The organism is Vibrio sp. 10N.286.48.B8 (genome assembly GCF_003050085.1).
GTDB lineage: Bacteria > Pseudomonadota > Gammaproteobacteria > Enterobacterales > Vibrionaceae > Vibrio > Vibrio crassostreae.
Genome location: NZ_PIGD01000003.1, coordinates 230,687 through 288,357, shown reverse-complemented (window position 1 = coordinate 288,357; position 57,671 = coordinate 230,687). Strand labels below are relative to the sequence as shown.

The window sequence follows — 57,671 nt, the reverse complement described above, 5'->3', positions numbered from 1 at the left end:
GTAATTTCAAGGCTTTTCATGTAGCATCTCGCCCCTTTTGTTGCGTGGGGGATATTATGTTTATTGGATTTGATTATGGAACAGCGAACTGTTCTGTCGCGGCGATGGTTAATGGAGAACCTAGCCTGTTACCACTAGAAGGTGACAACCACTATATTCCCTCAACTGTGTTTGCTCCTACTCGCGAGAGTGTTTCTGAGCATCTATTTCGCCATTTAAACATCAAGCCAAGTGATGCGGTTGGTGAGCAAGTGTTACGACGTGCGATTGCATTGAACCGAGAAGAGAGTATCGACCTAGTACCGGAAGATATGGCATTTGGTCAGGCTGCGTTGGATCTCTATTTAGAAGACCCTCGTGACGTTTATTATGTTAAGTCCCCTAAGTCTTTCCTTGGTGCGAGTGGACTGCATGATGTTCAGGTGAGCTTTTTCGAAGATTTAGTGTGCGCCATGATGGCAAATATTAAACACCAAGCTGAGCTTACGACTCAAGAGCAGATCAAACAAGCCGTCATCGGCCGACCAATTAACTTTCATGGTCGAGGTGGAGAAGAGGCGAACAGACAAGCTGAAGATATACTGTCTCGCGCAGCTAAGCGTGCCGGTTTCTTTGATATCGCTTTTCAATTTGAGCCAGTAGCTGCAGGTCTTGATTACGAAAGCACCTTAACTGAAAACCAAACGGTATTGGTTGTGGATATTGGCGGTGGTACCACCGATTGTTCATTGTTAGAAATGGGACCAACTTGGTCTGGTAAAGCGGATCGTACCCAGAGTTTGCTCGCACACAGTGGACAAAGGGTAGGGGGCAATGACCTCGATATCTATCTTGCGTTCAAACAACTGATGTCACCTTTTGGTATGGGCAGCAAAGGCATTTCGGGTATCGATATGCCACTGACTCAATTCTGGAATCCAATTGCGATTAATAATGTTGAAGCTCAAAAGAATTTCTATTCAAGAGAAAACCTAGCAGCATTGAAATTACTTCGTAAAGAAGCGTCAGAGCCTCAAAAGCTAGAACGTTTGATGAAGGTTTATCATGATACTTTAGGTTACGGCATTGTGCGCAGAGCGGAAGAAGCTAAGATCGCGCTGGCAGAATCCTCTCAATATCGTGCTGCGATTAATGTTGCCTCTGAATTGGTCGAGGTGGACATCTCAATCGAACAGATGGTTGAAGCGATTGAAACACCAAAGTCTAAGATGATTGAGTTGGTTAAAGAAGCGATTCAACAAGGTCAGAAACAGCCAGACGTAATCTACATGACGGGTGGTTCAGCTCGTTCACCGATACTTCGTGAAGCTGTACAACAAGCTGTGCCTAACGTACCTATTGTGAGTGGCAACTATTTCGGTTCGGTAACTGCAGGTTTAGCTCGCTGGGCTGAAGTTTGCTTCAAATAAGAGTTTAATGATGTGTTATTAAGGGCAACCGGTCGCTGATTGGTTGCCCTTTTTTTGTATTTTTTTTAGTGAACTTTCAATTGAGTGATTTTTCCTAGCTCAAATTGGGAATTGTTTCACAAAGAAAAATATTTCAGCTGAGTTCTGTGTGTTACAAAATGTTTCAAGGTTAAAGATATGTCACTCAATGGCCTAATGAGTAATATGTTGCTTTGAATTTTAATGCTACTTTTGCGATTGAAAAATCAAAAATTGATGAGCTATCAGTCTCAAAATATAAAAAAGGTCACGACAGATTTGTGTTCTATCTTATTGTTTAATATTGATTTTTTGTTTTTTATAGTGTGATTTGTTTTATTTTATATATTTTAATGCAACTTTTTTGTCATTCGTATATTAGTGTTTTCCTACTTGTTAAATGCAGGTAACAACTTCTCCGTAAGCACGAGGTTGTTAGTGAAAAACTCACCCAGTTACAAATGGATATGACAATGAATAAGAAACTTTTAGCGCTAGCAATTTCTGGTGCAGTATTTGGTACACAGGCAGTTGCAGTAGAACTTTACAACGAAGACGGCACAACATTCTCAGTTGGCGGCCACGTTTCAGTTGCAGTTGGTGACGTAAACAGTGGTGACCGTATCAACGAAGATGATATCGGTGTAGAGTCTGTTTCTCCACGTATTAACTTCAACGCTACTCATGAACTAGGTAACGGCTTTACTGCTGATGCTAAAGGTGAATGGGCGCTAAACATGCTTGACGGCGGTGATGAAGCATTTACAACTCGTTTAGGTTACGTTGGTCTAACTCATGATGACCTAGGTCGTGCAGCAGTAGGTACTCAATGGGCACCTTACTACAACGTTGCTGGCGTTGCTGATATGCCAATCGCTTTCGCAAACGACTTTATTTACGATGATCACGGTAATCTAGGTACTGGCCGTGGTGAAGAGATGGTGAGCTACGCTAATGCACTAGACTTCGGAAACGCAGGCTCTCTAAGTGCAGCTGTTGCATGGCAAGGCCGTAAGGCAGATAAAGACAATGGCAACGATTACGGAAACCGTGGTCAGATCGCTTTGAACTACGCTATTGCTGACTTCACTGCAAACTACGCTTACAACACAGGTGACGTTGATTACGCAGGTTTTGTTGGCTCAAAAACTGCTGATTCTCACGTATTAAGTGCAACTTACGGTTCATACGGCGCGGAAGGTCTATACCTTGCAGGTGTATACGCAATGAACAACTACATGAACTCTGCGACTGTAGGTAGCTTCACTGGTGTACTAGAAGAGTCTGTAGCAATTGAATTACTAGCTTCTTACGCTCTATCTAACAGCCTTAACCTAAGCGTTAACTACGAAGCGGTAGAAGACGACAAGAACAGCGAAACTGTATACAGCACGACTGCTCTACAAGCTGAATACAACTTCACATCTCAGTTCGTAGGTTTTGCAGGTTACCAGTTTGATCTTCAAGGTTCAGGCCTTTACAAGAAAGATGCTGACGACCAGTGGCTACTTGGTGCTCGTTACTACCTATAAGTCGCAGACTTATTTAGCATAGTGTTTACTCCTTAAGTTTACCTTTTAGGATACTGTCCTAGACACCATGCTAAGCCCTCTCAAGCCTTTTGGGTTTGAGAGGGCTTCTTTCGTTCTATACGCACCTGTTTGAGCTTTTCCTTCATGTTACCGAGCCATTCATTTTATCTACGTAGCTATGGCTCTTGTTATCAGTTCTTATATGTCGCGATCTTCGGATAAAAGTATTTAAATCATTTAATTGAGCTAAAGATCAGAATTTAGATATTGGTAACCATCTTGTCGAAGATTCTCTCTTTATGATGCGGTAAACTCTGCGTTCCAAAAATAGTTCAGGGACAAACTATGAGCAGCGTTGTAGATCAGGAACAATTGATGAATTCGAAACGAACCGCAACACCAACCAAGGTGCTGTGTGTTGGGCGTAACTATGTCGATCACATTGAAGAACTTAACAATGCAATCCCTGATGCTATGGTGGTTTTCAATAAACCGAGTACCAGTGTTACGTCATCTCTGTCTTCTTTTCATCAAGAAGCACTGCACTACGAAGCCGAAATCTGTTTCATCGTTGAAAACGGTCAATACTCAGCGGTAGGTTTAGGGTTAGACCTGACTAAGCGCGAGTTGCAAAGTAGCTTGAAAGCAAAAGGCTTACCTTGGGAGCGCGCCAAGGCGTTTGATGGCTCTGCCGTGTTTAGTCGCTTTGTTCCAACTGATAACTTAGACCTTGAAGACCTGAATCTAGAGCTGTTTATTAACTGTGTTCGTGTTCAGAAAGGACATGTTGAGCAGATGCTTTACTCCCCACAAACTATCCTAGAAGAGCTGTCTTCTTATACCACCTTGCTAGACGGTGATGTTGTGATGACGGGTACTCCAAAAGGTGTTGGTGCTGTACACAAAGGCGATATCTTCCTTGGTCGCCTAAAGTGTGGCGATACGACATTGATTGAGATCGAGTGGGTAGCGAGTTAATTAATACTCTATGTTTAGTTAATAAGTTGGTTTGAATGGTTTAAGTTGGTTTTTAATTCGTACGATTTACCATCTTACAACTAATTGCATCTGGAAGGGTGTTGGTAATTGATATAAAATCCGCCTCCGTTTTTATCAATACTGAAACCCATGATCGACTTAGCCATTCTACCTGTTTACCTGACTGCCGTTGTCGCACTTCTCCTTTTGCCTGGTCCTGATATGTTACTCATCGCGAGCTCAAGTATGAGCTATGGCCGCAAGGTTGGTGTGTTTGCAAGTTTGGGTAACGCGACTTCCGGAATTATCCTGACAGTATTGGCAGCAATGGGTGTTTCAACATTGATTGCGATGAGTCCTATTGCGTTGAAAGCTCTACATTTGTTAGGTGGCGCGTACCTGTTGAAGATGGGATGGGACTGCCTGCGAACAGAACAGGGTAATGCGCCTGAGTTAACGGATAATTTTGCTGCGAAAGCTTATTATCAAAGAGCGCTAATCAGTAATCTGCTTAACCCTAAAGCCTTGGTATTCTTTGTGATGTTCTTGCCTCAGTTTGTATCGACGAATATTGAAGCGACTTCGGGCGAGCAAATGTTAGTGCTTGGTCTGCTACTGAATGTCTTAGGTTTAACTTTCAATTTCTTGCTGGTGGCATTGGTAGGTACTATCGGTAAGTCACTGGTAGAAAATGCTAAGTTCCGCACCTATCAACAGAAAGTGATGGGCGGAGTCTTCATCGTGTTGGCTATCTGGATGTTGTCTTCTTTCTTTACTTCGTAGACGAATCAAACCAGACATCTTTTTGCGGTTAGCCGCTGAGACAAAATGGACGCTTCGAGCGTCCATTTTGTTTTTAATCGTTATATGTTGAACGATACCAATCGTTAAGAATTCAGTTCTTGCTGGTGTTGCTCGATGAGTTTGTCCATGTATTCTTCACCGCGTAGACGAGTTTCTTCGTAGGTTTCTGTCCCTTCGAACTTTGTCACCGTCTCATAGTAAACCTTAACTTTAGGCTCGGTTCCTGAAGGGCGGACGATAATGCGGGAACCATCTTCGAGATGATAGATGAGTACGTCGCTCGCAGGGAGGTTTATCGCCTCTGTTGCACCACCAGTAATAAAGCGCAGAGAAGACTGCAGATCTTCAATCACAGAGATAGCGACACCGTTGATTGCTTTAGGCTGTGCCGAGCGGAGCTTAGAACCAATTGATGGTGAGTCTGGGTCTAGGGCAATACTTCGTTGTGCGTTGGTGTGAACCCCATGTTCAAATGAAATTTGAGCGAGAAGATCCCAAATCGTTCGACCTTGAGATTTTAACTCTTCAACCAATTGAGCAAACACGACGATAGCCGATAGTCCATCCTTATCTCGAACCTGAGTACCAATTGTGTAGCCTAACGCTTCTTCATAGGCGAATAAGAACTCGTTCTGATCATCTTCTAATTGCATCCCAATATTCGCCAACCATTTAAAGCCTGTCAGCGTTTGGAAATAAGTCGCACCATGGGATTTAGCCACTTTCTCTAGCAGGGTGGATGAGACGATGCTATTACCAACTAATTGGTTTTTGGTGTGTGGCTTTGACAACAAGTAGTGCGCGAACAACACCCCCACTTGGTCACCCGTGAGCATTTTATAGGAAGTATCTTCAGTTCTGACTGCAACGGCGAATCGGTCTGCATCTGGGTCATTGGCACAAGCAATGTCGGCATCGACACTTTTTGCTAAGTTAACCACCAGATCCATCGCGCCTTTTTCTTCCGGATTCGGGAAGTTCACGGTCGGGAAGTTACCATCGGGCTCTCTTTGCTCGGCGACGCTGAACACCTTATGGAAACCAGAATCATGAAGAAGATCCTCAGCCATTTGCGCGCCCACACCATGCATTGCAGTGTAGGTGATGGTGGTGTTCGCCGATTCAATATCTTTACTCACGTATGGGCTCTGATTGATCGCAGCTCGGTAGGTCTGATAATAACCTTCAGTTAACCATACCAACTTACCTTGTGTTTCAGCATCATTAAGGCTCATCAAAGGGATAGGCTTGGTTGATGCGATATCGATTTCAGCGGCAATGCCAGCATCATGCGGAGGAATGATTTGCGCGCCATTCTCCCAGTATACTTTGAAGCCATTGTATTCTGGCGGGTTATGGCTGGCCGTCACCACAACAGCCGCTGCGGCGTTGAAATGCTCAATACCAAAAGCAACGATAGGGGTTGCAGCGACATTCGAGGTTAAGTAAACCTTAATGCCTAAAGCCGTGAGTACGGAGGCAGTATCAACAGCGAACTGCTTTGAATCTAAACGGCCGTCATAGCCCACAACCACACCACGAATCTTGGCATTTGCAACGTGCTCTATTAAATAGTGACCAAGCCCTGTCGCGGTTTCTTGTATCACTAAGCGATTCATTCTATTTGGACCACATCCAACTTTGCCTCGAAGACCTGCTGTTCCGAACTCTAATCGTTGAGTAAAGCGGTCTTCAAGTTCGTCATGCATTCCTTCATCGATGAGGTGTTGAAGCTCTTCACGAGTTCTTGGGTCTGGGTCTCTCGCTAACCAATTCATTGCATCTTGCATAATCACTAAACCTTTTAATGTCTGTATGACTTACTGTTGATTTAACTTAAGTGATATTGATTATCATTTCTATGAAAGCAATCGTAAAACTCGATATAAAATAAATTCCAACGTCAAGAGGGCATGTAGCTTAGTCACTTCAAATAATTGACTGTTTAGTAAGTAAACTTACCTTGAACTATTGGATATCACTAACTAGCCTTTTACATAAATATAACAAAATTTAACAAATTCGCCGTTTTTGAATCTTTCATGGAAACCTCCAACGTTTCTGAGCCGTATTGGCTCATGGGGAGATATGAGGTTGATAGTGCCTTAAAGCTGTCTCCATGTGAGTTGTAGATTGAGATTCAGCCTTTTCATGTGTAGTCGGGATAACAATGAATGTTGCCTGGCTCGTAATGACATGTAGTTCGTAATGAAACATAGCTCGTAACGACATTTAGGTCGCAAGTATCCAATTAGGAAGGATAAGGAGAGATCTTTTGAAAAGATTACTGGTTAGGCTAGCGTGGCTTTTGAAGAGTTTTGTTGTGGTTTTAGTGTCGCCTTTAGTGCATGCAAGTAGTGAATACAACATGACAAGAGGCGTGACTGAGATCAGTGGTGAGGTTTATGAACTTCATATGCTTATCTTCTACATCTGCTGTGCAATCGCCTTCGTCGTTTTTGGTGTGATGTTCTATTCGATTCTGAGGCACAGAAAGTCGAAGGGAGCGGTGGCGGCTCACTTTCACGAAAGCACCAAAGTTGAAATCCTCTGGACCATCATTCCAATTATTATTCTTATTGCTATGGCGATACCCGCGACCAAAACCTTGATTGCGATGGAAGACACCTCTCAATCTGAACTCACCGTTAAAATTACTGGCTCACAATGGAAATGGCATTACAGCTATTTTGGTGAAGATGTTGAGTTCTTCAGTCTACTGGCGACCAGTGACAAAGAAATCGAAGGCATTGAAGTGAAAGGGGCTCATTACCTGCTAGAGGTTGATAAGCCATTAGTTCTTCCTATTGATAGAAAAGTTCGCTTCTTGATGACCTCTGACGATGTGATTCACTCGTGGTGGGTTCCTGCCTTTGCCGTTAAGAAAGACACTATCCCGGGGTTCATTAACGAAGCGTGGACAAAAATAGATGAACCCGGTGTATATCGTGGCCAGTGTGCTGAACTGTGTGGCCGAGCACATGGCTTTATGCCGATAGTGGTGCATGCCATGGAAGAAGACGAGTTTGATGCATGGCTGGCGGAACAGAAAGAATTGGCGATAGCCGCACAACAGGCGGCTCAAGATGCATTAGACGCGTCACTTTCTTTGGAAGAGCTGAATACCATCGGTGAAGAGGTTTACAAAACTCGATGCGCGGTCTGCCACCAAGCGAACGGTGAGGGTATTCCTGGTGCATTCCCCGCTATTAAAGGTAGCCCAGTTGCTCTAGGAGATGTCGATGTGCATATCGACACCATTGTTTATGGTCGTGGAGGCACGGCAATGCAAGCCTTCGATAATCAGCTAACTGAGAAAGAGATCGCAGCGGTAGTCACTTATCAAAGAAATGCATGGGGTAATGACACGGGCGATATTGTTCAGGCTTCAGATATTAACGCTTACAAGGTTAAACAAGAAGGCGGAGCCCAAGCACCTGACGAACAGGGCTCAACGGATGAAGCACAAAGTGATGCTAAGGAGCAGCTATGAGTTCACCAATCAATAAGCCGGTGAAATCGGCGCCTGCAGAAGATCAGGCCTTAAGCCATTCTGTGGAAGGCACATTGGACAGCAATGACTTGTCTCTGGATGATCACGATTCTCACGCCGCTCCAAAAGGGTGGGCACGTTGGCTGTATTCAACCAATCATAAAGACATAGGCACATTATACCTGTGGTTCAGCTTTTCGATGTTCTTAACTGGCGGCGCGATGGCAATGGTGATCCGCGCTGAGCTATTTCAACCGGGCTTGCAGCTTGTTGAACCAGACTTCTTCAACCAAATGACCACAGTGCACGGCTTGATCATGGTGTTTGGTGCGGTAATGCCTGCATTCACGGGACTCGCTAACTGGATGATCCCTATGATGATCGGGGCGCCAGATATGGCGTTGCCTAGAATGAACAACCTCAGTTTCTGGATTCTGCCTTTTGCCTTCTTAATCTTAATTGGCTCTCTGTTTACAGAGGGAGGTGGCCCGAGTTTTGGTTGGACATTCTACGCGCCGCTGTCAACGACTTACGGCCCTGATAGCACGGCGCTGTTTGTCTTCTCTGTTCATATTATGGGGATCAGTTCGATCATGGGGGCGATCAACGTCATTGTGACCATCGTGAACATGAGAGCCCCGGGTATGACTTGGTTTAAATTGCCAATGTTCGTTTGGACTTGGTTAATCACCGCTTTCTTGCTGATAGCCGTAATGCCCGTTCTCGCTGGGGCGGTGACCATGGTGTTGACCGATAAATACTTTGGGACGAGCTTCTTCGATGCGGCTGGTGGTGGTGACCCCGTCATGTTCCAACATATATTCTGGTTCTTTGGGCACCCCGAAGTATACATCATGATCTTACCGTCGTTTGGTATTGTCTCTGCCATCATCCCAGCCTTTAGTGGTAAGCGTTTGTTTGGTTATCATTCAATGGTGTATGCGACCTGTAGTATCGCGATCTTGTCTTTCTTAGTGTGGGCACATCATATGTTCACTACGGGGATGCCGGTTTTTGCTGAACTGTTCTTCATGTATTGCACCATGTTGATTGCGGTTCCGACGGGAGTGAAAGTCTTTAACTGGGTAGCAACCATGTGGCGAGGCGCGTTGACCTTCGAAACACCAATGCTGTTCACCATCGCCTTTATTGTTCTATTCACGATAGGCGGCTTGTCAGGATTGATGCTCGCTATTGTTCCTGCTGATTTCCAATACCATGACACCTATTTTGTAGTGGCTCACTTCCACTATGTTCTGGTTACCGGTGCGGTGTTCTCGATAATGGCCGCAGCCTATTATTGGTTACCTAAGTGGACCGGGCATATGTACGATCACAAACTCAGCCTGTGGCATTTCTGGACGTCAGTAGTCTCAGTGAATGTCCTTTTCTTCCCGATGCATTTCTTAGGCTTGGCGGGGATGCCACGTCGTATTCCAGACTACGCTATTCAGTTCGCTGACGTTAACCAAGTAGTGTCGATTGGTGGCTTTGCTTTTGGTTTGTCTCAATTGATTTTCTTATGGTTAGTCATCAAGTGCGTAAAAGGCGGTGAGCCTGCATCAAGCAAGCCTTGGGATAGAGCTGAAGGACTTGAGTGGACAGTACCAAGCCCAGCACCTCATCACACCTTTACTCATCCACCTAAAATCGATTAGAGGGATGCACAATGAATGATAAGCAAAGCGAGATAGATAAAAAACAACCTAAGCGATCTACCAAGAAGCTGACGGGCTACTTGGTATTGAGTGTCGTGGCGATGTTTGGCTTCGGTTTCGCTTTGGTTCCGCTTTACGATGTGATGTGTGAGGCGTTGGGAATCAACGGTAAAACTAATACTGTTTCTGCTGTTCAACCTCAGGGGATGCAACCGGACTACTCTCGTACTGTTCGTGTGGAGTTTATGTCGCACATCAAACCTGATATGCCCTGGCAGTTTGTTCCTGAAGAGCGTGTGCTAGAGGTTCACCCTGGTGAGGTGGTTCAAACTAACTACATTGCCAAAAACCTATCTGGAGCCTCATTGGTTGGCCAAGCCGTACCATCGGTTTCTCCAGGAATGGGAGCGACCTACTTCAACAAGATGGAATGCTTTTGCTTTAATCAGCAGCCACTTGACGGGTTCAAGAGCGCTGAAATGGGTTTGATATTTTACATAGAGCCAGACATTCCAGACTCGATACACACGCTGACGCTCTCTTATACGCTGTTTAATATCACGAGTGAGGTGGTCGGGGAATCAAGCAGTCCCGAGCCTAATGTAATCGCGAGTAACTAGGAACCAGAATCAACAAAAGGAGTTGAGCGATGAGTTCTAAAAAGGAAGTTTATTTCGTTCCACATCAAAGCCACTGGCCATTAGTCGGTGCCGTTGCGCTGTTTCTTGTTGCTGTTGGAGCAGGGTTAACCGTGCAAAACATGGGGACTGATGCTGCTGGTGGCGTGTTCGGCAAAGCGGTGTTGTTAGTCGGATTTGCTGTTCTTCTGTATATGCTTGCGGGTTGGTTTAGCAACGTAATTACGGAATCATTGAGTGGTGTTTATTCCGAGCAGATATCTCGCTCCTTTAGGCAAGGCATGAGCTGGTTCATCTTTTCTGAAATCATGTTCTTCGGCGCTTTCTTTGGTGCGCTTTTCTATGCTCGTATGATTTCTGTTCCTTGGATTGGTGGTGCGGGCAACAATGAAATGACCCATGAAGTCTTGTGGCCGATGTTCCAGTCTATGTGGCCACTGACCACGACACCTGATGGCGTAACGACACAAGCTATGCCTTGGCAAGGTATCCCTCTAAAGAACACCATAATTCTGCTGCTTTCCTCTGTGACGCTGCATATGGCACATATCAGTCTTGAACAAAATAAGCGTATGGCTTTGATCGTCTGGTTGGAGATAACCATTGTTCTGGCCGGTTTCTTCCTGTTTTTCCAAGTCGAAGAGTACGTCCATGCCTATCAAGAGATGGGGCTGACCCTTCAATCAGGCATCTACGGCAACACTTTCTTCTTATTGACTGGTTTCCATGGTTTGCATGTCTGCTTAGGGACGATCTTTTTGATTGTATTACTGGCAAGGGTTGCGAAAGACCACTTTACGCCAAAAGACCACTTTGCTTTCCAAGCCGGCAGTTGGTATTGGCACTTTGTTGATGTGGTTTGGTTAGGGTTGTTTGTGTTCGTCTATGTTCTTTAACGACATATTGAGCTGCTTTAAGCCATGCTTGGAAGAATAAATATGTTTGAAAACGTTAATCAACTTGAAAGCCTTAGTAAGGCCTTGGATTTGGAGTAATGGTGCCTGAGGCTAGGGCAAGTAACAGCAATAGCACAACGATGGCAGACAGCACCACACGACGACCTAAGAAGTGACTCAGTCTTTTGCCATTTTGTTTGCCTGAGGCGATTTGGATTAGACCTTTCATCAAATTGAAAGCGATAAAAAACAGCAAAGCGACCAATACAATTTTAAATAACAACACAAAGGTAGATGACGCCATAGTGATAACTCCAAACCGATTGATTGATGATGAACACAAGTTCCGCAGTAAAGGTTTTTGGATAGCGGTTGTTTTAACTGTGGTTTCAGTCGGCGCTTTAATCAAGTTGGGTTTATGGCAACTAGAGCGAGGTAACGAGAAATTACGTTATGAGCAACAATTAATAGAGAGAGCGAAGCAATCGCCGCAATCTTTAGACATTGTTATCTCTGAATGGAAGGACTCGCGCACACAAGCGCAAGATTCATCTGAACAGCCGTTTTTAAATGGTTTAAAGGTTGATGTCGAACTGGAAACGCCAAGTGGTTTGGTCGTTTTGTTAGACAACCAGATAAACCAAGGAACGGTAGGGTATGTAATTTACATGTTGGGCGAGGTTCCAACACAAGATGGAAGCAAACAACTGTTGATCGATCTTGGGTTCGTTGCAGCAAGTAATGACAGAAGAGAGCTTCCACAAGTTGGACATGTCACTTTACCAACCAACATGTCAGGGCGCTTGTATACACGTTCAGTTAATCCTTTAAGTCATGAGTTGGGTTTGGAAAATACGACACCGAATAGAATCCAAAACTTAAACATAGCAGCGTTATCAGAGTACACCGGGCAAGACGTGCTGCCGTTTATCTTTCAACCTCAGAGCTTAGATTCATGGCCTTATGAGATGTTGTGGCGACCTACGGCGATGAAGTCTGAGAAGCACTTTGGTTACTCGTTTCAATGGTTTGTAATGGCTGCGGTACTTTTGTTTTTGATGTTGTTGATTGGGTTCCGATATTTGAAGAAAAATAGCCATATGAATCAGAAGTAGGCACTTGAAATTGAAATAGTGACTTTAAAGGCAGTGTCTGCCACAAGGAAGAAAGATGAATAAATCTCAAGTACAAATGAACAAGGAAAGTACCGAGGCCAATCTCGCTGCGTTTAAACAGCGTCGATCTCGTGGTCGTCTTGTATTAATCGGACTGATTCTGATCTTCGCCTTACCTGCCATTATCGCTAAAACCGTGTTGGACCAGAATTGGTACACCTCAGGTGTCACTAACTCGGGGGAATTGGTAGAACCAAGAACCACACTAGCGGATTTCGGTGTAACGGTACCCATGGCTGGAGAGGGGTGGTTAGTGGGTTATATCGCGCCGGTGGAGTGCGAAAGCTTGTGCGAACAACAACTCCATTATTTGAATCAAAGCTACTTGGCGTTAGGGAAAAACAAAGAGCGTGTGACTGCCGTTGTTTTTGTTTCAGAAGGTAACTCGTTATCGGGTTCGCTCGATAAGCCCGGTTTGTCTTTGTTAACTGGTGGCGATCAGTTAAGTACCGAGTTTGCGCCGGCTTCCATTGTCATTATTGACCCACTAGGGCAGCTAGTTATGGAGTATAAAAGCGTTTCTGACCCGTCGCAGTTAGTGGGGCAATCCAAAGGCATGATTCATGATTTAAGAAAGCTACTCAAGCTGTCACGAGTTGGGTAGTTAATAAGCTTAACTTGATAAGTTTTAGCAGATGGCGTTAATGCTGAGTGTTGTTAACGAAAAGGGAATAAGTATAGGGAGATAGACGATGCAGAATAAAGCCCCTGATTTACTCATCCACATGATGAGATTAACTATCTTATTGACCCTTACCGTGATTGTTCTCGGAGCTTATACACGTTTGTCGGATGCTGGCCTTGGCTGTCCTGATTGGCCGGGTTGTTACGGAAAGATCACCGTGCCCTCAGATGCCCAAGCGGTGAATCAAGCCAATCTGCAATTCCCTGAGCGAGCTCTTGAAGCAGATAAAGCTTGGATAGAGATGATACATCGCTACTTTGCAGGAACATTAGGGCTGCTCATCTTTGTCGTTGTAGCTTGGTGTATTAAAAAGAACATCACACCAGTTGGTCTTCCATTACTTATCTCAGCCACTGTGATCTTTCAGGCTTTACTTGGAATGTGGACGGTGACTCTCAAGTTGATGCCCGTTGTGGTTATGGCGCATTTGATGGGGGGCTTCACGTTACTGTCACTGTTGTGTCTGCTCTACTGCCGTTTGTCTCAATTCCAAAGCCGTTTTGGTGAGGCTTCTTGTTCTCCAACACTTAAAGTTTGGGCGCTCTTTGGATTAGTCATTGTGGTCGGGCAGATACTGCTTGGTGGATGGACATCATCAAATTACGCCGCATTGGTGTGTACACAGCTACCCATTTGTGAGGGGAACTGGACAAGCTATCTAGACTTTAAGAACGCTTTCGACTTTGCTCAACACGGCCATGATAACTATGAGTTTGGTGTGTTGGAATATCCCGCAAGGCTTACCATACATGTCATGCATCGATTCGGGGCTATTGTGGCGACATTAACGGTGTTGATGGTTGTGTATCAGCTATGGAGGTCTGGCCAAGCGCCTCACCAACAGCTGAGCGTGATTGTCACGATAGTGTTGTTTACGCAAATCAGCCTTGGAATCAGTAATGTATGGTTTCACCTGCCAATCTCAGTTGCGGTTTTGCATAACCTAGTCGCAGCAATGTTGCTCATCAGCATGGTTGTAACCAATTTTGTGGTGTGGCAACGCAAATCGAGTGAGAGCTTGGTGAAGAACAGTGTATTACAAGGAGGTAATCATGGTCAGTAGAACGTCAACACAGCATCAAGTGGTGGTTCAAGACGAAGCTTCAAACAATGAAATGGTTGGAAAAAACAAAGCTGTTTGGAAGGTCTATTTAACACTGACCAAGCCTAAAGTGGTGGCGTTAATGTTGCTGACCGCACTAGTCGGGATGTGCTTAGCGGTGCCCAATGGACTACCTGTGCAGCAAGCTCTGTTCGGGATGATTGGGATAGGGCTAATGGCGGGTTCAGCGGCCGCATTTAATCATTTGATCGACAAAAAGATCGATGGACAGATGTCTCGAACTAATCGACGTCCTTTACCATCGGGTGAGCTCAGTAGTGTACGAGTGTTTAGTTTTGCTGCGGGCATTGGCTTGCTTGGTTTTGTGACTTTAGTCGTGTTGGTTAACCCACTTACGGCATGGTTAACCTTTGCAAGTTTGTTGGGTTACGCAGTGATTTACACCATGTATCTGAAGCGAGCTACGCCACAAAATATTGTGATTGCAGGGATTGCAGGCGCAATGCCTCCGCTGTTGGGTTGGACGGCAGTTACTAATGAGCTGCATTCAAGTGCATGGTTGCTGGTGATGATCATCTTTATCTGGACGCCTCCTCACTTTTGGGCACTTGCGATTCATCGTCGTGACGAGTACGCCAAGGTAGATATTCCGATGCTGCCTGTGACTCATGGTATAGCCTATACCAAGACGTCAATTCTGCTGTATACCTTGCTGCTTAGCATTGTATGCGTATTGCCCGTGTTGGTTGGTATGAGTAGCTGGATATACTTGAGCGCCTCTTTGGTGTTAAACGGTGGCTTTGTTTATCACGCATGGGTACTTAAGTATCGGGATGAACCCAATATGGCGATGAAGACATTTAAGTTCTCCATCTATCACCTCATGATCTTGTTCGTAGCTCTGTTGGCCGACCACTATCTACTTTGATAACTGACCTTTCAGGTGTTTTAGAGCAAGAAAACGGATGCGCTAGGCATCCGTTTTTGTTTGGTTGATTACCAACACTCATCTATTAATAGTGAGTCTCTAGTGATCAATTAGTCCACTTTGTTCCAAGCATCTTGCCAGTGTGAACCTACACCTGGTTCGTACTGAGTTGCTGTTGGAGCCCATTGAACACAGTAGCCAGAGTATGGGAACTCTTTACACTGATAAACGCCACCATCGCTACTTAGTACTTTAGTACCGGCAGTGTAAGACTCAATGCTTCCTGGGAACACGAAGTCGTAGTCGCCTGCTGGTGGAGGTGTTTGCTCATCCATCAGATGGAAATCAAGCGTGTTCTGATCCACTAAGTTACCTTGGTCATCTTTCGTCACAACCACAAGCATGTGGTGGCCAGCTTCTGATTTAGACAAAGTCAGTTGAACATCTTCCACTTGTCCGTCTGCTAATTTAGATTTTTGAGAGGCAAGCGCTTCACGATGATGATTGTACACAGTCAATTCAGCTTGAATATCGCCTGTTGCCGCTAGAGTAAGGTCAAGCTGTGTTGGCTGGTTTTCATCGATAATGTACTCAGACTCTAAGCCAGTCACTTCTAGCTCATGGTCTGGTTCTGGAGTATCAATCTTGTAACCGATCTCGACGCTGTTAAAGCCTGAACCTGCCTTTAAGTAAATAGGGTTCGAACCGTATACAGGAGCGAAATCGCCTTGGCCGTTTAATTGACCTGCTTTGATTTGCGTCTGCTCTTGGTTGATCTTAGAGGCAAGATCGTAAGACCAGTTGTTTGCTTTGCCTTGCTCGTTGCTTTCAATCACTAGCTCAGTGCTGTATGAAGCGTTCTCACCAGATTGGTCGAAGACACGAGTGTAGACAGCGTCACCAACGTTCAGATCTTGAGTTGGGTTGATCTGACCGCCTTGATCCCAATCCGGAATAATAGGGCCGTCGCCATCAAATTTCACATCGATAACATTGTAGAAAGCTGCAGCAGTGTCACCCACGTCCCATACTGCAAGGATCACTTGATAACCTTCGCGTTCTGGAACATTACACAAGTGGCTTACTTGCATCGGTGGTTGTTCCATATTGCCTTCAACAACACAGAATGGTGTTAAATCAAAAGAGCTGCGTGCCAAAGGTTGGTTTGGATTCCAGTCAGGTTGCGTAATGTAGTATTTCCAATCGCGGGTTTTGTGGTTGGCTGTAAACGTCCACTCAAAATATTGAGAACCTGACTTGATAGGGCGTTTAACCCAGCGATCGGCTGTTTGCTCGTCTAGCGCTGCCGCTAAAGAAGATTCTGCACTGGCGATTTTTCCATCGACAGGGCCGACTTCAGGGAAACCTTCAGGGCCTTCCACACTTTGTGGTTCGTATTGGATACCACCACAGTCGGTGTTTTTCTGTTGTGTGTCACTCGCAGGGAACTTACATAGGGCAACACGGCTCTCAGCAACGCCATTATCGTATGCCGAAACATAACCGTGACCGAAGCTTGCACCGCTTACGCTAAGTAGCGACAGCGCGATGAGTGATTTTTTTGGGAGTTGTTTCATTATTTGTCCTTACTGTGTTTGGCCGACAAAAAAGAGAACACTCCGGCATGCATGTGCACTTAAATCCTATTAAGTGGCGGCCCCGCTATCATAGACAGAATATCTGTCGACAGACCGGTGGCTTTGCGTCCTATTCTTTCAAATAGTTTGCCAGAAGTGCGTTTAAGCAAACGGAATGTAGCCAACCAGTTTTATAAATGCGAATCAATAGATTGAAATGTGGAATGCTAATCTCGAACTTTTAATTCTTAATACAAATTAACTTGCTATATGTTTTGTTAGTTAACGTATAAGATATTGATATAAATAAAGAAAGCATTTGCTCTAATCGTTTTGTGAATGTTTTGAGCCTTTGTGTTTCGTTCTATAGAACAATAGTGCTCATATCAAAACCAAACCTTTGGTTTCCACTAACCGAACTCTGACATGTCATGTATGAAAAGACGGACAATTGATTGGTATGAATTATATAAAGGAGTCGGTATGGAATTCACAGAACAAGACAGAGATGCGTTGTATCAAACGTGGATGTCACAAAAATCGCGAATGCGAATTACGCAGATGGAGTTTTCAAAAAAGCTAGGAATGAACCAGCTTGATTTCTCAAATGTACTGCGAGGGGAGACGCCATTGACCATGTCTTTCATTAGCCACTTTTGCCGTTTACTTCATTTAGAACCTAGAAATGTGTTCCCTTCACTTAAAGAAGGCAATGAATCTGGACCTAAAGTGGTGTATTTGAAAAGTAGAATGAGTGTTGATGGCGAGATTCAAAACGCTTATATCGAAGGAAATCAGGTGATTGTAGAGTATGCTCACACCGTGCAGCATGACTAATTTTAGAGCTAGCTCTGAGTTTTAACCCTTTTTTCTACAATCTTTTCACATAGGGTATGGCATACTTATATAGATTATTCTATTTAATGTAAGTGCGCTATGAAACCTTTAAAACTTCTCTTGCTTGTTGCAACCAGCATTTTTTTGTTTGGTTGTGCAGGCGGTCCAATTAAAACAGCAACCAAGTTCACCAGCTATGAAGATTTTCAGCCAGGTCCTGACGGTGGTGTTGACTTAGTTTGGGCTAGAATCGGCCTGCGTGACGCACAACGTTTGAAATCTAAGTTAGACGACTATGATTCTGTGGTCATTGACCAGATCTTTGTGCTTGTAGAAGAAGATTCACTCGATCAAGAAGAGATTCAAGAGCTTACTGAACACATGGTTTCACGCTTGGAAGAGAAAATATCGCCTCATAAAACAATTGTCGATGCACCCACGGGTAAGACGTTGCGCCTGAGTATCGCGTTGAGCAACGTTGAAACCCCAAACCCCAAACCCTATCTTAGCCGTGACGAGTAGCGTTCTGCCATTTGGTCTTGCGATGTCCACCATTTCTAAGGTGGCAACAGGCGAACACACCAACGTTGGGAGCGCCAGTGTTGAGCTATTAGTGAGTGATGCTCAAGAGGGGACGCCATTGTTCGCTGCAATCGATCGCGAAGCCGGGAACAAAGACTTTTCGACCATGATCGATTCTCTAGACGATGCCAAAGATGCGATCAACTATTGGGTTGAACGTTTAGGTGATACTCTACAGAGAACCGATGACGCATAGAAAGAGCCTGTAATGCTAGAGAAAGAGAACCTGATCAAACTTGCCAGAATGCAGATGCCTTTTGGCAAATACGCTGGTCGTACATTGATTGACTTACCTGAAGAATATTTACTGTGGTTCGATAAAAAAGGCTTTCCGTCTGGTGAACTGGGTGACCTATTAAAGCTGTGCCTTGCTCTGAAAATTGAAGGACTTGATAGTGTCGTCAAGCCATTGAAAAGAATGTAATTAAATAAAAGCTCACGCTGATCTCGTGAGCTTTTTTTGTTTTCAGCTTCAGTCGTGGATTAGGGGCGTAGGACAATTCGAATAACATAGAATCCGATTCGGCCTTAAATTGCGCAATTGATAGCGTGTAAATAATGTTATACGGGGTGTTTTAAATATAAAACACAAAAAAAATTGCGTTTTTTTTAAATTAGTGATTGAAACTAGAGTTTTTACTAGTTAAGTTACAGGGAACAAGAAGATATGTGCTGATGGAAAGTTACGTGAGATAACGTACATTCAGCTCAAGGATAGAAAATAGGAAGAAGTAAGCAATGTTCCAGACTGATGATGTAAGAATTAACAAAGTAAAAGAGTTATTACCACCTGTTGCTGTTTTAGAAAAGTTTCCAGCGACAGAAGTTGCTTCTTCTACAACCTTTGAAAGCCGTAAAGCGATTCATAATATTTTAGAAGAAACCGATGATCGCTTACTCGTTATTGTAGGTCCATGTTCTATTCATGATACTGAAGCTGCTCTTGAGTACGGCAAGCGTTTGAAAGTGCTACGCGACGAACTCGGTGACAAGCTTGAAATCGTAATGCGCGTTTACTTTGAAAAGCCACGCACAACGGTAGGTTGGAAAGGTCTAATCAACGACCCGTACATGAACGATACGTTCAAACTAAATGATGGCCTTCGTCTAGGACGCAAGCTACTGCTTGACCTAACTGACATGGGCATGCCGACAGCAAGTGAATTCTTAGATATGATCACACCTCAATACGTTGCTGACCTAATCAGCTGGGGTGCAATCGGCGCGCGTACTACTGAATCTCAAGTTCACCGTGAATTGGCTTCTGGTCTATCTTGCCCTGTTGGCTTTAAGAATGGCACAGATGGCAACATTAAGATCGCAACGGACGCAATCCGTTCTGCTAGCGCTTCTCACCACTTCTTGTCTGTAACTAAATACGGCCACTCAGCTATCGTTGAGACAGCAGGTAACCCTGATTGTCATATCATCCTACGCGGTGGTAAAGAGCCAAACTACAGCGCAGAACACGTTGGTAAGATTAAAGAAGAGCTAGCAGATTCAGGTCTTCCACAAAAAGTGATGATTGACTTCAGCCATGCAAACAGCTCTAAGCAGTTTAAGCGTCAAATGAACGTATCTGATGACGTAAGCGCACAAATTTCTGGTGGCGACAAAGCTATCTTTGGTGTGATGATCGAATCTCACTTAGTTGAAGGTCGCCAAGATCTGGTTGACGGCAAAGCTGCAACTTACGGTCAATCTGTTACTGATGCATGTATTGGTTGGGAAGACACTGAGACAGTTCTTCGCCAACTGGCAGATGCTGTTGAAGCTCGTCGCAACAAATAGACTAATGACAGCCAGCAACTAAGCTACTGAAAATTCAAAGCCCTTATTAGCAATCGCTAGTAAGGGCTTTTTTGTTGCTCTTAGGAGCAAATTGGAAGCACTTTGTACTCTTAAATGAGAAAAGACAGTAGCTCTTCGACTTTATGTGACAACAAAGCTTTATCTTTTTGGGTTTCAACATTGAGGCGTATCAATGGTTCTGTATTCGATTTTCTCAGATTGAAGCGCCATGTTCCCATATTCACACTGATACCATCGATGAAGTCTACCGCAACGGCGCCCTTTTTATAGTGTTCTAAAACAGAAGCTATAACTCGGTTGGGATCTGAAACTCTGCGATTTATCTCTCCGGAAGAGGGGAATTTAAGCATACTGGTACACGTCAATTGGTGAAGAGATTGTTGAGTCTTCGAAATTAGTTCGATAACCAGTAGCCAAGGAATCATGCCTGAATCACAATATCCAAAATCACGGAAATAATGGTGTGCGCTCATTTCACCACCGTACACTGCGTTGAGCTCTCGCATTTTCTCTTTGATCAAAGCATGTCCAGCTTTTACGCCAACAGCGTTTCCACCTAGTCTTTCTGCAACCTCTATTGTATTCCATGTCATGCGCATGTCGTGTAGTACAGTCGCATTGGAGTCTTTCAGCAAGAAGGCTTCGGTTAGCAGGCCGACGATGTAGTAACCCTCAATGTAATTGCCTTTTTCATCGAAGAAAAAACAACGATCAAAATCTCCATCCCATGCGATACCAAGGTCAGCGGAATGAGCTAGCACAGCATCTCGTGTCGCAATCTGGTTTTCTTTGATTAAGGGGTTTGGAATACCATTAGGGAATTTCCCATCAGGAGTGTGATGAACCTTGATGAAAGAGATAGGAACATTCAGTTCGTTAAACCTCTCCTCTAACGCGTCAATGACATGCCCTGCAACACCGTTCCCAGCATTAACCACAATCTTCATCGGTGACAGCTTTGATGGGGTTATATACGAGAGTAGGTGCTCGACGTACGGAGCAAGAATATTGGCCTTTCTGCAAGAATCAGAAGGTAGCACTCTACTGATAGTTATACCGTTTTTCAGCTCTTGACCCAGAACTTCAATACGCTGTTTGATTGTATCTAATCCACTGTTTTTACTGATCGGATTAGCGTCCAAACCAACTAATTTCATTCCATTGTAATTGATTGGATTGTGGCTTGCCGTAATTTGGATTCCGCCAATTGCTTTTAGGTGACGAGTTGCAAAATAGACCTCTTCAGTGCCTGTCATACCTAGGTCTATGACGGCTATTCCAGATTCGATTAGACCCTTGGTCAGAGCTCCTTGCAATGGCAGAGACGTTTCACGGTTATCACGACCAATCACTACTTGAGCCAAGCAGTCGAATGACGTTTCACCTGAAGTGGAAAAGACATATTCGCCAAATGCCTTTCCAAGTAGAAAGGCGAGATGTTCATTGATTTGTTTACCAATGATGCCGCGGATATCGTTGTTCTTAAAGCAGCTCAGGTCTAATGTTGATTTCATCGATTTGTCGCTGCTTTAGTTCGATTTGTTGGTTTGAGGTGAGTCAGATTGTTCGCATTTTACGTCTCGCCCATAACTGTCTTGGTATCGAATGATGTCGTCTTCGCTCAAATGGCTGCCGGTTTGTACTTCAATCATTTCCAATAGGGAATCACCTGGGTTTTCTAGGCTGTGTACATGCCCTAATGGAATGTATGTGGATTGGTCTTCTTCGACTAGGTAAGTTTTTTCATCATTGGTCACCTTCGCGATCCCCGCTACGACAACCCAGTGCTCCGCTCTATGGTGATGCATTTGTAGCGATAATTTATGACCGGGTTTTACGGTAATACGTTTTACTTTGTCGCGTTTACCTAGGTCGATTACATCGTATTTACCCCAAGGTCTAAACACCTCACGGTGATGAACATGTTCTGTGCGACCAGCTTGGTTCAGCTGACTAACAATCGATTTTATGCCTTGAACTTTGTCTTTATTCGCAACCAATATAGCGTCTTTGGTTTCGACAATAATCAGGTTTTCGACACCCACAGTCGCAACCAATTTATTTTCGGCATGAATATAGTTGTGCTGAGAATCGACAGTTAACACATCGCCTTCAATCACGTTGTTGTGCTCGTCCTTATCACTGACATCCCAGATGGCAGACCATGAACCAATATCATTCCAACCAACATCCATAGGGATTACTGCAGCGTGTGACGTTTTTTCCATCACGGCATAGTCGATAGAGTCACTCGGACTGCTTTTGAATGCTTCGGCGTCAATACGGATAAAGTCGAGGTCGGTGTTTTGTGTCGCGAGAGCGAGTTTACAGGCCGCTAAGATCTCTGGACGATGTTCAGCAAGTTCTTCAAGGTAGCGTGATGCTCTAAACATGAACATGCCGCTGTTCCAGAGGTGCTGTCCTGAACTAATGTATTGCTCTGCGGTGGCTAGGTCAGGTTTTTCAACGAAACATTCAATGGCAAAAGCATGGTGGGAGAGTGGCTTTCCTTGTTTGATATAACCATAGCCCGTTTCGGGTGCGTTCGGAGTAATACCAAATGTGACCAGTTTGCCTTGTTTCGCGTATTCGACACCCCTCGCTACCGTTTGCTGAAATTCGGTCGTTTTGGCGATGTGATGATCGGCTGCCAGTACCAATAATATTGGATCTGACTTGTTCTGTTGGTTGCTGTTCGAGTGACTTAAGGCCTGTAAGGCTGCAAGTGCGGTGGCGGGCGCTGTGTTTCGACCTACAGGCTCTAACAGAATACCACTGTGTTGGATATTAGCCGTTCGAGCTTGCTCTGCAGCGATAAAGCGGTGTTCTTCATTACAGATGATGAAGGGAGCGGCACACTCGGTATCACTTAAGTGCGCTTCAAGGCCTTGCAAACGCAAAAGGGTTTGCTGAAGCATAGATTGCTCACCTGCGATGTTGAGGAACTGCTTAGGGTAAAGCTCGCGAGATAGTGGCCAGAGGCGGCTACCAGAGCCGCCAGCTAGAATGACAGGTAAAATCATATCGTGGTAATTGGGTGCCTTAAAATACTGGCGCTATGTTACCACGCTTCACCGTTATTATTGATCGATAAGAAATTTACTTATCGATGACCTTTTGGATTGGAAATGACAATGTCTTGAGCTTCGCTAAAACCTTGCGGGTCGATTTTAAGTGTTTGTGTTGGGAACGCGATATCTGCATTATGTTTGTGAATAATTGCTAGCACCTGCAGTAGCACATCTTGCTTAACTTCATGGTATCTCACCCAGTTGACTGTTTTTGTGAAGGTGTAGATAAAGAAGTTGAGCGTTGATGGCCCAAACTTATCAAAGTTAACGATCAGCGTCTGTTTGGAATCAATGTCAGGGTGCGTTTCAAGCATGGCTTTTACGTCATCCACAATCAGAGCCAGTTTGTTTGCATCTTGGTAACGTAGACCAAAAGTCTCATTGATTCTGCGGTTCAACATTCTTGATGGGTTCTCGACCACAATGTTACTGAACACAGAATTCGGCACGTACAAAGGGCGCTTATCAAAGGTGCGAATGATGGTCATACGCCAGCCTATTCGTTCGACAGTGCCTTCGATTTGACGATCGGGAGAGCGTATCCAGTCTCCGACTTTAAAAGGGCGGTCGAAGTAAATCATCATGCCACCGAAGAAATTCGACAGTAAGTCCTTAGCCGCTAAACCGACGATCAAGCCACCAACACCACCAAAGGTGAGTAAGCCTGATAGGCTGAGCCCAAACGCCTGCATGATGGTTAGGCCCCCCATCACCATAAAGAACAGGCGAGCGACTTTCGCGATAGCTTGTACTGTGGTTTCGTCTCTGGTTTTTTGCTCTAAGACATATGCTTCAGTGTTAGTGATCATTCGTAAGGTAAACCAAACGAAGGTACATATGATCAAAATGTGTTTTAACGTTTTTAACCAGTTGATTTCGTTACCAAACTGGTCTTGGAGGATCAGCCCGATAGAGACAGTGGCTGGCCAACACCAAAGTAACGTACTGACTGGGGTTTTCAGTGCTTCTAGTAGCAGATCATCCCAGTGGAAAGGGGTTTTCTGAACCAGAATTTCTAAGCGATTGTGGACAATTCGCCAAGCTACCCAAGCAAGAAAACTCGCAATAGTGATGAATAGGACACTGTTCGCCCAATCACTATGGCTCTGGTTAATGTAGGTTTGTACTTGGGTTAAGAATTCATTCATTGTGTGTGCTGCCGCAGAAATTATGAATTGGAAATTAGCAGAAACTGGAGTTGTTCTCTACCTTTATAAATCAAGCTATTATGACACTAGTATAACCTTATTATTGAAAAACTAACTTTTTTTGAGATAGAAACTAATGTAGGTTTGGCTATCCCGTGTAATTAAAATTTCTCAACAGGATTTCAAATGAGCGACAAACAATATGCAGTTATCGGTTTAGGGCGTTTTGGGTTATCTGTATGCAAAGAGCTGCAAAGTTCAGGGGCGCAGGTACTAGCCGTCGATATTGATGAAGAGCGAGTGAAAGAAGCCGCGGCTTTTGTTTCACAAGCGATTGTTGCTAACTGTACGAGCGAAGAAACGGTAAAAGAGTTAAGGCTAGACGATTATGACATGGTGATGGTGTCGATTGGCTCTGATGTTAACTCGAGCATTCTAACCACTTTGGTGGTGAAAGAGTCAGGCGCAAAAGCCGTCTGGGTGAAGGCGAACGATAAGTTCCACGGTAAGATCCTCTCTAAGATTGGTGCTGACCATATCATCATGCCAGAGCGCGATATGGGTATTCGTGTTGCGCGCAAGATGTTGGATAGACGCGTTCTTGAGTTTATCGACCTAGGCAGTGGTTTAGCGATGACCGAAATTGTTATCGGTGCCAAGTTGTTGGGTAAACAACTTCGCGAACTCAAGCTGTGCAAAGAGATTGGCGTTGAAGTTCTTGGCTTCAAGCGTGGCCCAAACCTAACCAAAGCACCTGAGTTGGATGTGAGTTTAGAAATCGGTGATGTTGTGATCATTGCAGGGCCGAAAGAGACCTTGTCTAGAAAATTACGTAATTGGTAACCGGCAATGGGTCATAAGGTAATAGTATGAATTCGTTAAAACGAAAAGGTACTTTCTACACGCTTAAGAGAGATGAAAAGCCACGTAAAGGCTCTGAACCTAAGATTATTCTGACTAGTTTCTTAGGTGTTCTTATCCCTTCGGCCATACTTCTGACGATGCCTGTTTTTTCTGTTACAGGACTTAGCTTTACAGATGCGTTGTTTACCGCGACTTCCGCGATCAGTGTGACAGGTTTGGGTGTAGTCGATACGGGTGAGCACTTCACTTTGGCTGGAAAAATCTTGCTGATGTTCTTGATGCAAGTGGGCGGGTTAGGGCAGATGACCCTATCTGCGGTACTGCTCTACATGTTTGGTGTTCGCTTAAGCCTGAAGCAACAAGCATTAGCCAAGGAAGCATTGGGTCAAGATCGTAAGATCAATCTTCGAAAACTGGTCAAGAAGATCATCATCTTTGCGCTAGTGGCTGAATTCATTGGCTTTGTATTGCTTTGCTTCCGATGGGTACCAGAGATGGGATGGTCAACTGGCAGCTTTTACGCACTTTTTCATGCGATATCAGCATTCAATAATGCAGGCTTTGCTCTGTTTTCAGACAGTATGATGAGCTTTGTTGACGACCCATTAGTGATATTTACTCTCGCGGCTCTGTTCATTTTTGGTGGCTTAGGCTTCACTGTAGTGGGTGATTTATCGAGTAACTGGCGTAAAGGTTTTCGTCATCTGCATTTACACACCAAGATAATGCTGACCGCAACACCGACTCTACTATTAGTGGGTACGGTATTGTTCTGGCTGTTGGAGAGAAACAACTCCGCGACCATGGAAGGGCTATCGATACAAGGTCAGTGGTTAGCAGCGTTTTTTCAATCGGCGAGTGCTCGTACTGCAGGCTTTAACAGTGTGGATTTATCTCAATACACTCAGCCTGCTTTATTGGTGATGATCGTGTTGATGCTGATTGGTGCTGGCTCTACCTCAACAGGTGGTGGTATTAAGGTATCAACCTTTGCGGTTGCCTTTGTCGCGACTTGGACATTCTTGCGTCAGAAAAAACATGTAGTGATGTTTAAGCGCACTGTAACTTGGCAAGCGGTAACAAAGTCATTGGCCATTATTGTGGTTAGTGGGGCGCTATTAACCACCGCAATGTTTTTGTTAATGCTTACTGAAAAAGCTGCGTTTGATCGAGTCATGTTTGAGGTGATTTCTGCCTTTGCAACGGTAGGGTTGACGGCAGGATTAACTGCGAACCTAACTGAGCCCGGTAAATACATCATGATTGTGGTTATGGTGATTGGACGTATCGGTCCCCTGACCTTGGCTTATATGCTAGCTCGCCCAGAGCCTTCCTTGTTGAAATACCCAGAAGACACGGTGTTAACGGGTTAATAAGATGAACAGGCTAATAAAGCTCTGTCAATAAAAACAAAGCCAGCGATATGCTGGCTTTGTTGTCGTAGGCTGACCGTTAGTTGCTGAGTGCTTAGCCCTCAAACATCTCAACGTATTCTTCGTAGCCTTCTTCCGCTAATTTATCCGCAGGGATAAAGCGCATTGCGGCTGAGTTTATGCAGTAACGTAAACCTGTAGGTTTAGGGCCATCTTTAAATACATGACCTAGATGAGAATCACCAAATTTACTGCGGACCTCGGTTCTTGGGTAAAGCAACTTGTAGTCGGTAGTGGTTACGACATAAGCCTCACTGATTGGTTGCGTGAAGCTCGGCCAACCTGTACCTGATTTGTATTTGTCTTTTGAAGAGAACAACGGCTCACCAGTAACGATGTCGACGTAGATACCTTCCTGTTTGTTATCCCAGTATTTGTTATCAAACGGGCGTTCTGTCGCGTCATCTTGCGTTACATCGTACTGAAGTGCCGTTAGCTTGGCTTTGATCTCCGAGTGAGACGGCTTAACGTAGGTTTTAGCATTGGCTGTCGCATTCTTACCATCGATGATCTGACGGAGTGTTTGTGGGTTGTCCTTTCTATCGTCCCCGAAGGTTTTATCTAAGTACTGGTCACGACCTGATGCGTAGCGGTAGTAGTTATAACGAACTTTACTCTTCTTGTAATAGTCTTGGTGATAGTCTTCCGCTGGCCAGAATTTTTCAAATTCAATCAGTTCTGTTTTTAGTGGGTCACCAAAGATCTGAGCTTTGTCGATTTCCATCATAAAGTTCTGAGCGACGTCTTTTTGCTCTTGATTATGATAAAAAATTGCAGGTCGATATTGAGGACCTCGGTCTACAAATGAACCTTTGTCATCGGTTGGGTCGATGTGTCTGAAGAATTGGTCTAGAACCTGTTCATAGCTAACAACATCAGGGTTGTAAGTCACGTTGATCACTTCGATGTGACCAGACTTGCCTGAGGATACTTGTTTGTAGGTTGGGTTTTCTAGTTTACCACCAGAGTACCCAGAGATAACGTCAGTGACGCCTGTCAGCTTTTCTAGGTCGGATTCTGTACACCAAAAACAACCACCAGCCAGTGTCGCGATTTCACTTTTACCTGAATTAGCTGTTTTATCCATTGTATTGGCAGTGCCAGTCTGGCTTACAAACAGCGAAATCAGTGGTAGCGCAACCACGAGTGATACCAATATTTTAGATAATTTATTCATAGATACCTCATCTTGACGTTCTTCTCATTCGATTTTGAATGTACGAATAGAGACAGGTTTTAGATGGAAAAAATTGCATCATTCATGAAAAAAAATATGTCATCGAGAAAATCTTGCTCATAAATGCCGCCAGTAGTAGGGTGTCGATACTAACAATAAATAATAGACAGTGATGGCGGTTATTGGTCATCTAAGGAACTGTATGCAAGCAGAAGTTAAATGGGTCGAAGGCTTTAAATTCTTAGGTCAATCTCAATCAGGTCACTCTGTCGTGATGGATGGAAGTGGTGGAGCTACTGCGCCAAGCCCGATGGAAATGGTGTTAATGGCTGCTGGTGGTTGTAGCTCTGTTGATGTGGTTGATGGTTTGAAATCTGCAGGCCAGAACATCACAGGCTGTAATGCAAAGCTGGAAACCACACGTCGTGAAACCGCGCCAAAAATCTTTACTGTGATTAACATTCACTTTGAAGTATCGGGTGACAACCTTGATCCTGAGTTAGTTGCAAAAGTATGTGCTGACTCGCTAGAAAAATACTGTTCAGTATGTCTAATGCTAGGTGCTGGCGTAGAAATGACGCACAGCTGGGAAATCGTTTAGTTTTCGGATTGTACAGCTTGACTTTGGGCCGTTACTTTACGGCTTACGGCTTATTAGAAAGACAGATAAAGAAAAGGGCGGAGCACTTTGAGTGCTCCGCCCTTATTATTTCGGCTAAGGTAGAGTGCTGTTATTCAGCAGTTTCTACGATAACTTCTTCAACTTGTACTTCTTCTTGGTATTCGAAACCAGGGATCGTTGCGTCGACACGACGGTTTTGAGCACGACCCTCAGCAGTATCGTTTGTTGCTACTGGGTTTTCTTCACCTTCACCTGTAGCAGTAATACGGTCTGCTTCAATACCTTGCTCTTCGATGTATGCAGCTACAGCGGCAGCACGTTTCTTAGAGATCATCATGTTGTACTCAGCTGCACCTGTTGAATCGGTGTGACCAACTACATTGACTGACGATTGAGGGTAAGTTTGCAGCACTTCTACTAGTGGCATTAGAGCAGTTTCACCCTCAGTTGACAGTTCAGTGCTGTTTGTCTCAAACATGCCTTGAGAGAAGCTTTCAGTTTGCGCTTTAATTACAACAGTCTCTTCTTCAACCACAACGGCTTCAGGTTCTGCAATTGGTTCAGCTGGAGCCTGTGTTACTGCTGCCGCAGTAGCTACTGTTGCTGCTGAAGCTGTCGTGTTACCTGTACCGAAATTGTAGCTTAGACCAATGGTAACAAGGTTAGAGTTAAGGTCTTGGATAATCTTATCGTCAAAATCATCGAAGTATTGATATTCAACTCTAAGCGCCCAATCGTCTGAAAGCTGTTTCTCGGCACCGATACCTAAGGCCAAAACAACATCGTCTTCGTCATCGTGCATGATGTAAGCAGGACCTGCTTTGAAGAAGATATCAAATTGTTGTTTAATCGCTAGTCGATACATTGGGCTCAAAGAAATGGCTACGATAGAATCGCTGTATCTTTGAGTCGCTCCGTTGTTGTTAAAGCTGGTGTCATAATCACCTAAATAATCTGCATTCAATTCTAGAACAATGTTATCGGTAAAGTTGTAACCACCGTAAATACCGCCAGCAACTGAATCATCTTCACAATCAACGTTGTCGACACAAGCGCTATCTAGCCACCCCATGCCAACTTTTGCGCCTACGTATGTCGTTGCGGCAACTGAAGGAGCAGCAGCGAAACCTGAAGCAGCTATTACTGCACACATGATTTTTGACAGTCTTTTCATGATCTTATCCTTGGATTAACTCTTATTGTTATCTGAATGAGCCTTTAAAGCGACGACTTACTGATTGGGACACTGCAACAGTAAGTCGTTCAAGGCGTAGATTCAGGTCGAACCTATCTTGGAACTGTTGTTACATTGTTAGTGTAGTTGCTTATTGGGGTCAATGAAGTTGTTAAAATTTATATATTTAAGGTGCTATTTACAGAGGTTTTTGTCAATTAATTGTTGTCTCAAATATTGGAAACAAAGAAACCTCGTATCATTTTTAGGTGATACGAGGTTTCTTTTTATGTGTGCGGATTATTGGGCTATAGGCCCTGATTTGCGGAATTTACAGGAGTTATGGGCGCTCTCCGGCTAACAAACGTTTTTCAATGTCTGCAATGACACCTGGTAGGTCTGCAATGGTATCGATTAGGTAGTGTGGATTGGACTTATTTAGCTTAACACTTGCTTTTTCACGTGCTGCTGCCAGTGTTGCTTCGTCTGCATCTAAGTATTCTTGATACGTTAATCCAGCCTCATTACCAGATAGAACAAGGCCTACCGTCCACATTCCTGCGTTGTGGCCTTCATCAATACCGGGTGCTGCGTCATCCACTTTCACACACGCTGCAACGTTCGTTACACCTAGATCAATGACGTTTTTAAGCGCCATGAATGGAGCAGGGCGCCCCCCTTGAGGTAAGTCATCCGTTGCGACTACGTTGTCTGGTCGATAGCCGTAATCCGCTGCTGCAGGGATGAGTACATCCATTACTTCGCGCGGGTAACCAGAACATGAACCGATTTTTACGTTCTTCTCTTTTAGGTTATTCACCACTTCAATCGCGTTTAAAATTGGCGCTGCGTGGTCAGCTACTTTCGCTTTTTGAAGAGGCATAAACGCCGCATAGATTGCATCAACGTCTTCACTGGTCATCGAGCGCCCGAACTGAGCATTCCAACGAGCATCAACAGCAGGGATTCGACCCACCGCTTGAATGTGATCCCATTTACCGATACCCATAGGTTCACGAGCTTCTGCTAAGTCGATGTCAAAGTCGAAACCTTGCTTGAATGCTTCAACGAAGATGCTAGTCGGAGCAAACGATCCAAAATCAACGATAGTGCCAGCCCAGTCAAAAATAACCGCTTGGATAGGTGATGTCGTGTTCATAATAGTGTCCTATTTTTGTGTCACTCCCAGTTCAAACTCCTGGCAGGACGAATGATTGTTTTAGGTTATTGGTTTAAATGTTGATTTAGAGAATGAATTAAAGGTATTCAAAGTCTTTACAGACTTTTGCTATCGCTTTTTCGAATACAGACAGAGCGACTTCTAGTTCGCTGCGGCTGATGATCAATGGTGGGCTCAACTGAATCACGTTACCTTGTGACACCTTAAAGCTCAGGCCATCGTTCAGACATTGGTAAAGTACTGCTTCCGCTTCATCGAAAGCTCGGGTTTTGGTGATATGATCTGTGACCAATTCCACCCCCCAGAGCAGGCCGATGCCGCGAACGTCACCAATGACTGGGTATTTCTCTTTCATTTGAAGCAGTTGTTCACGCACAAATACGTTGTCTGCTTGGACTTTTTCAAGTAGGTTTTCTTGCTCAATCACTTCCATTGTGGCCAGTGCTGCCGCGCAACCAATAGGGCTTTTCTCATGGGTGTAATGACCAAGAGATACTTGCGCTGCCGTGTTGTATTTGTCTTTGGTGATCATGGTTGCGATTGGTACTAAGCCGCCGCCAAAACCTTTACCGATACAAAGAATGTCAGGTTCGATATCAAAAGCTTGGTGAGTGAACCATTCGCCACTGCGACCCATACCGTTTGGAATGTCGTCGATGATTAACATGACGTTATGCTTATCGCAGATCTCGCGGATGCGCTTCCAGTAAGCTTTGCTTGGTACTTGAACGTCTGTGTTACGCACTGCTTCGGCAATGAAGGCACCAATGCCACCTTCTTTTTCTATCACATACTCAAGGTAATCGGCGTAGTGCACATCACATGCAGCCTCACTTTCACCGCCTGCGCTTTGCCCGCGAAGCGGAAAGGCACCACGATAGGAAACCGCTGGTGGAATGCGCTCTACGCCAGCCATTAATGGCCCCATGCCTTCGCGGAAACAAGCTTCGCCACCTACTGAAATTGCATCCAGTGACGCGCCGTGGAATGAATCCCATAGCGACACTACTTTGAAGTTGTTGGTGACATGTCGAGCCAGTTTCAGTGCCATACCGATAACCGATGTACCACCTGGCGCAAACAAAACACGGTTTAAATCGCCACCGCAGATCTGTGTGAGTTTCTCAGCACACTGAACGGCGGTTTTATTAGTAAAGCGACGCGGTGAAAACGGCAATGACGCCATTTGTTGAGTCACCTTATTGATGATGTGTGGGTGACCATAACCTAGCTGGTGAACATTATTCCCGTGAAAGTCCATGTACTTTTTGCCCGTCGCATCTTGAATGTAGATGCCTTCAGCGGCTTCAAGTGTGTCTAGACATGGTGTAGACATGGCTTGATGAAGAAACACGTCAGCATCACGCTTTAACATCGCTTGAGTCGCATCATCGTTTAGCGACTCGTTCCATTTTTCACGCGCTGGTGTGGTGTTCACATCGCCTTCGCTTCGAAAGTGCGTCGCCTTTAGAACTGGCTCTTGATTGGTCGTCGTCATTATTTGATGTCCCAGTACATAGCGTTTTTCACTGCGCCAATGAGGGCTTCAATGTCTGACGGGTAAACTTCACCGATGTTACCGATGCGGAAACAGTCTGCGTTTGAAACCTTGCCCGGGTAAATCACAAACCCTTGTTCTTTCAAACGGTCATAGAACTCCTTGAATTGGTAATCGCTATGAGTTGGAGAATAGAAAGAGGTGATGATCGGTGAATGAAGGTCATCATTTAACAGAGGTTCAAAACCAAGAGAGCGCATACCTGTAACCAATGTGGTTTGATTGGTTTGGTAACGATTATGGCGAGCTTCAATGCCACCTTCCTGTTCCAGTTCAAGCAGGGCTTGGTAGAAAGCACGCACTGTGTGAGTCGGGGAAGTGAAGCGCCATTTACCATGGTTGCTTTCCATGCAGTGCCATTGGTCAAACAGGTCAAGGCTTAATGAACGAGCTTGGCCTTTGCATTTTTCCAGTTCCGATTGCTTCGCAATAACAAAGCCGAACCCCGGTACACCTTGAATGCATTTGTTTGCCGAGCTGATCATGTAATCGATACCTAAGTCAGCAATATCCATAGGAATACCGCCAAAACTCGACATAGCATCAAGAATAACGGTTTTGTTGCGCTGTTTTGCCAATTTGGCAATCTCTTCAATTGGATTCAGCATGCCAGTGGTGGTTTCACAGTGGACAATCGCCACGTGAGTAATGTCTGAATCCATGGCCAATGCCGTTTCCATTTCGTTCAAGTCAGGCTGTGATGTTTCACCTGGGGAAACGACATGGCATGGAATGTTTAAATATTCTGCGATTTGAGCAATACGAGCACCATATGCTCCGTTATCGACCACAAGAAGCTTACCGCTGTTAGAGATAACGCTACCGATTGTTGCTTCAACTGAAGCAGTGCCGCTGCCTTGCATTAATACGCTGGTATATCCCGCCTGCTTAGTTGCCAAAGTCACAAGCTTGCTACGAATCACTTCAACAATGTCTTTGTTGTATTCATCGTCCCAAGTACACCAATCTTTTAGCATCGCTTGGCGAACGGTTTCAGAAGTAGATAGAGGACCCGGTGTCAGTAGTAAATATTCGTTTCTCATGTTCAATTCTCGTGATTTTAATTTTGGACTATACCAGTGCTTGCGGTTACTTTAACAACCAATTTAAACGGTCGTAAATAGTCCAAACGTTATTTTCACAAAAGCTTCATATTAAGATTGGTCACTTGTGTTGAGAAATTTTCCGATCTTGAAATTGCCATTTTTTGTTCATTTAATCGTCATAAAAGCCAGTTAGCTTAATACTCGAAATCTGGTACATACCAATATAAAGGTGTGTTCTAACAACCTAAATGAATTTATGGATATAGAAGCCTCTAGATGGAGCTTCTAGCTTTAACAACTTTAACTTTGGCAATTTTTAATTTTGGCAACTTCTCACTTTAGAGTTGGCCTGACTGGAGAAAATGATGAAAAACCGTTTTATGAAAGGATCACTTGCAGCATTAGTTACTCTATTAGCTGGTAATGCTTATGCAGCACAGGAAGTGACGGTTTACACCGCTTTTGAAACTGACATTTTAGCGAAATACAAAAACGCATTTGAAAGTGAAAACCCAGACATCAACATCAAATGGGTACGTGATTCAACTGGAATCATGACGGCAAAATTATTAGCTGAGAAAAACAATCCTCGTGCAGAAGTGGTATGGGGCCTTGCGGGTTCTTCAATGGCTCTACTTAAAGAGGAGGGCATTCTTAAGCCTTACACTCCTCAAGGTGTAGAAGCGCTGCGTTCAAACCTCAACGATCCGCAATCTACTCAAGCTTGGTATGGCAATGACGCATTCTTCAATGCGGTTTGTTTCAACGAAGTAGTTGCTAAGCAATTGAACCTACCTGCACCTAAATCTTGGGATGACCTAACCAAGCCTATCTACAAAGGCCACATTGCAATGCCAAACCCAGCGTCTTCTGGTACGGGCTACATGCAGGTTTCGGCTTGGTTACAAAACATGGGTGAAGACCAAGGTTGGAACTACATGCAGAAGCTAGATCAAAACATTGCTCATTACACGCACTCTGGTTCTAAGCCATGTGTTCAAGCGGGCATGGGTGAAGTGGCTATCGGTATTTCTATGGCGAGCCGCGGCGCGAAGCTGAAGACTCAAGGCGCGCCACTTTCTGTGATTACACCGGAAGGTATCGGTTGGGAATCTGAAGCGGTAGGTCTTGTTAAGCCTTCAGATGCAGCACAACGTGTTATCGATTGGTCTATCTCTAAAGCAGCGAATGAACTTTACATCGAAATGTATCCAGTTGTTGGCCACCAAGATGTCACAGGTAAAGCAGAAAACTTCCCGAACGTAGAGAAGAACATGGCAAAAATGGACTTCGCTCGTATGGGCAGCGAACGTGCCGACGTTCTGAAAACATGGTCTGAGAAGTTTGACGCTAAATCAGAGCCAAAATCTTAACCTGCTGAGCTAGTTAGTTTATTGGCTACTTGGTTCATTAGGCATTTGGTCCATTAAATACGCAGCCCACTAGAAGTAAGAAATCAGCAAAGGAAGGCTTCGGTCTTCCTTTTTTAGTTTTACGCCTTTAGGTTTTAAGTAAGGTACAACAAATGACAAAGCACTACTCATATTGGTTCAAGCAAGCATTGGAACAGGAATTTGGTAGCATCAATGCGGGGCTAAAATCCGCTACACCGCTTCAAAAAGACGTTAACTGTGATATCGCCATTGTCGGCGGCGGTTACACAGGGCTGTGGACGGCAATTTTAATTAAACAGCAACAGCCTCAAAAGCATGTTGTGGTGATTGAAAAAGGCTTGTGTGGCAGCGGTGCTTCTGGTGCGAACGGCGGGTGTATGCTGACTTGGTCAACCAAATATCCAACCTTGAAAAAGCTCTATGGAAAAGAGCAAGCCAAATGGCTGGTTAAGGAATCGGAAAAGGTTATATACGAGATCGAAGCCTTCTGTAACGAACACAAGATTGACGCGCATCTTTATCGAAGCGGTACTTACTACACGGCGACCAATGAAGCGCAAAAGGGGGGAATGGAACCTGTTGTGAATGAGTTGGTCAAGCAAGGCATAAATAGTTGGAAGAAGTGTGATAACTCTTTGGCTGAGAAAGCGGGATCGGAGCGTCATATTGAAGGTTATTACTCAGAAGCCGCGGGCAGTGTGCAGCCAGCGTTATTGGCGAGAGGCTTACGCCGAGTCGCTCTCGAACTGGGTGTCGAAATTCACGAAAACACAGAGATGACATCACTTGATTATGGAGCCCCGGCTCGAATCCAAACCAAAGGTGGCTCTGTTTTTGCCGACAAAGTGATTTTGGCACTCAATGCATGGATGCTCGATCACTTTAAAGAGTTCAAACGCAGTATAGTGGTTGTTTCTTCAGATATGGTAGTGACCAAGCCTATTCCTGAAAAGCTCAAGCAATTTGGCCCAGAGAAAGGGGCGGCGGTGGTGGATTCGCGTATCTTTGTCCACTACTACCGAGATACCCAGGACGGACGACTCATGTTGGGCAAAGGTGGTAATAAGTTCTCGTTTGCCAATCAAGTTGAAAGCATGTTCAACCAAACGACCAACTACCTGCCGATTCTCAATCAATCCTTTCAAAAACTGTTCCCTAAATTGCAACAAAGTGAATTCGATTACAATTGGTCTGGCGGCTCAGACCGTTCGGTCACCGGATTGCCATTTTTCGGTAATCTAAAACGCCAAAACAACATCTATTATGGGCTCGGTTACTCAGGTAATGGTGTTGCTCAAACTCGTATGGGCGGAAAGATTCTCTCATCTATGGTACTTGGAGCTGATAACGCTTGGACCTGTTGCGGATTAACCAACGGACCGCTTGGGCATTTCCCGCCAGAGCCATTTCGTTGGGTAGGTGCGATGATGGTGCGTGACGCGGTACGAAGAAAAGAGAACGCGGAAGATTCTGGTAAAACGCCATTGTGGCTGGATAAGCAATTGGCAAAGCTGGCTGGTGCGGCGGGCAAAGCCGACAAGGTTAAATCATAGATTAATCTAGCGTTTAAATTAGAAGTTTACATTTGGGCTCTCAGTGATCTTTGGGCAAGTCATTGAGGGCTTTCAACGTTGAATTAAGTTTCAATGCTGAACAAATAATGATCTTTAATGCTTATTATATCTGCAATATAACTGTCATTTAGCTTCTATAAATTTGTCACTTAACTGCAATGTTCTCAGTTTAAATTTGGTATATACCATATAGAGAGTGCTGTAGTATGAGCAACCAAACTTATTTGAATATTGAAAACGTTGTAAAGCAATTTGGCCAATTCACAGCGTTAAAAGACATTTCCCTATCGATAGATAAAGGCGAGTTCGTCTGCTTCCTTGGCCCATCTGGCTGTGGAAAAACCACCTTATTACGTGCGATTGCAGGTTTAGATTTACCTACTTCAGGTTCTATTGAGCAGAACGGTAAGGATACGACCTTCTTACCACCAGAAAAGCGCGACTTTGGCATTGTGTTCCAGTCTTACGCTTTGTTCCCGAACCTTACTGTGGAAGAAAACATTGCGATTGGCCTTAAAAACCAAGGCATGTCGACCAAAGAAGCTCTTGAGACGGTTGAGTCTTGGTTAGAGACCATCGGCTTACCGACGTCTGGTCAGAAATTCCCAAATCAATTGTCTGGTGGGCAGCAGCAGCGTGTGGCTTTGGCTCGTGCTTTGGCTTTGTCTCCAGGTTTGCTACTCCTTGATGAACCGCTTTCTGCATTGGATGCAAAAGTAAGAACACACCTGCGCGACGAGATCTGTCAATTGCAGCGTAAATTGGGCATCACCACGATTATGGTGACGCACGATCAAGATGAAGCTTTGACCATGGCTGACCGCATTGTGGTAATGAATCACGGTATTATCGAGCAAGTGGGCGCTCCACAAGAGATCTACCAAAAACCCGTCAGTCGTTTCGTGGCTGAGTTTGTCGGCAGTATGAACTTTATTCAAGCTTCTGTAGCAGCTCAAGGCAAGATGCGTATTGCTGAGTCTATGTTGCCATTGCTTGGGCTAGACAACCTGACACCAAAGCAGGGTGATATGTTTGATATCGCGGTTCGTCCTGAGCAAATCCAGTTTGTTGATCGTTTTAGTGAATCCTTGCCAGTGAGAATCGTATCAAGCGAATTCTTAGGGGCGTTTTATCGCGTGGAGTGCGAGTTGCAACATGACTCAACGGCGAAAGAGATCATCGTGGATGTACCCGTCAAAGAGTTCAACCGATTGAAGCTGCGTCGCAGTGATATTCGTTACGTTGCATTCGATCAAGAAGGCCTGAGAGCTTACCCATCGAAAAGCTTGCAAGTGATGAAAGACGAGGCGGCGTAAACAATCATGGAATCGACTCAAATGATGCAATCTAAGCTGCTAATTCAACGACGAGTACAACCTTTTCTGGCTCGGTTAAGCAAAGACAACGTAATTCTGTTTGGGCTGTTGGCCTTTTTGTCTGTGGTCATGACGTTGTTTATCCTGATGCCACTGTGGGCAATGTTGAAAAAGAGTGTTCAGAACGCAGATGGTGAATTTGTAGGCTTACAGAATTTCGCTACGTATTTTGCGTCTCAAAGCCTGTGGCAGTCGGTGGGCAATACCTTCACGCTCGGGTTGTTAGTGACCGTTGTCGTGGGTGTCTTGGCGTTTGGTTATGCCTATGCGCTAACTCGTTCATGCATGCCTTTTAAGGGGCTTTTTCAAGTACTGGGTTCAGCGCCGATTCTAGCTCCGTCGTTGCTTCCTGCGATCAGCTTGATCTTCCTATTTGGTAATCAAGGTATCGCCAAAGAAGTCTTGGGCGGCAACTCGGTATACGGCTTGATTGGTATCTCACTCGGCTTGATATTCTGGACTTTCCCACATGCCTTGATGATTCTAACCACTTCACTCAGAACTTCTGATGCTCGTCTTTATGAGGCTGCCCGTGCTCTAAATACTTCCTCGCTTAAAACCTTCTTCATGGTGACCTTACCTGCAGCCAAATATGGCTTGATCAGTACTCTGATCGTTGTGTTTACGTTGGTGGTATGTGACTTTGGTGTACCAAAGGTCATTGGCGGTAGCTACAACGTTTTATCTACAGATATCTTTAAGCAGGTGGTTGGTCAGCAGAACTTTTCGATGGGTGCTGTAACCAGTATCTTGTTGCTATTGCCTGCGCTACTTGCGTTTACAGTGGATCGCTGGGTACAAAAGAAACAGAAGAGCTTGTTTGATACCCGTTCTGTCGCGTACCAACCAGAGCCAAATACCATGCGTGATGGATTGTGTTTCCTTTACTGCACGGTCATTTCGGCTGCTGTCGTTATCGTGTTGGGCATGGCGATATACGGTTCTATGGTCACCTTCTGGCCTTGGAACAAAGCGCTCACCCTGAATAACTACAACTTTGCTGAGATGAGTACCTATGGTTGGACACCGTTCTTCAACTCTCTGACGCTTGGTGCATGGACTGCCATTATCGGCACCGTATTGATTTTCTTAGGTGCGTATTGTATTGAGAAGGGCAGAGCATTTGGTCCCGTTCGTCAGGCGATGCAGATGCTCAGTGTTGTGCCGATGGCCGTTCCGGGTATGGTTCTGGGTTTGGGGTATATCTTCTACTTCAATGACTTGAGTAACCCACTTAACTTCCTGTATGGCACGATGGCGTTCTTGGTGATTAATACGGTGGTTCACTACTACACAGTAGGGCACATGACGGCGTTAACGGCATTGAAACAGCTACCTTCGGAAATTGAAGCCACGGCGGCCTCGGTTAACCTACCGCAATACAAGCTGTTTTTTAAGGTGACGGTGCCCGTTTGTTTGCCTGCGATTTTAGATATTGCGACATACCTGTTTATTAATGCACTTACCACGACATCTGCGGTAGTATTCTTGTATTCTACCGATACGATACCTGCGTCAGTTTCAGTGTTGAATATGGACGATGCGGGGCAAACCGGTGCAGCAGCAGCCATGGCGGTAATGATCATGATATCTGCAGCGAGTGCGAAGTTGATTCATATGCTAATCAACAAGTTTTTCGAGAAGCGCACCCAAGCTTGGCGCAAACGCTAGCGAACCATTTTATATTGCAGTTGGCCAAGGAGTGGCTGACGACAAGAACAAGAATGAAAGGAAATTAAGTGCAGTACGTAAAAATCAAAGATGTCATTGTAGAGCAGATAGAGTCGGGGATGTTAACGCCACGACAGAAGTTGCCTGCAGAACGTAAGCTGGCTGAATCGTTTGATACAACACGAGTTACCTTACGTGAAGCTTTGTCTTCGCTTGAAGCTGAAGGGCGTATTTACCGAGAAGATCGCCGCGGTTGGTTTATCTCACCAGCGCCGCTTCGTTACGATCCAACCCAAACACTGAACTTCACTAATATGGCTCTGGCGCAAAATCGTCAACCGAAAACTGAGTTAGTGGCAGCAAAAGGGATGTTGGCAACCAAGGAGGCGACTAAGCTTCTTGAGTTACAACCGTTCTCCGATGTTTATCGAGTCGATAGAGTTCGCTACCTTGAAGACAGACCGGTTGTGTATGTGACGAACTACATTCGACCAGAGTTGTTTCCTAACTTACTCGATTATGACCTGTCTAAATCACTGACCGACATCTACCGTGAGCACTTTGGCGTGGTGTATCAGAAGATTCGTTACCGTGTGAGTACAACGTCTTTGCTGGGTGAAACCGCGCAAGCATTGCGTGCGACTTCTGGCTCTCCTGCAATGGTGGTAGAGCGTGTTAACTACAATCAAAATGGCGATTTGATTGACTGTGATATTGAGTATTGGCGTCATGACGCGATCAGTATAGAGTCGATCGCACAGTTAGAACGCTAGTCATACGTTAGAACGCTGGCACACCTTAAATTCTCTGAGCTTGCTCAATTGAAACGATCAAAGGTCTCTTATCTGGAGGCCTTTTTTATCCCCTGTTTTCAGCGACTGCTTTTATCAGTCAATAAGTTAGGAATGAAATGGAATTCTCTGCCATCATCATCGTGATTATCTCAGCTCTGCTGCATGCGGGTTGGAATGTCCTCGGTAAATCAAATCAAGGCTCTGGCTCATCTTTCTTCTTAGCGTCTGGCTTTGCCGCTGCCGCGATTCTGACTCCTTATTTGGTTTGGTATGTCTACAGCGTCGGCTTTGAAAACATCACAATTCCATTTTGGCAGTTACTCTTCTTGAGCGGTATTTGCCAAATCATCTATTTAATCGGCTTAGGCATCGCCTATAAACAGGCTGATATTGGTGTTATCTATCCAATGGCACGAGCGCTACCAGTACTGATGGTTGGTTTGGGAACCGTATTGATTGGCTATGAGCTGTCATTGAATCAATGGATTGGCTTTGCACTGATCACATTAGGCTGTTTGTTTGTTCCACTGAAACAATTCTCTGAGCTGAGGCTCAAGGCTTACCTAAACCTTGGCGTGTTGTGGGCACTCATCGCCGCTATTGGCACCACGGGTTACTCCATTATTGATAAAGAAGCGCTTTTGTTATTGGAGCCGTTAAGCACGCCTACCATTACTAACAAACACACGGCGATTTTCTACCTAGGTATTCAATTTTGGGCGATCGTGATTCCGTTGAGTATTTGGTTGTTGGTGAACAATCAAAGAGTCGAGTTTACCAACGCGTGGATACTACGTAAGAAAGCCACGGTTGCAGGCATTATGATGGCATCGACCTATGGCTTAGTGTTATTTGCGATGACCATGACAGAGAACGTCAGCTTGGTTGTGGCACTTAGGCAAGTCAGTATCATCTTCGGCGTAGTGATGGGGATCTACTTTTTAAAGGAAAAGTGGCACATGACTCGCGGTGTAGGCGTCGTTTTTATTATTGCCGGTTTAGTTATCTCACTGACTTAAAAAGAAATTAATTCACACCTCCAACCTATAATGTGACTTTTCAGTCACATTATCCTTATTGATAGCAAACGTTTTACTAATGTTAAAGATGTGATCCTTCTCATAGACAAGGCTGTAAAGTTACCGGTAACATTTACCCCAACGTTACCGGTAACATATAATTACAAACCGGACTCTGTGAAACTCATAAGGATACCCAAATGAAAGCTCTGACTAAAACGCTGATTGCTGCTTCCCTCACCGGCCTATTTGCTACATCAGCAATGGCTGCAGACTTTAAACTTAAGATTCAATCTTCAGATCCATCTGGTGATTTGAACTTCAAGGTTCAGCAGAAGTGGGCTGAGCGTGTAGAGACGATGTCTAACGGACGTATCGACATCGACCTTCTGCCTGTAGGTGCTGTGGTTAAACACACTGAAACGCTCGGCGCGATCAAGATGGGCATCCTTGATGGTCATATCACAGCAACAGGTTACTTCTCTGGTAAAGATCCAGCATTTGGTCTTATCGGTAACATGGTTGGTGCATGGTCAGACACAACACAACTGCTTCAGTACATGAACTACGGTGGCGGTAACGAGCTAATGACTGAGCTTTACAAGCCTTACGGTGTTCAGTTCGTTGGTGCTTCAACAACAGGTGTTGAGTCTTTCATTTCTAAAAAGCCAATTGACGGTGTCGCGGATCTTAAAGGTCTTAAATTACGTGCACCTGAAGGTCTAGTACAACAAGTGTTCGCAGCAGCGGGTGCGACTCCAGTAAACCTTCCGGGCTCTGAAGTATTTACCGGTCTAAGCAAGGGCGTAATTGATGCTGCGGACTACACAGTATTCTCGACAAACCAAAAAGCGGGCATGAACGATATTGCGACACACCCAGTTCAACCGGGTTTCCACTCGTTGCCACTTATCGATATCTCTGTTTCTCAGAAGAAATGGGACAAGATGCCTGCTGACCTACAAACAATCTTACAAACATCTGTGCGTGACTTTTCTTACGACATGACGACTCAGCTAAAAATGGCTGACCAAGCAGCAGTTAAAGAAGCGCAAGCGAACCCAGAAATCACTATTCATGACTGGTCTCAAGAAGAGCGTAAGAAGTTCCGTGAGATCGCAAAAGGTCAATGGAAAGTATTTGCAGAGCGCTCTGATAACGCACAGAAAGTTTACACCTCAGTTACCGTGTTCCTAGAAGAAAACGGCTTACTGTAATTCAAACTTAGCTTACTGATGGGGGAGAGCATTGCTCTCCCATTTTCTCCCAGGAAATTTGGCCCATGACAGACAAAATCCCTCACGCACCAGCTGAAAACGATGAAAAGCCAAGAAACGGGCTTGATCGTCTTATCATAAAATTCAGCAACTTAGTTAGCTGGTTGTTTATCTTCACTGTATTGATTTCATTTTACGAAGTTGTGATGCGCTATGCATTTGACGCCCCAACCACTTGGGTTCACGAGACGGCTTCATTTATCGGTGGTTCATTATTCATTATCGGCGGCATCTACGCTTTCGCGGCTGATAAACATGTACGTGTTGTTCTTATCTACGATTCAGTGTCTAACCAAACACGTAAGTATCTTAATCTTGTTCACCACATTGTTGGTTTAGCCTTTGCGGGCATGCTTGCTTACGCGGCTTACTTCACTGCAGAAGAAGCGTGGTTTGCACCTTGGGGTGAATTTCGTCTTGAGACATCAGGCTCAGTGTTAAACGCGCCTTATCCTGCGCTGCTTAAAGGTCTGATCTTTGTCGTTTTGTGTGTTCTTGTTGTCCAGTTTGTATTGCACCTAATCCAAGAGTTGATGGGTCTAAGGAAGAATGACGATGTTTGATTTATCTTCTATTGGTATCGCATGGGGCAGTTTACTCATGCTGGTTATGATGATTGGTTTGCTACTCACTGGTATGCAGCTGGCCTTCGTAACAGGCTTTGTCGCGATTTTCTTCACCCTGTGTTGGTTTGGCCCTGATGCCTTGCCTTTGATTGCGATCCGCACTTACAGCTTTGCTTCTGGTTATGTATTCCTCGCCGTCCCAATGTTCGTATTGATGGCAGCGCTCTTAGACCGTTCTGGTATCGCACGGGACCTGTTCGATGCCATGAAATCGGTTGGCCGTAAGGTTCGCGGCGGTGTTGCGGTACAAACTTTATTGGTAGCCGTGTTATTGGCGTCAATGTCAGGTGTTATCGGTGGTGAAACCGTACTACTTGGTATTCTTGCTCTGCCTCAAATGCTTCGCTTGGGTTATGACCGTAAGCTTGCTATCGGTACAACCTGTGCGGGTGGCGCGCTAGGCACCATGCTTCCGCCAAGTATCGTACTGATCATCTATGGCATGACAGCCAGCGTATCAATCGGTGACTTGTTCAAAGCGTCTTTCTTACCAGCCTTTATCCTAGCGGGTTGTTATATCGGCTACGTATTGATTCGTTGTAAGCTAAACCCTTCTCTTGCACCGATTCCGAGTGATGATGAGACAGAAGAAGACATCGCTAATCAACCTAGCTACTTCAAGGCTCTGTTCTTCCCGCTGCTTTCAGTAGCAACCGTTCTAGGTAGTATCTACACAGGTATCGCTTCAGTAACCGAAGCTTCTGCTTTGGGTGTGGTTGGTATTATGATCAGTGCACTAATCCGTGGTGAGCTGAACTACAACATGCTGAAAGAGAGTGCCATGGCAACAATGCGTACTTGCGGCATGATCATGTGGATTGGTATCGGTGCAAGTGCTCTGGTTGGTATCTACAACCTGATGGGCGGTATTGATTTTGTTGAAGAAACCATCCTTGCGCTAAGTGGCGGCAACGCGACAGTAACGTTGTTAATCATGATGGCTATCTTGCTGGTACTCGGCATGTTCCTTGACTGGGTCGGTGTAGCACTTTTGACAATGCCAATCTTCGTTCCAATCATTACTGGTCTCGGCTTCGACCCAGTTTGGTTTGGTGTTGTGTTCTGTCTAAACATGCAGGTGTCTTTCTTGTCACCGCCATTTGGCCCTGCGGCGTTCTATCTGAAATCGGTAGCGCCAAAAGACATCAGCTTGGGTGAGATATTCACGTCACTACTGCCGTTCATTGCACTTCAAGTGTTGGTTTTAGGCTTGGTTATCGTCTTCCCACAACTCGCGCTTTGGTGGCAATAACAACAAAGGTTCCTGACCAGACTTAGCGTCAGGAACCGAACCGCAACAACACAAGTTTAACTATTAGATTCGATTGTCAGCCCCAGTTTTGGTTGGGGCTTAGGGAAGGCTTGCCTTATGAAAAGCAAAAAAATACTCGTGATGGGCGTATCTGGATGCGGAAAAAGCCTGATTGGTAGCCGTATCGCAGAAGCATTAACGCTCCAGTTTTTTGATGGAGATGACTTCCATCCGCAAAGCAATGTAGAAAAGATGCGCCAAGGTATTCCACTGACAGACGAAGATCGTCAAGGATGGCTGGAAACACTGAATAAGCAATATATCGAACAACCAAGCGCTGTGATCGCTTGCTCGGCATTAAAGCCGCAATACCGCGATATTCTGCGCAACAACAATGAAGATTTGGTGATTGTGTATCTACAGGGCAGTTTCGATACGATTTGGAATCGTCATAAAGCTCGTGAAAATCATTATTTTAATGGTCAAGAGATGTTGAAAAGCCAGTTTGAAACCTTGGTTGAACCGGAGCTAGATGAAGCGTTATTTGTCGATATCTCGCAAGATGTTGAGCAAGTCGTAGAAAGTGCACTTAAACAAATTAAGCAGATAGGCTAAACCATGACTCAGATAAAAAATGACATCGCGATGATTGGTTTGGGTGTGATGGGCAAAAGCTTGGCGCTCAACCTACTCGACAATGGATTCAACGTCGCGGGTTTTGATTTAAACGCTGACAACGTCGATCGCGCAAATTCAGAAGCGAAACAGCTTAATGAATCCTTTGAAGGTAAAGGTCAATTCACTAAAGGCACTAGCCTTGAACATATGCTCCAGGGCTTAGCAAAACCGCGTGTTATTGCGTTATCAGTTCCTGCAGGAAAACCTGTCGATATCGTCGTAAATAATCTGCTTGATGCAGGTTTGGAGAGTGACGACATTGTTATCGACACAGGTAACAGTTTATGGACAGATACCGAGACTCGTGAGTTGAACTATAAGGGCAAGCTACGTTTCTTCAGTACCGCGGTTTCTGGTGGTGAAGAGGGGGCTCGTGTTGGCCCTGCGCTAATGGCGAGTGGTGACCAGTCTGCTTGGCAATATGTAAAACCAATGTGGGAAGCGATTGCTGCTAAAGTGGATGTAAACGGTTTACCTGTTGCTCAATTTGAAGCGGGTGAGGCGTGCGCGGCGTATGTTGGCCCTTCTGGCACCGGTCATTACGTTAAGATGGTGCACAACGGCATTGAATACGCCGATATGCAGCTCATCTGCGAAGTGTATCATTTCATGCGTGATGTTCTGGACATGCCAGCTCAAGAGATTGGCCAAGTTTTCGAACAGTGGAATAACGGTGTTCTAAACAGTTACCTGATGGAAATCAGCGCCGATATTCTTCAGCAAGACGATATTGTTACTGGGAAGCCTTTTGTTGATGTTGTGCTGGATAAGGCTGGGCAGAAAGGTACTGGATTGTGGACTGCGGTGAATAGTCTACAAGAGGGTTGTCCAACGCCAACCATTGCACAGGCGGTCTATGCTCGTGCAATGAGCGGTCAAAAATCACAACGTATTCAAGGGAGTCAGCTTCTAAAAGGCAATATTGCGGATGCCAGCCAGTTGGACAAAGCGGAGGTAGTCTCTGAGCTTCATGACGCTCTCTACTGCGCCAAGCTATCTGTTTATGCTCAAGGCTTTGACTTGTTGAAAACAGCGTCAGACAAAGAAGGCTGGAACCTAGACTTCACTCAAATAGCTAAGATCTGGCGAGCGGGTTGTATTATCCGTGCTGCTTTCTTGCAAAGTATCACGTCGGCTTACCAACAAAATAGTGAGTTGACGAACTTGTTGTTTGACGAGATTTTCATCAAACAAGTGGAAGAGCGTGAGTTGGCTTGGCGTATTGCTGTGGCTAATTCGGCCTTATATGGTGTGCCGATGCCGGGGATCAGTTCAGCATTAAGTTACTTTGATTCGTTGCGCTGTGAAGTATTGCCAGCGAACTTACTGCAAGCGCAACGGGATTACTTTGGTTCCCACACTTATTCGCGAGTCGATAGAGATGAGGCTGAAAAGTTTCACGTGACTTGGAGTCAGTCTCCAAGAACGGAAGTTAACGCTTAAACAATGTATAACGCCCTCGCTATGAGGGCGTTTGTAATTGTGATGCTATATCAACCTTTTAGTAAATTAGGCTTCAAATTCCAAGTCAGTTGGATACACTGTTACCAGTAACATAACTCAAAAATAACAATTATTAATGATGTCGAATAAGAAAAAACGTCCAACATTACAAGATGTTGCCAACTTAGTTGGTGTCACCAAGATGACCGTGAGTCGCTGTCTGAGAGATTCTTCTCAAGTCTCAGAAGTGCTACGAGACAAGATCAATGCCGCAGTCGATGAACTGGGCTATATCCCTAACCGTGCACCAGACATTCTTTCCAATGCAAAGAGTAATGCAATAGGTGTGTTGGTTCCCTCGCTAACTAACCAAGTTTTTGCTGAAGTTATTCGTGGTATCGAGCAAGTCACCGCACCAGCAGGCTATCAAACCATGATTGCCCACTATGGCTATAGCGCAGAACTGGAAGAACAGAGTATTGCTTCGCTGCTCTCATACAATGTGGATGCAATTATTCTGTCTGAAAATGTGCATACCGATAGAGCGCGTAAGATGCTACAGACCGCGTCGATTCCTGTGATTGAGATTATGGACTCGGTATCGCCAAGAATTGAACAAGCTGTTGGCTTTGATAACTTCGAAGCGGCTAGGGCTATGACTAAAACCATGCTCGAACGAGGGCGTACCAATATTGCTTATTTAGCAGCACGTATGGACGAGCGAACTCGCTTAAAAATGGCGGGCTACGAACATGCGATGCAAGAAGCCGACAAGTCGCCCGTGACACTGCAAACGGAAGACGCTTCCTCGTTTACTCTTGGTGCAAAACTGATTGGCGAATTACTTGAGAAGCACCCTCAAGTGAATGGTATTTTCTGTACCAACGATGATTTAGCAATCGGTGCTTTCTACGAATGTGTACGTCGTGGTATTCAAGTACCAGAGCAGATGGCGATTGCCGGTTTCCACGGACATGACATTACAGTGGCGATGACGCCTCGTTTGGCGACAGTGGTAACACCTAGGGAGCAAATTGGTAAAGTCGCCGCAGAACAAGTTGTGGCGCGTTTAAAAGGTAATAAAGAGTGGATTGCGAAGTTGGATCTTGGCTATGAGATTGAAGTAGGCGAGAGTATTTAATTTTTAGTCCGGTTTTGCTCTTTATCGGATTAAAACTAAAACGCCCTTAACGATATGATGTGTTAAGGGCGTTTTCAATTTGTTTTTGTGCTTTTAGCTTAAGTGCTTTTGTAGCAATGATCTTTAGTTCGCTAAAGCTTGAGCATCTTGTTGTTTCAGCACTTTATGGCCATCTTCAGTTACGCCACGTTTCCAGTAACTGCTGATGTAGATGTTCTCTTTTGCGACTTCTTTTTCGTTGCGGAAGTATTGTCTTAGCTCGCGCATGCTTTCAAATTCACATGCTGTCCATACTGAAACCTGACCGTCTAACCATTCTATGCTGCGAACGGTTTGTGATAGTGTTTCTTCAGTTTCATCTTCAATCAACCAAGTGATTTTGATGCCTTTAGACGCTTCAAGAGTTTGCTTGTCTGCTGCTGAGTTGATTTGAACCACAGCGTGACCTTTCGCGTGCTCTGGAAGTGATTTTACTTTTGCGGAAAGCGCAGGGAGTGAAGTCATGTCTGCGACTAAGAAGAACCAATCCGACTCAAGGTTTAGCCCTTGGATTAGACCCGGACCAGCCACGGAAATAGTATCACCCACTTGTGCGTTCATTGCCCATCTTGCAGCAAAACCACATTGCATATCTGTAGTGATGTGGCGAACGAAATCGACTTCGATAAATTGCTCTACTGGGTTGTACTGACGAATAGTGTAAGTGCGCATGGTAGGACGCTCACCTTCATTCAATTGGCTCAAATCTGTGGTGCCGAGTGGCGAGAATAAAAGCTTGATGTAGCCGCCGGCACATTCTGTTGGGTATTTACTTAATCCCTCACCGCTAAGTGTTATACGCTGCATGTTTGGAGTAATGGTTAAGGTTTGAGTAACGGTTAATGTGATAGGGCTAGGCTTGCTCATATAAGGCTCTCTTGGATTTTGATTTCGACATCATAATCCTGAACCAGAAAACTCTCAATACTAATAATTATCATTTACTACAATTTACATAAATGCAATCTAGCCAGAACTCCTCGATCTGTGTGGGTCAAACTCATCGCCAAAAAAAGCCCTTTAGAAAACTAAAGGGCTTAATGTGTTAGAGCGGTTGAACGTGAGAGTAATTAGCTGTTTGCTTGCTCTAGTTCGATAGTTTCTTCAGCGGCTTTCGCTGCTTCTAGCATCTTACGAATAATGAACGATGCAGCCATTGCGATACCTACCATCACGACTGCAAGAACAGTCAGCATTTGGAAGTAATCACCGTAAACCGTTTGCACGATCTCTTGTGTGATCTCTTGGCCTTTCTCTAGTGCAATAGACGTTGAGAATACGGCACCAACAATGCCCGATAGTGCGATAGCAACAGAGAACAAGCTTACTGAGAAGTTCTCGATGTGCTTAGGTGCAACTGACAGGATGAAGGCTACAACCATAGAGCCAACAATTACTTCACCAAATGCTAGGAAGAAGTGAATCGCTAGGAATACTTCAGGGCGAATCAGAACGTCATCACCAACTGTGGTCACTGCCATTGTTAGGATACCGAAAGCGATAGCCGTTAGAATGAATGAGAAACCGACTTTCGTTGCCGTAGAGAAGTTAATGTTTTTCTTTTCTAGGTTAGAGAAGATACCCGCGATGATAGGGCCCGCAACCATACACCATAGTGGGTTCATCGCCATTGACGCTTCTGGTGCAACAGGAATGAAGCCAAATAGGTCACCACGCATGGTGTTGATTGCTACCATAGTCATCGACGTCATCATCTGGCCGTAGTACACGAAGAAACAGGTCGTCAGGAATGTGATGATTAAGATAGTGCCCATTTTCAGCATGTCTGACTTCTTCGATTTCATCATCAAAGAGACAAAGTAGATGATCGCTGCACCGCCAATTGCGTATACGATGTTTTGGCCAATATCCATGTTAGAGAACATGAAGAATACCAAGCCAATCATTGCTGCAGAAAGGCCAAGGAAGGCTGCCCAGTTTTTAGTGCTTACTGGTTGTTGATCGATTTCAGCACTTGCTTCAACAAGGCCCTTGCGAACAAAGATCATCATTAGAAGCGCAGCGCCTGCTAGAACAGCAGAAAGAAGGAAACCACCGTGGAAACCAACAACAAGCACTAGCATTGGGAACAGGTATTGACCTAGTAGAGCGCCAATGTTGTTTACTGAGTAGTTGATTGGGTAGCAGTTCTCAAAATCTTCTTGAGTTTTGAACGTGCGTTTGTAAAGACTTGGGTAAGAAGGAGACATCAAACCACGTGCATAACTTGCTAACGCAATACCACATAATGCCATCGGAACATTGGTTGCTGCTGCACCAAGTACCAGTAGAACGTAACCACTTGCGAACCCTAGGAAGGCAATGGTTAAAGATCGGTAAGCGCCTAAAAACTTGTCGGCGATAAAGCCACCTGCAATAGCAAATAGCGGTCCGATTGCAGAGAAAGCACCAACAACCATCATTGTGTCGGCTTCATTGTAGTTAAGATCTTCAAGGAAGAAACGAGTCAAGATCACCATGACGCCATAGAACGAAAGTCCAAACATCATTTGGCAGAACATCATTGATTTGTTTAATCTATTCCACATTATTTTATTCTCACATTGGTATTAAGATGTAGTGTAATAACCTAATTATAATACCATCACTAGCAATACATAAAATGAAACATGCATCCCAAACAGAACTTTACTCGATATACCTTTTCTTATGAGTGCATTGATATTTCTCATGAATGAAATTTGCAATGTTAGATTTTGATAATGGATGCATAACTGTGAGAAATTTAACTACCTTCATTTGTGGCTAAGTAATGAACGGATAAAGGAAAAGTTAACATTGGTCATCTTGTAAAATGTTCAAGTGAGTATCACTTTCAATTGGCTGTTGGATTTTAGCCAATAAAAAAGCCAGCTTGGTGGCTGGCTTTTGTTTGGATATCGAAAACTAAGTTTACAATAACGGTTCTGAGTGAGGCGATTTCTCATTGTGCGTGTCAACGATGTATTGCGTTTCAACTATTCTCTGTATCTCGACTATTCATCGCATCTAGCTATTCACACGGTGGCGCCATGTGGATCACCGCTAAACCACCTAAAGACGTTTCACGGTACTTCTTGTTCATGTCTTTACCTGTTTGGTACATGGTTGCGATAACCTTGTCTAACGAGATAAGACACTTGCTGGTGCGTTTTAGAGCCATACGTGATGCGTTGATGGCTTTCATTGCACCCATTGCGTTACGCTCGATACATGGCACCTGAACAAGCCCGCCGATCGGATCGCATGTCATGCCTAGAGAATGCTCCATTGCGATTTCAGCTGCGATACAGATTTGCTCGTTGCTGCCACCGCGCAAAGCGGTTAAGCCAGCAGCAGCCATTGATGAAGATACGCCAACCTCACCCTGACAACCTACTTCTGCTCCAGAAATTGAAGCATTGGTTTTGTATAGGATGCCGATAGCGCCAGAGACTGCCAAGAAGTCTTTCAACTGCTTGGTGTCTAGCTCTTTAATGAAACGATGGTAGTACATTAATACCGCAGGAATAACGCCAGCCGCACCATTGGTTGGAGATGTTACCACTTGGCCACCCGCTGCGTTTTCTTCACTTACAGCAAAGGCAAATAGGTTAATCCAATCCATGATCTCCATTGGATCGTTTTCAATCGAAGCATTCGCCTCAAGCTTTTTCAAAAGAGCTGGTGCTCGACGAGTGACTTCTAGACCGCCATCAAGAATGCCTTCGGTGTCAAAACCACGCTGCATGCACAATGACATCACCTTCCAAATTTGGTCGGCTTTCTGGTCAATCACATCCATATCTTGGAATGAAACTTCATTGCGCAGGATTAAGCCACCAAGGCTAAGTCCTTGTTGTTCTGAGAGTTCAAGCAACTGGTCAGCAGAAGAGAAAGGGAACTCAACTTGTGTTTCTGCTTCCTGTTTGCCGTTTTGTAGCTCATCAGCGGTTGCGATAAAGCCACCACCAATCGAGTAGTAGGTTTCCATATCCAGAAGGCTACCGCTTGCGTCAAATGCAGAGATAGTCATGCCATTTTCATGCAGCGGAAGGTTGGTTTTGTGGAAGAGCAGGTCGCTTTCTACATCGAAATGAATTTCATGGTTACCGCTCACCAGTAGAGATTTGTCTTCAATCGCCTTACGCATTGCTTGGTTAGCACTGGTAATTTTAATGGTGTCGGGGCGGTTACCTAGCAAACCTAACAAGGTCGCTCTGTCTGTGTGGTGACCAATACCCGTTAATGATAACGAGCCGTATAAGTCGATTTGAATACGCTTCACTTGCTTAAGCTGAGCATCAATTTTTTGGGTAAAGTTAAACCCAGCGATCATTGGTCCATTTGTGTGGGAGCTGGACGGCCCAACCCCAATTTTGTAGATATCAAAAATAGACAGCATAGTAACTTCCTGTGAAGACGGTTCGATGGACGAACTCTGTGTAAAATTTGTATTTTGTTCGTTTCACTTATATGTGTGAAAGCGTTCTCTGTTTAAAACTAACGCTAACCAGCGTAGCCCTGTGGACCCTATGATCGTGCTATTGTGCTTTTAAGCTGCACTTTGATTGTCGAGTACCTTATTGTGTTGCTTTGCAATAGTGAGCATTATTGCGAGCAACTTATAAGAATTTCAAAATACTTTTGTTCACAAGTATTGTATACATAATTCACTCCATCTAATCCCCAAAACGAGACTTGAACATAAAATGAGCATTAATAACCTCCTTATTGTGCTGGGTAAACGGCTTAATGAGAATGAATTGACTGAGGAAGGAATCAGTCGAGTTGATGCTTTGGTGAAGTATCTGGCGGAGTCCTTGAACGCAGAGCGTCGCTCGTCTACAGCGGTCGCTTTTTGTGGTGGGGTAACCAAAGGGCAGAGTGTTTCGGAAGCCGATGCGATGCACCGATACTTTCGAGAGTTGGAAAGCCTCCGCGAAGTCCCGTTTACTCTGGGAGCGATTTTATTAGAGCAGCATTCAACCAATACTGTAGAAAACATCCAAAATTTAGCTGCTGAGATGATAGAGAGTGGTCTGTTTACTCGTGGGCAAGGTGTAAAGATAACGTTTGTGTCGAATGACTATCACTTGCAACGAATCTTTGAGATTCAAACGCTAATGGACGAGCAAGGTTTGCTCAAAGTTCTCGTTGAAAAGTGTTCGGCGCTTGGCGTAGAACTGCAGATAGATCGCAAGTTGGAGGCTCATGTTGCAGTCCCATATCCTCACCAAACGACTCAAGGTCAGCTGTTTTTATTGATGGATGTGCTTACAATGTACCGAGTGTATCTCGAAGGAGTATGTGCCGGAGCGTTTAAGCGAGATTTGAAGATGGTGAGGTCGGAGCCAGAAAGGCTTTCCTTGGAAGCCTTGGCGAAAGCAAAAGGCTTAGTCGGAAGTTCACCTAAGTTTAGTATTGTGGAAAGTCTGCTTCCGGTATTGGAAGGCTGTATTCGAGGTACTCCAGTAGGTACGGATATAAAAAAAGTCAGGGAATACCTAGCTCTACTAGATACTAACCTGACTTTATTGAATCGTTATTTAGATCCAGAATCCGCTCACACACATCGCTGGTGGCGATAGGTGATCATTTCTTTCTCGTGATGCCAATAACGGTCTTTAAACTAGCAAAGGCAATCAGACAGTAAGCTAGAAGCTCAGTGCCTTCTTCAGCGATATTTTTAACCGCTCGAACGTAATCATCGCCCATAACATTGTGCCAGAAGCTGCCCATGCCAAATAGGCGCGAGAACACCAACAGAAGCATCACGCCAGTCACTAGCAAATTCATGTGTGGGGAAGCAAGAATAAGCGCAAGTTGATCAATGGTTCGTTTACCATTTTTAATCGCATAGAAGATTGCGCTACCAGCAACCAATAGGGCAGGAACAACCCAAGCGCCATGTACAATCTTGTCGAACCAAAAGTCCATTTCACGAATAAACATCACACCGAAAAATGCACTGATGAGCATAGCTGCATGCTTAACTTCGCGCTTCTCTCTTGCTAGATAAGCAAAGGACCCAGACGAGATAATAAGCAGTAACTGCTGCAGCATCTCGGTCACCGAGATCTCACCAACATTGCCATTCAACAATACGAAATCAATTCGAAGCGCAAGGTTTGCGACAATACCAATCGCTAAAACAATGAGAGCGGTTTGGCAGCGTTTGTAGATCACTTGGGATGTCGACTGAGAAAGGGTGAACTCTGGCAGTTCAAATGACATTTGAGTTTGTTCTTTCGTTTTTGATTGGCTTTTCATAATAATTCTATGTGTAAAATTTTGTAACAGGCGGGCATTCTATCGGTGTAGGTTAGGCTAATGTCAGAGCTGCGTCAGAAATAAAACAGTGTTCAATTGGTGTGTATGTACGGTAAACCGCTGCCTTATGGCAGACAGTCTACGTAACATAATTGAGTTTTTAGGGGGAGGATTTTACAGCTTTGAGATTGGAAACTTGTAATAGAAGTGATTACTTTTCAGTTTCTTGCTCATGGTTATTGCGGTAGTACTCCCACTGTTCAATGCGCTCGCCGTCATCGAATACACAGTAAGTTGTGCGCTGATTGTTTTCAGTAACCGTATCTAATTCACCGTCCTGTTGAACACAATAAACCGCTGCTGGGTTAGCGACTGAAACACGTTGGCCTTCGCTATATTCCGCATAGTCGTTTGCACAACCGCCTAATACAACGGCACATACAGCCATCAAACCAATTTTCTTCATGCTTATCTCCTACGTGATAACTCTATAATTGAATGCGTTAAGTTCTACAGAACCAAATGAGAAGCTCTATGAAATGAGTATATTTTAGATTTCAGAAAAGGTTGTCCTAATTTGGTCAAGATATTGAAATAGGTTGATATTTCTTCATGTTTAACGACTTTTTGAGTGTTAGATCAAGCTAAGTGGATTCAAGTTACCGTTGGAATATCCCCGTCCGATTAGTTCTTGTTGGCGGTTGTGAGCCTCGAATCTATTGATGATTATGATATGATGCCGCCAAATTCAGTAGAGCAGTCAGAATCATGAGACACCTAAAAACAACCATTCACCCTGATATCGACCATCTAGACAATAAAACGGTCTATAAGCGCAATGCTGCCCGTGCCATTGTGTTAGATGGTGAAGACATTCTGATGCTGTATACAGAGCGTTATCACGACTACACCATTCCTGGTGGTGGTTTGGATGAAGGGGAAGATGTGATCGCAGGTATGGTTCGTGAGCTCGAAGAAGAGACTGGCGCGAAGAATATCCATAGCATCAAGCCGTTCGGTATTTTTGAAGAGTTTCGTCCTTGGTACAAAGACGATGCAGACATGATGCACATGATTTCTTACTGCTATTCATGCAAGATTGATCGTGATCTTGGTGAAACAGCTTACGAAGATTATGAAGTGAAAAACGGGATGAAACCGGTGTGGATGAATATTCATGAAGCGATCGCTCATAACGAGAAGACCATGGCTGAGAGCCCTAAAAAGGGCATGAGTATTGAACGTGAAACCTTTTTGCTGCATTTGATTGCCAAAGAAATGCTTTAACCTCACCAAACCTCATACTGCAGTCATTGCACAGAATTAATTGTTCAGCTGTAACTGAAGTGCAGCCGACAACGACCTTTGAACTGTTTAATTTCCCCCGTATTTAAACAGTTCATTGTTATCGCTTTCAGCCATCTAACTTTTCTTAAAGCCAACAGCCATTATTTCTCTAGTTTCACGCCGCTTCCTTCTGTTTAAACGACATGTTTATTCACTTGGAGTCTACTTCTCACACTCCAATTAAAGACAAGCTGTCAAATTGAGTCACTTCATTCATCAAATTGATTCCTATTTTGAATATAGTGTTTATTTGGTCCAGAGCCTAAGGAGTGTTTAGAAAAATAAACTAATACTTTCATGTTGTTATGTTTATTTTCTAAGTGTTCAAAAACTTGGCTTCCCTCTTGCTTTTATCTCTTATGCAACTCGTTTTGTCGGCACCAAAATAAAAAAGTAGACATCCTTTGTCTCGTAGCATCAGATTTTAGGGAGACATTTATTTAGCTTTGCCGTTCAGAGTTTACGTACTTTTCAAGGAAATCGCCCAAGCGAAGAATAAGTCGAGGTTTACTATGAAATACAAGCAAATTATCTATCTCATTGGCGCAATAGTTAGCGTCCCAGTCCACGCAACCATCGTGGATTTGGATTTTTCAAACCACATAGAGTCAACGAACGGAAGTAGTGGTTGGGCGGGGCCAACCTACGATGGCGCCTCCATGCATTTCCTAAATGTCGGTACACACGATGGAAAGACTATTGATGCTAAGGTATCCAGTAGCGTATTTGGTGATGCGACATTTGTGTTTCATGCACCTAATTACAAAGAAGGCTCAACTCAGCCCTCTGGTGATATTGGATTCCTCTATCAGACTAACTCTGCCGGTTCTGCAGGTTTGATTTATACCTTTGAGTTCTTTGACGGAACAGATGGTCTGTCAGGTACTTTCTCGGTCCCTTACACTATTCCTGAATTTGAAATGATCGGTTATGACATTGATGGCGAGCCCGTTCAGTCAGAGCAAGTACGAGTATTTAAAAGTGAAGGCTTTTTCAGCTATCAATTGGGGAGTGCAAGTGCCAGCTTGACCGCCGAAGAGAGTGCTGATGGCAATTCAGTCCTCTTCACCGGACCAGGCACCAATTATTCTGAAACGGATACGTCAGGTGCGGTTAAGTTTACCTACAAAAATACCTCTATTGTTACGCTTCAGTTTGAAACTGTTACTACGAGTGGCAGTGGTTTCCCTAACCCAATCTTTTCAGCGTTTGATGGTAACTGGGACTTAAGTGGCTTTACTACGCCAATTGAGAGTTCTGACGAGTCTGATTTTGGTGATGCGCCGGACACTTATGGAACGTTACAAGCAAGCAATGGTGCTGAACATGCTGTCTCTTCAACGCTTTATCTAGGGGCCAGTATCGATACAGACTCTGACGGACAACCGGGCGCCTTATCAAACGGTGATGACTTGGATGTTGACGGGAATGATGACGACGGTATTACGCTACTTACTAACTTAGAAATTGGGTTGGATAGTCTCATCAACGTTAACGTTGTGGGTAATGGTTACCTACAAGCTTGGGCTGACTGGGACTTGAGTGGTACTTTCGATGATGATGAACAAATCTTGAAAAATCATTCGGTTGTTGAAGGGGGCCAAGTAGTTCCAATTCGAGTGGCTGATGATGCGAGTGTGGGGACTGTACAAACACGTTTCCGTCTAGCGAGCAGCCCTAACATCCCAAGTGATGGTTACGTTGGTGACGGGGAAGTCGAGGATTACGTGTTCAACGTGACTGATCCGGGAACCACAATTCAGCACTCTAACTACTACACTGCAGCGTTCGAAGATAACTGGCCTGAAGTTGGTGACTTCGATTTAAACGATGTTGTTGTTTATTACCGAACCACCATTCTGAGTAAAGACGATGCTGTATTGCGTATGGATATCAGCGGTAGCATCATGGCCTACGGTGCCTCTTATGGTAACGGCTTAGGTTGGAAATTGAGTGGCTTTGATGAGTCGGATGTCGACTTGCAGACCGCCAGAGTGCAGAAAAACGGCGCAACTCGTGTGAATATCTCACCGTTTACGGGCGAAGATAAATCGGTTGCATCGCCAGGAGGTGACCTTGTTGTTGTCGCTTCGTTGAACTTGAAAAATGATATCCCGATTAACGATGAGTGTATGTTCCACCGTACCAACCCATCTTGTAACCCATCTCTTGAGTCTGACCAAATGACGTTCAGTATCTCACTACCGTTTAACGACGACGATCAACCAACGGTAAGTTCACTGCTACCATTGAGTGGTTTCGACCCGTTCATCTTTGGTCCAGGTGAAGGCTATTACCATGGCTCAAGTTTTACTGGCTCTCCGGGTAAAGATCTTGAAATTCATACAGCGGATCTTCCACCAACGTCACGTGGTACGTTAGTAAGCGACTTTTACGGTGTGGCACAAGATGATTCAGACCCAGATAGTG

At 44.6% G+C, this 57,671-nt stretch carries 49 protein-coding genes, 1 pseudogene and 1 riboswitch (1 of these 51 cut by a window edge); of the genes and pseudogenes, 34 read left to right on the top strand and 16 right to left on the bottom strand.

The features are described 5' to 3' along the window. The first annotated feature begins 56 nt into the window (after positions 1-56). From yegD to CWO08_RS05945, 4 genes are all read left to right on the top strand, one after another. On the top strand, positions 57-1,409 hold the full coding sequence (gene yegD, locus CWO08_RS05960; RefSeq protein ID WP_108020095.1) for a molecular chaperone: 1,353 nt from the start codon (positions 57-59) through the stop codon (positions 1,407-1,409). A 491-nt stretch (positions 1,410-1,900) separates the two neighbouring features. Then, positions 1,901-2,959: a porin gene (locus CWO08_RS05955; RefSeq protein ID WP_102479721.1), complete on the top strand. Its 1,059-nt coding sequence runs from the start codon at positions 1,901-1,903 to the stop codon at positions 2,957-2,959. Positions 2,960-3,304: 345 nt separating this feature from the next. Continuing rightward, the gene (locus tag CWO08_RS05950) at positions 3,305-3,937 is read left to right on the top strand and encodes a fumarylacetoacetate hydrolase family protein (protein WP_108020094.1); all 633 of its coding nucleotides are present in this window, start codon (positions 3,305-3,307) and stop codon (positions 3,935-3,937) included. Between the two features lie 150 nt (positions 3,938-4,087). Next, positions 4,088-4,720 carry a LysE family translocator gene (locus tag CWO08_RS05945; protein ID WP_107899088.1) on the top strand — a complete coding sequence of 211 codons (633 nt, stop codon included), beginning with the start codon at positions 4,088-4,090 and terminating at the stop codon, positions 4,718-4,720. 104 nt (positions 4,721-4,824) lie between these two features. Here CWO08_RS05945 and CWO08_RS05940 read toward each other — a convergent pair whose 3' ends face one another. Further along, positions 4,825-6,531, bottom strand: a complete 1,707-nt coding sequence (locus CWO08_RS05940; RefSeq protein ID WP_108020093.1) for a phospho-sugar mutase — start codon at positions 6,529-6,531, stop codon at positions 4,825-4,827. A gap of 485 nt (positions 6,532-7,016) precedes the next feature. Between CWO08_RS05940 and coxB the strand changes: the two genes are divergently transcribed. The 4 genes from coxB to CWO08_RS05920 are packed head-to-tail and all read left to right on the top strand — an operon-like array spanning position 7,017 to position 11,426. Next, complete coding sequence (gene coxB / locus CWO08_RS05935; protein WP_108020092.1) at positions 7,017-8,234, top strand: cytochrome c oxidase subunit II; 1,218 nt, start codon at positions 7,017-7,019, stop codon at positions 8,232-8,234. After that, positions 8,231-9,892, top strand: a complete 1,662-nt coding sequence (ctaD, locus tag CWO08_RS05930) for a cytochrome c oxidase subunit I (RefSeq protein WP_102479028.1) — start codon at positions 8,231-8,233, stop codon at positions 9,890-9,892. The genes coxB and ctaD overlap by 4 nt, the downstream gene beginning before the upstream one ends. Positions 9,893-9,903: 11 nt before the next feature. Further along, on the top strand, positions 9,904-10,512 hold the full coding sequence (locus CWO08_RS05925) for a cytochrome c oxidase assembly protein (RefSeq protein ID WP_102321409.1): 609 nt from the start codon (positions 9,904-9,906) through the stop codon (positions 10,510-10,512). A gap of 29 nt (positions 10,513-10,541) precedes the next feature. Then, complete coding sequence (locus tag CWO08_RS05920; RefSeq protein WP_048659083.1) at positions 10,542-11,426, top strand: cytochrome c oxidase subunit 3; 885 nt, start codon at positions 10,542-10,544, stop codon at positions 11,424-11,426. A gap of 73 nt (positions 11,427-11,499) precedes the next feature. Here CWO08_RS05920 and CWO08_RS05915 read toward each other — a convergent pair whose 3' ends face one another. Next, complete coding sequence (locus CWO08_RS05915; RefSeq protein WP_048659084.1) at positions 11,500-11,730, bottom strand: DUF2909 family protein; 231 nt, start codon at positions 11,728-11,730, stop codon at positions 11,500-11,502. Between CWO08_RS05915 and CWO08_RS05910 the strand changes: the two genes are divergently transcribed. The 4 genes from CWO08_RS05910 (at position 11,624) to cyoE (ending at position 15,277) form a co-directional block, all read left to right on the top strand. Beyond that, positions 11,624-12,541, top strand: a complete 918-nt coding sequence (locus tag CWO08_RS05910; RefSeq protein ID WP_102431457.1) for an SURF1 family protein — start codon at positions 11,624-11,626, stop codon at positions 12,539-12,541. The two genes, CWO08_RS05915 and CWO08_RS05910, sit on opposite strands and share 107 nt — an antisense overlap. Positions 12,542-12,596: 55 nt before the next feature. Then, positions 12,597-13,205: a hypothetical protein gene (locus CWO08_RS05905; RefSeq protein ID WP_102431458.1), complete on the top strand. Its 609-nt coding sequence runs from the start codon at positions 12,597-12,599 to the stop codon at positions 13,203-13,205. A gap of 88 nt (positions 13,206-13,293) precedes the next feature. Continuing rightward, entirely contained in the window at positions 13,294-14,349 is a 1,056-nt protein-coding gene (locus CWO08_RS05900; RefSeq protein WP_108020091.1) for a heme A synthase, read from the top strand. Continuing rightward, positions 14,339-15,277, top strand: coding sequence for a heme o synthase (gene cyoE / locus CWO08_RS05895; RefSeq protein ID WP_108020090.1), 939 nt, complete (start codon positions 14,339-14,341; stop codon positions 15,275-15,277). Before CWO08_RS05900 ends, cyoE begins: the two co-directional genes overlap by 11 nt. Before the next feature lie 110 nt (positions 15,278-15,387). On the opposite strand, the gene gbpA is transcribed toward cyoE, so the two are convergent. Beyond that, a complete protein-coding gene (gene gbpA / locus CWO08_RS05890; RefSeq protein ID WP_108020089.1) occupies positions 15,388-16,854 on the bottom strand; it encodes an N-acetylglucosamine-binding protein GbpA in 1,467 nt (488 codons plus the stop codon). 72 nt (positions 16,855-16,926) lie between these two features. After that, a riboswitch (cyclic di-GMP riboswitch) is annotated at positions 16,927-17,016 on the bottom strand. A gap of 321 nt (positions 17,017-17,337) precedes the next feature. Between gbpA and CWO08_RS05885 the strand changes: the two genes are divergently transcribed. The 4 genes and pseudogenes from CWO08_RS05885 to aroG all read left to right on the top strand — a co-directional run bounded on the left by CWO08_RS05885 (position 17,338) and on the right by aroG (position 20,064). Continuing rightward, the gene (locus tag CWO08_RS05885) at positions 17,338-17,691 is read left to right on the top strand and encodes a hypothetical protein (RefSeq protein WP_048659090.1); all 354 of its coding nucleotides are present in this window, start codon (positions 17,338-17,340) and stop codon (positions 17,689-17,691) included. A 99-nt stretch (positions 17,692-17,790) separates the two neighbouring features. Beyond that, positions 17,791-18,469 (top strand): annotated as a pseudogene (locus CWO08_RS05880) (DUF3313 domain-containing protein). A gap of 12 nt (positions 18,470-18,481) precedes the next feature. Further along, a complete protein-coding gene (locus CWO08_RS05875) occupies positions 18,482-18,697 on the top strand; it encodes a DUF3820 family protein (RefSeq protein ID WP_004730103.1) in 216 nt (71 codons plus the stop codon). 314 nt (positions 18,698-19,011) lie between these two features. Further along, positions 19,012-20,064, top strand: coding sequence for a 3-deoxy-7-phosphoheptulonate synthase AroG (gene aroG / locus CWO08_RS05870; RefSeq protein ID WP_108020088.1), 1,053 nt, complete (start codon positions 19,012-19,014; stop codon positions 20,062-20,064). A 110-nt stretch (positions 20,065-20,174) separates the two neighbouring features. Here aroG and CWO08_RS05865 read toward each other — a convergent pair whose 3' ends face one another. The 3 genes from CWO08_RS05865 to CWO08_RS05855 all read right to left on the bottom strand — a co-directional run bounded on the left by CWO08_RS05865 (position 20,175) and on the right by CWO08_RS05855 (position 24,304). Next, positions 20,175-21,599, bottom strand: coding sequence for a phosphomannomutase CpsG (locus CWO08_RS05865; RefSeq protein WP_108020087.1), 1,425 nt, complete (start codon positions 21,597-21,599; stop codon positions 20,175-20,177). Positions 21,600-21,614: 15 nt separating this feature from the next. Next, on the bottom strand, positions 21,615-23,108 hold the full coding sequence (locus tag CWO08_RS05860; RefSeq protein WP_108020086.1) for a mannose-1-phosphate guanylyltransferase/mannose-6-phosphate isomerase: 1,494 nt from the start codon (positions 23,106-23,108) through the stop codon (positions 21,615-21,617). An 80-nt stretch (positions 23,109-23,188) separates the two neighbouring features. Then, the gene (locus CWO08_RS05855; protein WP_108020085.1) at positions 23,189-24,304 is read right to left on the bottom strand and encodes a mechanosensitive ion channel family protein; all 1,116 of its coding nucleotides are present in this window, start codon (positions 24,302-24,304) and stop codon (positions 23,189-23,191) included. 186 nt (positions 24,305-24,490) lie between these two features. On the opposite strand from CWO08_RS05855, the gene CWO08_RS05850 reads away from it, so the two are divergent. Together CWO08_RS05850 and CWO08_RS05845 are read left to right on the top strand one after the other, a co-directional pair. Continuing rightward, positions 24,491-25,147, top strand: a complete 657-nt coding sequence (locus CWO08_RS05850) for a TrkA family potassium uptake protein (RefSeq protein WP_108020084.1) — start codon at positions 24,491-24,493, stop codon at positions 25,145-25,147. 26 nt (positions 25,148-25,173) lie between these two features. Beyond that, entirely contained in the window at positions 25,174-26,541 is a 1,368-nt protein-coding gene (locus CWO08_RS05845) for a TrkH family potassium uptake protein (RefSeq protein ID WP_108020083.1), read from the top strand. A 94-nt stretch (positions 26,542-26,635) separates the two neighbouring features. Here CWO08_RS05845 and msrB read toward each other — a convergent pair whose 3' ends face one another. Continuing rightward, a complete protein-coding gene (gene msrB / locus CWO08_RS05840) occupies positions 26,636-27,778 on the bottom strand; it encodes a peptide-methionine (R)-S-oxide reductase MsrB (protein WP_108020082.1) in 1,143 nt (380 codons plus the stop codon). 202 nt (positions 27,779-27,980) lie between these two features. Here msrB and CWO08_RS05835 point away from each other — a divergent pair, with 202 nt between their 5' ends. Then, the gene (locus tag CWO08_RS05835) at positions 27,981-28,379 is read left to right on the top strand and encodes an OsmC family protein (RefSeq protein ID WP_017068628.1); all 399 of its coding nucleotides are present in this window, start codon (positions 27,981-27,983) and stop codon (positions 28,377-28,379) included. A 130-nt stretch (positions 28,380-28,509) separates the two neighbouring features. Here the strand turns inward: CWO08_RS05835 and CWO08_RS05830 are convergent, their stop codons facing one another. The 4 genes from CWO08_RS05830 to phnW form a co-directional block, all read right to left on the bottom strand. Then, a complete protein-coding gene (locus CWO08_RS05830) occupies positions 28,510-29,574 on the bottom strand; it encodes an OmpA family protein (RefSeq protein WP_108020081.1) in 1,065 nt (354 codons plus the stop codon). 340 nt (positions 29,575-29,914) lie between these two features. Further along, a complete protein-coding gene (gene phnX, locus CWO08_RS05825; protein WP_108020080.1) occupies positions 29,915-30,733 on the bottom strand; it encodes a phosphonoacetaldehyde hydrolase in 819 nt (272 codons plus the stop codon). 97 nt (positions 30,734-30,830) lie between these two features. Then, positions 30,831-32,252, bottom strand: a complete 1,422-nt coding sequence (locus CWO08_RS05820) for an aspartate aminotransferase family protein (protein ID WP_108020079.1) — start codon at positions 32,250-32,252, stop codon at positions 30,831-30,833. Further along, entirely contained in the window at positions 32,252-33,355 is a 1,104-nt protein-coding gene (gene phnW / locus CWO08_RS05815) for a 2-aminoethylphosphonate--pyruvate transaminase (protein WP_108020078.1), read from the bottom strand. Before phnW ends, CWO08_RS05820 begins: the two co-directional genes overlap by 1 nt. Before the next feature lie 365 nt (positions 33,356-33,720). Between phnW and CWO08_RS05810 the strand changes: the two genes are divergently transcribed. The 12 genes from CWO08_RS05810 to gntR all read left to right on the top strand — a co-directional run bounded on the left by CWO08_RS05810 (position 33,721) and on the right by gntR (position 47,603). Further along, positions 33,721-34,731: a putative 2-aminoethylphosphonate ABC transporter substrate-binding protein gene (locus CWO08_RS05810; RefSeq protein ID WP_017094998.1), complete on the top strand. Its 1,011-nt coding sequence runs from the start codon at positions 33,721-33,723 to the stop codon at positions 34,729-34,731. A gap of 152 nt (positions 34,732-34,883) precedes the next feature. Beyond that, on the top strand, positions 34,884-36,305 hold the full coding sequence (locus CWO08_RS05805; protein ID WP_108020077.1) for an FAD-dependent oxidoreductase: 1,422 nt from the start codon (positions 34,884-34,886) through the stop codon (positions 36,303-36,305). 227 nt (positions 36,306-36,532) lie between these two features. Next, complete coding sequence (locus tag CWO08_RS05800; RefSeq protein ID WP_108020076.1) at positions 36,533-37,642, top strand: putative 2-aminoethylphosphonate ABC transporter ATP-binding protein; 1,110 nt, start codon at positions 36,533-36,535, stop codon at positions 37,640-37,642. A 21-nt stretch (positions 37,643-37,663) separates the two neighbouring features. Further along, positions 37,664-39,373: a putative 2-aminoethylphosphonate ABC transporter permease subunit gene (locus tag CWO08_RS05795; RefSeq protein ID WP_371714586.1), complete on the top strand. Its 1,710-nt coding sequence runs from the start codon at positions 37,664-37,666 to the stop codon at positions 39,371-39,373. Positions 39,374-39,441: 68 nt separating this feature from the next. Continuing rightward, the gene (phnR, locus tag CWO08_RS05790) at positions 39,442-40,146 is read left to right on the top strand and encodes a phosphonate utilization transcriptional regulator PhnR (protein WP_048669555.1); all 705 of its coding nucleotides are present in this window, start codon (positions 39,442-39,444) and stop codon (positions 40,144-40,146) included. A gap of 137 nt (positions 40,147-40,283) precedes the next feature. Continuing rightward, complete coding sequence (locus CWO08_RS05785; protein ID WP_108020075.1) at positions 40,284-41,186, top strand: multidrug transporter; 903 nt, start codon at positions 40,284-40,286, stop codon at positions 41,184-41,186. A gap of 200 nt (positions 41,187-41,386) precedes the next feature. Next, positions 41,387-42,403: a TRAP transporter substrate-binding protein gene (locus CWO08_RS05780; RefSeq protein WP_019820432.1), complete on the top strand. Its 1,017-nt coding sequence runs from the start codon at positions 41,387-41,389 to the stop codon at positions 42,401-42,403. A gap of 65 nt (positions 42,404-42,468) precedes the next feature. Further along, positions 42,469-43,026, top strand: a complete 558-nt coding sequence (locus tag CWO08_RS05775) for a TRAP transporter small permease subunit (RefSeq protein ID WP_017058622.1) — start codon at positions 42,469-42,471, stop codon at positions 43,024-43,026. Continuing rightward, positions 43,019-44,341 (top strand): TRAP transporter large permease subunit, encoded by a 1,323-nt coding sequence (locus CWO08_RS05770; protein WP_108020074.1) that lies wholly within the window; start codon positions 43,019-43,021, stop codon positions 44,339-44,341. Before CWO08_RS05775 ends, CWO08_RS05770 begins: the two co-directional genes overlap by 8 nt. 117 nt (positions 44,342-44,458) lie before the next feature. Continuing rightward, complete coding sequence (locus CWO08_RS05765) at positions 44,459-44,956, top strand: gluconokinase (RefSeq protein WP_019820437.1); 498 nt, start codon at positions 44,459-44,461, stop codon at positions 44,954-44,956. A 3-nt stretch (positions 44,957-44,959) separates the two neighbouring features. After that, a complete protein-coding gene (gndA, locus tag CWO08_RS05760) occupies positions 44,960-46,462 on the top strand; it encodes an NADP-dependent phosphogluconate dehydrogenase (RefSeq protein WP_102431479.1) in 1,503 nt (500 codons plus the stop codon). Between the two features lie 139 nt (positions 46,463-46,601). Continuing rightward, the gene (gene gntR / locus CWO08_RS05755) at positions 46,602-47,603 is read left to right on the top strand and encodes a gluconate operon transcriptional repressor GntR (RefSeq protein WP_102478589.1); all 1,002 of its coding nucleotides are present in this window, start codon (positions 46,602-46,604) and stop codon (positions 47,601-47,603) included. Positions 47,604-47,726: 123 nt separating this feature from the next. On the opposite strand, the gene CWO08_RS05750 is transcribed toward gntR, so the two are convergent. The 3 genes from CWO08_RS05750 to CWO08_RS05740 form a co-directional block, all read right to left on the bottom strand. Continuing rightward, a complete protein-coding gene (locus CWO08_RS05750) occupies positions 47,727-48,509 on the bottom strand; it encodes a siderophore-interacting protein (RefSeq protein ID WP_108020073.1) in 783 nt (260 codons plus the stop codon). Positions 48,510-48,712: 203 nt separating this feature from the next. Further along, positions 48,713-50,191: a peptide MFS transporter gene (locus tag CWO08_RS05745; RefSeq protein WP_108020072.1), complete on the bottom strand. Its 1,479-nt coding sequence runs from the start codon at positions 50,189-50,191 to the stop codon at positions 48,713-48,715. A gap of 464 nt (positions 50,192-50,655) precedes the next feature. Continuing rightward, a complete protein-coding gene (locus CWO08_RS05740; protein WP_004730160.1) occupies positions 50,656-52,026 on the bottom strand; it encodes an L-serine ammonia-lyase in 1,371 nt (456 codons plus the stop codon). Positions 52,027-52,333: 307 nt separating this feature from the next. Between CWO08_RS05740 and CWO08_RS05735 the strand changes: the two genes are divergently transcribed. Further along, on the top strand, positions 52,334-53,212 hold the full coding sequence (locus CWO08_RS05735) for a YdcF family protein (protein ID WP_108020071.1): 879 nt from the start codon (positions 52,334-52,336) through the stop codon (positions 53,210-53,212). Between the two features lie 4 nt (positions 53,213-53,216). On the opposite strand, the gene CWO08_RS05730 is transcribed toward CWO08_RS05735, so the two are convergent. Beyond that, the gene (locus CWO08_RS05730) at positions 53,217-53,894 is read right to left on the bottom strand and encodes a hypothetical protein (protein WP_048663358.1); all 678 of its coding nucleotides are present in this window, start codon (positions 53,892-53,894) and stop codon (positions 53,217-53,219) included. Positions 53,895-54,105: 211 nt separating this feature from the next. Beyond that, positions 54,106-54,360 carry a DUF333 domain-containing protein gene (locus CWO08_RS05725; protein WP_017079683.1) on the bottom strand — a complete coding sequence of 85 codons (255 nt, stop codon included), beginning with the start codon at positions 54,358-54,360 and terminating at the stop codon, positions 54,106-54,108. 302 nt (positions 54,361-54,662) lie between these two features. Here CWO08_RS05725 and CWO08_RS05720 point away from each other — a divergent pair, with 302 nt between their 5' ends. Next, the gene (locus tag CWO08_RS05720; RefSeq protein WP_048659118.1) at positions 54,663-55,181 is read left to right on the top strand and encodes an NUDIX hydrolase; all 519 of its coding nucleotides are present in this window, start codon (positions 54,663-54,665) and stop codon (positions 55,179-55,181) included. Positions 55,182-55,753: 572 nt separating this feature from the next. Beyond that, a protein-coding gene (locus CWO08_RS05710; protein ID WP_108020070.1) for an LruC domain-containing protein crosses the window boundary here: on the top strand, positions 55,754-57,671 show its 5' portion. 194 nt of this gene lie beyond the right edge of the window; only the first 1,918 of its 2,112 coding nucleotides appear in the window; its start codon is at positions 55,754-55,756; the stop codon falls past the right edge of the window.

Coding starts and splice junctions, on each gene's coding strand:
- yegD (WP_108020095.1), top strand. CDS start 57: ATGTTTATTGGATTTGATTATGGAACAGCGAACTGTTCTGTCGCGGCG.
- CWO08_RS05955 (WP_102479721.1), top strand. CDS start 1,901: ATGAATAAGAAACTTTTAGCGCTAGCAATTTCTGGTGCAGTATTTGGT.
- CWO08_RS05950 (WP_108020094.1), top strand. CDS start 3,305: ATGAGCAGCGTTGTAGATCAGGAACAATTGATGAATTCGAAACGAACC.
- CWO08_RS05945 (WP_107899088.1), top strand. CDS start 4,088: ATGATCGACTTAGCCATTCTACCTGTTTACCTGACTGCCGTTGTCGCA.
- CWO08_RS05940 (WP_108020093.1), bottom strand. CDS start 6,531: ATGCAAGATGCAATGAATTGGTTAGCGAGAGACCCAGACCCAAGAACT.
- ctaD (WP_102479028.1), top strand. CDS start 8,231: ATGAGTTCACCAATCAATAAGCCGGTGAAATCGGCGCCTGCAGAAGAT.
- CWO08_RS05925 (WP_102321409.1), top strand. CDS start 9,904: ATGAATGATAAGCAAAGCGAGATAGATAAAAAACAACCTAAGCGATCT.
- CWO08_RS05920 (WP_048659083.1), top strand. CDS start 10,542: ATGAGTTCTAAAAAGGAAGTTTATTTCGTTCCACATCAAAGCCACTGG.
- CWO08_RS05915 (WP_048659084.1), bottom strand. CDS start 11,730: ATGGCGTCATCTACCTTTGTGTTGTTATTTAAAATTGTATTGGTCGCT.
- CWO08_RS05905 (WP_102431458.1), top strand. CDS start 12,597: ATGAATAAATCTCAAGTACAAATGAACAAGGAAAGTACCGAGGCCAAT.
- CWO08_RS05900 (WP_108020091.1), top strand. CDS start 13,294: ATGCAGAATAAAGCCCCTGATTTACTCATCCACATGATGAGATTAACT.
- cyoE (WP_108020090.1), top strand. CDS start 14,339: ATGGTCAGTAGAACGTCAACACAGCATCAAGTGGTGGTTCAAGACGAA.
- gbpA (WP_108020089.1), bottom strand. CDS start 16,854: ATGAAACAACTCCCAAAAAAATCACTCATCGCGCTGTCGCTACTTAGC.
- CWO08_RS05885 (WP_048659090.1), top strand. CDS start 17,338: ATGGAATTCACAGAACAAGACAGAGATGCGTTGTATCAAACGTGGATG.
- CWO08_RS05875 (WP_004730103.1), top strand. CDS start 18,482: ATGCTAGAGAAAGAGAACCTGATCAAACTTGCCAGAATGCAGATGCCT.
- aroG (WP_108020088.1), top strand. CDS start 19,012: ATGTTCCAGACTGATGATGTAAGAATTAACAAAGTAAAAGAGTTATTA.
- CWO08_RS05865 (WP_108020087.1), bottom strand. CDS start 21,599: ATGAAATCAACATTAGACCTGAGCTGCTTTAAGAACAACGATATCCGC.
- CWO08_RS05860 (WP_108020086.1), bottom strand. CDS start 23,108: ATGATTTTACCTGTCATTCTAGCTGGCGGCTCTGGTAGCCGCCTCTGG.
- CWO08_RS05855 (WP_108020085.1), bottom strand. CDS start 24,304: ATGAATGAATTCTTAACCCAAGTACAAACCTACATTAACCAGAGCCAT.
- CWO08_RS05850 (WP_108020084.1), top strand. CDS start 24,491: ATGAGCGACAAACAATATGCAGTTATCGGTTTAGGGCGTTTTGGGTTA.
- CWO08_RS05845 (WP_108020083.1), top strand. CDS start 25,174: ATGAATTCGTTAAAACGAAAAGGTACTTTCTACACGCTTAAGAGAGAT.
- msrB (WP_108020082.1), bottom strand. CDS start 27,778: ATGAATAAATTATCTAAAATATTGGTATCACTCGTGGTTGCGCTACCA.
- CWO08_RS05835 (WP_017068628.1), top strand. CDS start 27,981: ATGCAAGCAGAAGTTAAATGGGTCGAAGGCTTTAAATTCTTAGGTCAA.
- CWO08_RS05830 (WP_108020081.1), bottom strand. CDS start 29,574: ATGAAAAGACTGTCAAAAATCATGTGTGCAGTAATAGCTGCTTCAGGT.
- phnX (WP_108020080.1), bottom strand. CDS start 30,733: ATGAACACGACATCACCTATCCAAGCGGTTATTTTTGACTGGGCTGGC.
- CWO08_RS05820 (WP_108020079.1), bottom strand. CDS start 32,252: ATGACGACGACCAATCAAGAGCCAGTTCTAAAGGCGACGCACTTTCGA.
- phnW (WP_108020078.1), bottom strand. CDS start 33,355: ATGAGAAACGAATATTTACTACTGACACCGGGTCCTCTATCTACTTCT.
- CWO08_RS05810 (WP_017094998.1), top strand. CDS start 33,721: ATGATGAAAAACCGTTTTATGAAAGGATCACTTGCAGCATTAGTTACT.
- CWO08_RS05805 (WP_108020077.1), top strand. CDS start 34,884: ATGACAAAGCACTACTCATATTGGTTCAAGCAAGCATTGGAACAGGAA.
- CWO08_RS05800 (WP_108020076.1), top strand. CDS start 36,533: ATGAGCAACCAAACTTATTTGAATATTGAAAACGTTGTAAAGCAATTT.
- CWO08_RS05795 (WP_371714586.1), top strand. CDS start 37,664: ATGATGCAATCTAAGCTGCTAATTCAACGACGAGTACAACCTTTTCTG.
- CWO08_RS05785 (WP_108020075.1), top strand. CDS start 40,284: ATGGAATTCTCTGCCATCATCATCGTGATTATCTCAGCTCTGCTGCAT.
- CWO08_RS05780 (WP_019820432.1), top strand. CDS start 41,387: ATGAAAGCTCTGACTAAAACGCTGATTGCTGCTTCCCTCACCGGCCTA.
- CWO08_RS05775 (WP_017058622.1), top strand. CDS start 42,469: ATGACAGACAAAATCCCTCACGCACCAGCTGAAAACGATGAAAAGCCA.
- CWO08_RS05770 (WP_108020074.1), top strand. CDS start 43,019: ATGTTTGATTTATCTTCTATTGGTATCGCATGGGGCAGTTTACTCATG.
- CWO08_RS05765 (WP_019820437.1), top strand. CDS start 44,459: ATGAAAAGCAAAAAAATACTCGTGATGGGCGTATCTGGATGCGGAAAA.
- gndA (WP_102431479.1), top strand. CDS start 44,960: ATGACTCAGATAAAAAATGACATCGCGATGATTGGTTTGGGTGTGATG.
- gntR (WP_102478589.1), top strand. CDS start 46,602: ATGTCGAATAAGAAAAAACGTCCAACATTACAAGATGTTGCCAACTTA.
- CWO08_RS05750 (WP_108020073.1), bottom strand. CDS start 48,509: ATGAGCAAGCCTAGCCCTATCACATTAACCGTTACTCAAACCTTAACC.
- CWO08_RS05745 (WP_108020072.1), bottom strand. CDS start 50,191: ATGTGGAATAGATTAAACAAATCAATGATGTTCTGCCAAATGATGTTT.
- CWO08_RS05740 (WP_004730160.1), bottom strand. CDS start 52,026: ATGCTGTCTATTTTTGATATCTACAAAATTGGGGTTGGGCCGTCCAGC.
- CWO08_RS05735 (WP_108020071.1), top strand. CDS start 52,334: ATGAGCATTAATAACCTCCTTATTGTGCTGGGTAAACGGCTTAATGAG.
- CWO08_RS05730 (WP_048663358.1), bottom strand. CDS start 53,894: ATGAAAAGCCAATCAAAAACGAAAGAACAAACTCAAATGTCATTTGAA.
- CWO08_RS05725 (WP_017079683.1), bottom strand. CDS start 54,360: ATGAAGAAAATTGGTTTGATGGCTGTATGTGCCGTTGTATTAGGCGGT.
- CWO08_RS05720 (WP_048659118.1), top strand. CDS start 54,663: ATGAGACACCTAAAAACAACCATTCACCCTGATATCGACCATCTAGAC.